Below are 55,983 nucleotides of genomic sequence, written 5' to 3'. Positions count from 1 at the left end.
GCCCCGCGAACACCGAGGCGCGGCCGTCGAGGTCGGTGACGCGCTCCTCGCCGTCGCCCTCGCGGTGCCGCACGGCGAAGGACCCCGCGAGCGGCACGACCATGCGCTCGACGCCCGACGCGGGCAGCTCGAGCGCGTCGCCGTCGGCGAGCACCGCGACCCGGAGCCCGGTGTGCTCCCAGCCGGGCACCGATCCGTCGACCACGGTCTCCCAGCCGTCCCGGCCGAGGGTGCCGCGGGGGTGCAGCCACTCGTTCGTCGTCATGCTCGTCTCCGTCGTCGTCATGGGGTGCTGGCGGTGGTGCGGGTCAGGGTCAGGTCTGCGGGAACCCGAGGTCGACGCCGCCGTGCGACGGGTCGAGCCACCGGCTGGTGATGGCCTTCTGCTGGGTGAAGAACCGCACGCCCTCGGCCCCGTGCGCCTTGGTGTCGCCGAAGAGGCTGGAGCGCCAGCCGCCGAACGAGAACGTGGCGACGGGCACGGGGATGGGGACGTTGATCCCGATCATGCCGACCTGGACCTCGTTCTGGAAGCGGCGCGCGGCCCCGCCGTCGTTCGTGAAGATCGCGGTGCCGTTGCCGAACGCGCCGGCGTTGATGAGCGCGACGCCCTCCTCGTACGAGCGCACGCGGACGACGCCGAGCACGGGCCCGAAGATCTCCTCCGTGTAGGCGCGCGAGCTGGTGGGCAGCTCGTCGATGAGGGTCGGGCCGAGCCAGAAGCCGTCGGCCTCGCCGTCGACCTCGATGCCGCGGCCGTCGACGACCACGCGCGCGCCGTCCTCCTCCGCGATGGCGATGTAGGAGGCGACCTTGTCGCGATGCGCCTCGGTGACGAGCGGGCCCATGTCGCAGCCGCGGCGGCCGTCGCCGACGCGGAGGCCGGTCATGCGCGTCGAGATCCGCTCGATGAGCGCATCCGCGACGGGCTCGACCGCGACGACCACGGAGATCGCCATGCAGCGCTCGCCCGCCGAGCCGAAGCCCGCGTTGACGGCCGAGTCGGCGACGAGGTCGAGGTCGGCGTCGGGCAGCACGAGCATGTGGTTCTTGGCGCCGCCGAGGGCCTGCACGCGCTTGCCGTGCTTCGTGCCCGTCTCGTAGACGTGCTGGGCGATGGGCGTGGATCCGACGAACGAGATCGCGCGCACGTCCGGGTGCGTGAGCAGACCGTCCACCGCCTCCTTGTCGCCGTTGAGCACCGTGAAGACGCCGTCGGGGAGGCCGGCCCGCTTCCACAGCTCGGCGATCCAGATGGCGGCGCTCGGGTCCTTCTCGCTCGGCTTCAGGATCACCGTGTTGCCGGCCGCGATGGCGATGGGGAAGAACCACATCGGCACCATGGCCGGGAAGTTGAACGGCGAGATGATCCCGACGACGCCGAGCGGCTGCTTCGTGGAGTACACGTCGACGCCCGTGGAGACCTGCTCCGAGTACTCGCCCTTGAGGTGGTGCGCGAGGCCGGTCGCGAACTCCACGACCTCCTGCCCGCGCGTGATCTCGCCGAGCGCGTCGCTCACGACCTTGCCGTGCTCCGACGTGATGATCTCCGCGAGCTCCCCCTTCTCGGCCTCGAGCAGCTCGCGGAAGCGGAAGAGGATCGCCTGCCGCTTGGCGAGCGAGAGGTCGCGCCAGGCGGGGAACGCGGCGTGCGCGGACGCGACGGCGCGCGCGATCTCGTCCGCGTCCGCGAGCGCGACCTCCTTCGTGACGACGCCGCGCGCGGGGTCGTAGACGGGCGCGGTGCGGCCGGAGGTCGAGGGCGAGCGGGCGCCGTCGATCCAGTGCGGGACGACGGGGAGCGGGGCGGTGTCGGTCATGGTGTCCTCTGGCGGTCGGCGGGTGGCGAGCGGGTCGGGTCGGTCTTCGGGGTCAGGAGCGGGCGCGGCCGTGCACGAGGGCGGCGGCCTGGTCGACCGCGCGGGCGACGTCACCGTCGGCCGGGTGGATCAGCGTGCGCCCGACGACGAGGCCGCGGACGCCGGGGAGGCCGAGCGCGTGCTCCCAGCCGGCCCAGGTGTCCTCGCTCGCGCCCTGCGGATCGCCGCCGAGCAGGAGCGTGGGCAGGGTGGTGGCGGCCATGACGCGGGCCATGTCGTCGACGACCGGCAGCTTCATCCACGTGCGGGCGGACGACGAGCCGAGGCCCGAGGCGATGGCGATGGACGTGATGACGGCGTCGGCCGACAGGTCGTTGACGATCCGGCCGTCCTGCCACGCGCTCAGGAAGGGCTCGAGCATGATCGGCAGGCCGGCGCGCACGGCGGCGTCGACGGCCCGGGCGTTGGCCTCGAGGGTCGCCGCGGTGCCCGCGTCGCCGAGGTTGACGCGCACGAGGGTCTTGGCGAAGTCGAGTCCGTCGCGCACGATGCCGTCGACGTCGTAGGCCGTGAAGCGGTCGTCCATCTCGAAGACGGCGCCGCGCAGGCCGCCACGGTTCATGGATCCGACCACGACCTTGTCGTCGAGGAGGCCGAGGAGCGCGAGGTCGTCGACGATGTCCGGGGTGCCGAGCACGCCGTCGACGCCGTCGCGGGTGAGGGCGGTGGCGAGGCCTTCCAGCAGGGCGTAGCGGTCGGCGAGCGCCATCGGGTCGTCGCCGACGCCGAGGGCGCCGCGCGCGGGGTGGTCGGCGGCGACGATGAGCAGGCGGCCGTCGTCGCGGATCAGCGGGCGGCGGATCCGGCCGGCGAGCGCGCGGGCGACGGCGGCGGGATCCGTGGCGCGCACGTCGCGGAGGGCGGCGAACGCGCCGGGCAGGTCACCGGCCCGGACGAGCTCGGCGGGCGTCATCGTCGCATCGACGGCGGTCATCGGATCCCCTCCAGCACGGCCTCGACCTCGGCGGTCGTGGGCATGGCGGTGGAGCACTCGCGGCGGGACGCCACGATCGCGCCCGCGACGTTGGCGAAGCGCAGGATCCGCTCCAGGTCCCACCCGGCGAGCAGCCCGTGCACGAGCGCGCCGCCGAAGCCGTCACCCGCGCCGAGCCCGTTGACGACCTCCACCGGGTACGGCGGCACCTCCACGGTCTCGTCGCGCGTCTTGGCGAGCACGCCCTTCGGCCCCTGCTTCACGATGGCGAGCTCGACGCCGCGGTCGAGCAGCGCGTCGGCGGCCCGCAGCGGATCCGTCTCCCCCACGGCGATCTCGCACTCCTCGCGGTTGCCCACGGCGACCGTCACGTGCTCGAGCGCGCGGCCGACCTCGACGGTGGCGTCGGCGGGCGATGCCCAGAACATGGGCCGGTAGTCGAGGTCGAGCACCGTGAGCGGTCGGCGCGCGCGGGCGACCCAGGCGGCGCGGTGGGCGGAGCGGCTGGGCTCCTCGCTGAGGCCGGTGACGGTGGACCAGAAGACGCGTGCGCTCTCGATGGCCGCGGTGTCGAGCGTCTCGGCCTCGATGCAGAGGTCCGGTGCCTTCGGGCGGCGGTAGAAGTAGAGGGGGAAGTCGTCGGGCGGGAAGATCTCGCAGAAGGTGACGGGCGTGGGCAGGTCGTCGACCGGGGGCACGAAGGCGGCGGAGACGCCGAGCCGCTCGAGCTCGCGGGTGACGTAGCGGCCGAACGGGTCGTCGCCCACGCGCGAGATGAGCGCGGCGGACCTGCCGTGCCGCGCGGCCGCGACCGCCACGTTCGCCGCGCTCCCGCCGAGGTACTTGCCGAATGTCGCGACGTCCTCCAGGCCCACGCCGTCCTGGAGCGGGTAGAGGTCGACGCCGACGCGGCCGATGGTGATCACGTCGTGGATCGGGGTCGGGGCGGAGGCTGCGGTCGGGGCGGAGCTCATGGCGGCTGCTTCCTCTCCGGCGGCGGAGGGCGAGGGGCGGATGCTGCGGTCCACCCAACGTAGCGCATGTTCTGACATAGGCACATGGGTGCTCGCGCGCCGGGGCTGCCGCCGGTGCCGGACCGGCCCCGCGTCTGCGTCTGCATCTGCATCTGCGTCAGCGTCAGCGTCAGCGTCAGCGTCAGCGTCAGCGTCAGCGTCAGCGTCAGCGTCAGCGTCAGACGAGCGGCAGGTGCATCACGTGCAGGCCGACGAGCCCGTGCTCCGCGTGGTCGAACGCCTGCGGGACCGTGCCGACGATGCGGAAGCCGAGCGACTCCCACAGGTGCACGGCGGCGCGGTTCGTCTCCACGACCGCGTTGAACTGGATGGCCAGGTAGCCCTCGGCGCGCGCCCACGCGATGACGTGCTCGCCGAGGGCCCGGCCGACGCCGCGGCCGGAGCGCGCCGGATCCACGAGGAACGAGCCCGTCGCGACATGCGCACCGCGACCGGGCCGGTTCGGGCCGGCCTTGGCGGATCCGAGCACGGTGCCGTCGTCGTCGACCGCCACGAAGGTGCGGCCCGGCGCCTCCGCCATCCAGGTCGGCCGCGCCTCCTCGAGCGACTGCCCGGCCGGGAGCGCGTAGGTGCGGCCGGCGTCGACGATCGCCCGATAGAAGGGGAAGATGCGGGGCCAGTCGGCGTCCGTGGCGGGGCGGATCTGCATGCGGTCGAGGGTATCGGCGACCGCTACCGGAGCCTCAGCGCGGGCAGCACCACGTCGTCGACCACCCGCACGAAGAGCTCGCGACGCACCGCCTCACCCCCCGCGGCGAGCCGGTGCGTGCTCATCGCGGGGATCACCTCGGCCAGCAGGTCGACGCGCGCGGACGCCTCGGACGGCACCTCGCCGCGGTCGACGGCACGCCGGAGGATCCGCCGGTACGCGTCGGCGTACGGGTCGGTGACCTCCGCGCGGATCGCCGCCGCCATGCGCGCCGACCCGCGCAGCGCGGGCGCGAGCCCCGCGAAGACCGCCAGCCGTCGGGCGGATCCGCCGAGCCACGGCGAGTCGATGACGGCGAGCAGGTCGCCGCGCAGGGATCCGGTGTCGGGCAGGAGCGCGGCCTCGGGCGGCGGGCCGGCAGCGCGGAGGGCCGCGAGCACGAGGTCCTCCTTCGTCGCCCAGCGCCGGTAGATGGTGGTCTTGGCGCGGCCGGTGCGGGCTGCCACCTCGTCGAGGGTCATGCGCTCGTAGTCGCGCTCGGCCACGAGGTCGAGGGCGGCGGCGAGGATCGCGGCGTCGCCGGAGCGGTCGACGGGGCGGCCGACGCGGGGTCGGGGTGCGGCGGCCGGTTCGTCCATCCGGTCCAGGATAGGCCCGTCGCCGAGTTCCGCTACTCCGGAGTATCGTTACTGCTCGCGGACCGCGTCGCGGTCGCAGGAGGAGGAAGCATGCGGATCCAGGACGCGGTCGTCGTCATCACCGGAGCGTCGTCGGGCATCGGGGCCGCCACGGCGCGCGCCGCCGCCCGTGCCGGCGCGCGGGTCGTGCTCGCGGCGCGGCGGGAGGAGCGGATCCGGGAGCTGGCGGCCGAGATCGGCGGCGAGGCGATCGCGGTGCGCTGCGACGTGACCGACCGGGCGCAGGTGGATGCGCTCGCCCGCGCGGCCCTCGACGCCTTCGGCCGCATCGACGTGCTCGTCAACAACGCGGGCCAGGGCCTCCAGGCCTCGATCGAGGACCTCGCGCTCGACGACCTCCGCGCCGTCCTCGAGCTCAACCTCGTGGCGCCGCTCGCCGCGATGCAGGCCGTGCTGCCCACCATGCGCGCCCAGGGCGCCGGCGCGATCGTCAACGTCAGCTCGGGCACCACGTTCGCCGACATGCCCGGCACGGGCGGCTACGTCGCGTCGAAGGTCGCGCTGGAGCGCCTGTCGGCCATCGCGCGCGCGGAGCTGGCGGGCACGGGCGTCGTCGTCTCGACGCTCATCCCGTTCGTCACCGAGACCGAGTTCATGTCCTCGATCCGCGCGGGCCGCGCCGAGGCCGAGGCGATGACGGCGGGCGCGACCTTCGACACCCCGGAGACGGTGGCGGACGCGGTGCTCGCGCTCATAGAGAGCGGCGTCGCGCAGATGGACCTGGTGCCCGCGGCGTACGGCGGGTCGCGCTGAGCCGGGCTCAGACGGGCGGCTCGTCCGCCACCCGCTGGAACATCACATGGTCCTGCCACTCCCCCGCGATCCGCAGGTAGCGGGGCGCGAGGCCGTAGCGCGTGAAGCCCGCGCGCGCGAGCACACGCTGCGACGCGGCGTTGTGCACCAGCGTCTCGGCCTGGACGCGATGGAGGCCGAGCCCGGCGAACGCGAGGGCGACGGCCCCCTCGACGGCCGAGGTCGCGATCCCGCGACCGGTGCGATCCGCCGCGAGCCAGTACCCCATCGCGCACGACTCGAAGGCGCCGCGGACGATGCCGGTGAGGTCGAGCCGGCCGGCCACGGATCCGTCGTCGTCGAGGATCGCGAGCGGCACGCCCTGCCCGCGCGCGTGCTGCGCGAGCGCCGCGTCGATGTGGGCGCGCTGCCCGGCGGGGGTGTCGTGGTCCGGGTGCCGGATCGGCTCCCACGGCGCGAGGTGCGCGCGGCTCCGCAGGCGCAGCTCGGACAGGGCGGGGGCGTCGTCGGGCGTCAGCAGTCGGATCCGGTCGGGCACGGCACCGAGGATGCCAGACCGCCGTGCCGCCCCGCGCACGACGACGGCCGCCCCACCCGCTGAGGGGTGGGACGGCCGTCGGGTCGTGCGTGGTCGCTAGACGCGCGCGAGGTCGGCGATGACGCGGTCCCCGGCGGCGGCCATGACCGTCGTCGCCTTGATCTCGGCGCGACCCAGGAGGTCGTCCATGCGACGGCGGCGGGCCTTCGTGATCAGCGTCACGACGGTGCCCTGCTTGCCCGCGCGGCCCGTTCGGCCGGCGCGGTGGAGGTAGCTCTTGTACTCGTCCGGCGCGTCGGCCTGGATGACCAGCCCGATGTCGTCCACGTGGATGCCGCGGGCGGCCACGTCGGTCGCCACGAGCACGCGGACCTTGCCGCTCGTGAGGAGCTGCAGGTTGCGCGTGCGGCGCGCCTGGTTGAGGTCGCCGTGCAGCGACGTGGCCGGGATGCCGGCGTCCTCGAGCTGGTCGGCGAGCTGCTCGGCGAACGCGCGGGTGCGGGCGAAGATCAGCGTCTTGCCCTCGCCGCTGGAGAGCTGCTCGATGATCGCGGCCTTGTCGCGCTGCTCGATGAGGAGCACGCGGTGGTCGATGGTCGACGACGCCTGGTCCTCGCCCGCGACCTCGTGGACGCTGGGCGACGGCAGGAACTCGTTGACGAGCGTCGCGACGCCCTTGTCGAGCGTGGCGGAGAAGAGCAGGCGCTGGCCGTCCTTCTTCACCTGGCGGAGGATCCGCTGCACGGGCTCGAGGAAGCCGAGGTCGCACATGTGGTCGGCCTCGTCGAGGACCGTGACGACGATCTCGGAGAGGTCGAGGCGGCCCTGGTCGATGAGGTCCTCGAGGCGGCCGGGGGTCGCGATGAGGATGTCGACGCCGCGCTGCAGCGCACCGACCTGCTTGAACTGCGGCACGCCACCGAAGATCGTGGTGGTGAACAGGCCCACCGAGCGGGCGATGGGCTGCACCGTGCGGTCGATCTGCATGGCGAGCTCGCGCGTCGGGGCGAGGATCAGCGCGCGGGGCTTGCGGCCCATCTTGCGGTTCTTCGCGCCGTCGTTCTCGAGCAGGCGCTCCACGAGGGGCGCGCCGAACGCGATGGTCTTGCCGGATCCGGTGCGGCCGCGGCCGAGCACGTCGCGACCCGCGAGCACGTCGGGGATCGTGGCGGCCTGGATCGGGAACGGGCTGGACGCGCCCAGCTCCTCGAGCACGCGGACGATGTTCTGGCCGAGGCCGAGCGCGGCGAAGGTCACGCCGTCGACGTCCTTGGCCGTGGTGGCCTGCGCCTCGAGGCGCTCGAGCACGACGTCCTCGGACGGCGCGTGGCGCGGGGCGCCCTCCTTGCTCGGGTAGAAGTCGCTGTCGCGCTTGGGGCGCGCGTCGTCGTAGGACGGGCGCTCGCTGCGCTGGGGCCGGTCGCCGTAGGAGGGACGCTCGGAGCGCTGCGGGCGGTCGCCGTACGACGGGCGCTCGGCGCGAGCCGGGCGGTCGTTGTACGCGGGACGCTCGGATCGCTCGGCGCGGTCGCCGTAGGAGGGGCGCTCCGTGCGAGCCGGGCGGTCGTTGTAGGAGGGCCGCTCCGTGCGAGCCGGGCGGTCGTTGTACGCAGGACGCTCCGTGCGAGCCGGGCGGTCGTTGTACGCGGGACGCTCCGTGCGGGCCGGGCGGGAGTCGTTGTAGGACGGACGCTCGGTGCGGGCGGGGCGGTCGTTGTACGACGGACGCTCGCTGCGCTGGGCGCGGTCGCCGTAGGAGGGACGCTCGGCGCGGTCGTCGTACGCGGGACGCTCGGAACGAGCCGGACGATCGTTGTACGCGGGTCGCTCCGTGCGAGCGCTCCGGTCGTTGTACGCGGGACGCTCCGTGCGGGCGTTCCGGTCGTCGTACGACGGACGCTCCGACCGCTGCGGCCGGTCGTTCCCGTAGGACGGGCGGTCGTTGCGCGGCGCGCGGTCGTTGTACGACGGGCGCTCGGAGCGCTCGCCGCCGCGGGCGGGACGCTCGTTGCCGTACGACGGACGCTCGGAGCGCTGACCGCGCTCGGCACCGTACGAGGGACGCTCGCTGCGCTGGCCGCGGTCGGCGCCGCCGCCGTACGAGGGACGCTCGCCGCGCTGCGGGCGGGCGTCGCCGCGCTCGGGGCGCTGGCCGGCGCGGTTGGGGCGGTCGCCGTACGCGGGACGCTCGCCGCGACCGGCGGGGCGCTCGGCGCGGGGCTCCCAGTTGGGGCGGTCGGCGCCGCGCGCGGGACGGGCGGCGCCGCCGCGCTGGGGGCGGTCGTCCTGGCCGGAGCGCTGGGCGCGCTCGTCGGCGTTCCAGCGCTGCTTCTTGGGCGCGGGATCGGAGTTGTAGCCGCGGTGGTTCGGGCTGCGGGATCCCGCGGAGGCGCGCTTGGCGCCGCGCGGGGAGTCGTTGTTGTAGGGCATGAGGGATTCCTCGTTCTGCTCGGATGCATGACAATGCGCATGTGCGAAGCAGCGCGCTACAGGATCAGGGTGCGCAGAGCTGCTCTCAACCCGGGCAGTCGTCGACCGGGGGCCGTGTCATCGCGTGACGTACCCCTCTGCGGAACGAGAGGGGGAAACCGGCCCACCTGACTGACAAATCCATCCGCCCGGATGGATGGTCCGGTAGCGGTGTCAAGAGCCGACTGGAGCACACTACCGGACGCCGGTCGCCGACACCAGCGCGCGTCCATCCTCCTCGTTCCCGGCGCCGTCGGGCTCAGGCGGTCGACTCGGCACTCATGCCCCACTCCTCGGCGAACTCCTCGACGGTGAGCGTCGCGAGGTCCTCCCGGACCGTCTCGTGCAGGACGCGCGCCTCGTGCAGCGATCCCGCCTCGATGCGCCGCAGCTCGCGGCCGCTACCGCGCTCCGTCAGCAGGAGGTCGTGGGTGGGCGGCGTGCCGTCGCCCGATCCGAGCAGGACGCCCATCGCCATGTTCAGCGCCCACCGACCGGCGTACCCGATCCTCCCGCGCCTCGTCGGGACGATGGCGATCTCCCAGCGCCCGCTCGCCGCCTGGGCCGTCGATCCGCTGCCGCCGGTCACGCTGCACCGCGTCCCACAGACTGGACCAGCGCGAGGGCACGACGCCGCAGATCCGCCTCGATCGCACGACGCACGACACCGGGGACCAGCCGCCCGGCGAATGTGAGCGGGACCATCTTCTCGATACGCAGCACCACCGGGTCCCCGTCGAATACCGCGAACTCGGTGTGACGCGGGCCCCTCCCCTCAGCTTGCTCCTCGAAAGCGACCGCGCGGCGCGCCCCCTGGGGACCGCCGGCATCCCGCGACATCTCGCGCGCGCCCTCGGGGAAGAGGACGCCGACGATGCCGTCGCTCGTCAACGCGTCCCAGACGGCGTCGGAGGAGCAGGGAGCGATCTGCTCGTGCACGACCGTCCCCGCAGGCAGACGGGGAGCGGTCCGCGGAGCGCTCTCCTGGTCACCCCCATCCAGGTCCCAGTCCCGCATGACGCGCGCCGCGGTGCCCACGGTGTCGTCCCGCAGCGCCTCGAGCAGGGCAGTGTCGGGGGCCCTCGAGGGGATCGACCGCATCAGCCGTAGCGCGCGTGCGGACCAGCGTGGAGGGACCAGGTTGGCGGGGTGGACCGCGGAGGGGCCACGCTCGATGGGGGGCGACGTGACGCCGATCTCCGCGAGGAGCGACGCCGACTCCTCGGCCACGCGCTGCCGCGCCTCGTCGATGCCGACGCCCGCGGCGTGGAGCCGACGCGCGCTGGGTCCGCCGACCGCCAGCAGCGCGAGGAGCAGGTGCTCCCCGTCGATCTCCGCATGACCGAGACGCGCGCACTCCTCGGCGGCGGCGAGCGAGATGTAGGTCGACTCCGTGAGCATCGTTCCGGTCATCGTGCGTTCCTCTCGTTCCCGTTGTCGCCCGCGATTCGACGGGCGTACTTCTTATGGACCGCCTGACGCGTGACGTCGAGGTGGTCCCCGATGTCCGCCCAGGACATCCCGCGCTCCAGCGCCGCGCGCACCTGCAGGTACTCGAGGGAGTCGGCGAGCTTCCGCAGGGCGACCACTGCGCGCAGCCCCCGTTGCGGTTCCGTCACGTCCGCGGCCGTCTTCGCCACCCCCTGCGCATCCATGCGTCCACGGTAGGACGCCACCCGACCAACGTCAACCCAGGTTGACGATCACGGCGCGTATCCCGCCGCCTGCAGAGCGAACATCGCGGCGTACACGCCGCCGCTGCGGACCAGCTCGTCGTGCGTGCCGCTCTCCACGATCGACCCGGCGTCCAGGACGTGGATCCGGTCCGCGACCCGCACGGTCGAGAAGCGATGGGAGACGAGGAGGCAGATGGCTCCACCTGACACCTCGCGCAGGCGCGCGAAGAGGGCGCTCTCCGTCTCCGCGTCCACGGCTGCCGTCGGCTCGTCGAGCAGGATCACCCCGGAGCGCCCGGCCAGGGCTCGGGCGACAGCCAGCCGCTGCCACTGGCCCGTCGAGAGCTGCTGGGCATCCTCGAACCAGCGGCCGAGGCGGGTCTGCGCACCAGAGGGCAGGCGCTCGACGAAGTCCGCACCCGAGCGGCGCAGTGCCGCGTCCGAGTTGGGGACGTCGCCGAGTCGTTCCACCGCGCCGAAGTTCACGTTCTCCTCGACGCTCGTCTCGTACTGGACGAAGTCCTGGAAGGCGACCCCGATGCCCCGGCGGAGACTCTCGACGTCGTATTCCATGAGCGGGTGCCCATCCAGGAGGATCGACCCCGAGGTCGGGTCGTAGAGCCGGTTGACGAGCTTCGTGATGGTGGACTTTCCCGCCCCGTTCCTTCCCACGAACGCGACCACCTCCCCGGGTCGCACGGTGAAGGACACATGCTCGAGCGCGGGTGCCGTCGTGCCCGGGTACACGAAGCCCACGTCTCGGAACTCGATGCCCGTGCGGAGCTCGTCCGGGAAGGCCCTCACGCCGTCGAGGACCAACTGCTCCGGGGCGTCGAGGAAGCTGAAGAGCTCGCCCAGGAACAGCCGGTGCTCGTACATCTGCCCGAGCCCCAGGAACACCGCCGTAGACGCACCCTGCACCGCCGTGACGGCCGCGATGTACCCCGCCAGCTGGCCGACGTCGCCGGTCCTCGCCGCGTTCAACGCCGCCAGGAGGATGGCCGTCCCCGACACCGCGACGTTGACGACGCCGGCCAGCCCGGTGACCCACGCCTCGCGACGCTGGATCGACCTGTCGACGTCGTAGAAATCCCGGAGGACGCGCGCGTAGCGACCGACGAGCATCTCGCCGAGGCGGAAGGACTTGACCTCCTTCACGTTGCGGTCGTTCGTCGTCAGGAACTGCAGGTACGACGCCCACCTGCGCATGGATGACCGGTCGTGCTCGACCTTCCAGGACACGCGGCCGAAGAACACCTCCGCGGCGAGCGCCGGCAGGCACGACACTATGAGCAGCACCGCGATCCACGGATCCCATGTGAACAACACCGCCGCGACGGAGAGCAGCGACACCGCACCGACCAGGACGCCCAGGGCGTCCATGAACAGCTGGTACGGCCGGGTCCCCGCCTCCCGCGTGGCCCGCTGGAGGGAGTCGTATGTGCTCGCCGATTCGAACTGCTGGAGGTCCATCGCCGTGGCCTTCGCGACCACGGCCAGGTTGATCCGGTTGGCAAGGCGGATCTGGAGCAGGCTCTGCGCGTAGCCCTGAGCAGTCGCCACGATGAAGGCGGCCACGCCGACGAGCAGCATCGCGACCGCCGGTACGGAGACCGCGTCGAGGTCGCCGGTGGCGCCGTACCGCGTGACGCCCCCGACGACCTGCTCGGTGAGGGATACCGTCATGGAAGGGACCAGTCCGGCGAGCGTGGAGAGGACCACCACCGCCGTGGTGAGCGGCGGGCTCTCAGCCCAGACCAGATGCGCGGCCCGTGTCCAGCTCCCGCCGCGTCCGGCGGGCGCCCTCGCGGTCATCGCGACCCCGTCGCGGACGGGCGTCGCGAGATGGCCCTCCTGGTGAGCGCCCAGAGGTCCATCACCTCCGTCTCCTCGTCACGGCCGCCGGTGAGCGTCCTGTTGCACTGCATGTGCAGGACGCTGCGGAGCATGTGGTCGAGGTCCCCGATCAGGCGCCCCTCGCCGGCGGCCTCGTCCGCGGCCGCCCGGTAGTCCGCGGCCGCGGATCTCAATCGGGAGAGGCCCGGCCCCAGCATCCGACGCGTCGTCGTGACCGCGGCGTCGTGGCCGGAGCGCCAAGGCGCGAGCAGCTCCGCCAGGTCACGTCCCTCCTCGTGGAAGCGCTTGCGCGTGCCCGAGGAGACCGCGCCGACTGCGAGCGCCCGTTCGGCGTCTCCATGCTCCTCCCACCCCTGGAGGATGGCGTCAAGGCCCAGGAGACACAGCTGGTCGCGGCTGCACCCGACGGCCCCCGACCGCATCGCGACCAGCGCGTGGACGATGAGGTCGCTGGAACGAGAGAAGAGCGTCTCCGCGTGCGAGATAAGGTCAGGACCCCCGTAGCGCTCGTTCTCCCGGTCGTACTCGACGATCTCGAACCGTGACAGCTGACCCGCGGCGCGCGCGTCCTCGAGCGCGCCCATGACCGCGCTCACGAGTTCGGCATGTGCGTGGGCGGCTTCAGCCGTACGTCGGATCCGGACCCGAAGGTGCGGGTAGGGGTCGGCGTACTCGACGAAGAACCAGTCAGGCGAGCCCACGGCGTCGAGCATGGGACGGACCACGCGGACAAGCAGGTCCTCGTGCCGTCGGAACGCCGCGTACAGCTTCGCGCTCAGCCATGCCTGCCGATCCTGCGGGGCGGGGGCGAGCGCGTCACGACGGACGCGCGCGTCCGCAGCCACGACGACCGGTGCGTGGGCCCCGTCGCGCCGGATGAACGGCAGGACCAGCTCGGATGCGTAGCGGCGGCCGCGCACATCCGACAGGAGCATGCCCTGTGGGGCGGGCAGGCACTCCTCGAGCATGACGGCGCTGCCCGCGCGCCCCTGCTGCTCGACGGCCCGGACGAGCTCGTCGCGACCGACGTCCGACTCCAAGTCGATGAGGAGGCGGTTGTCGGAGTCGGAGATGTAGACATGGCGCGGGACCCGGTGCCGGGTCCGCCAGGCGGCGAGATGCGCGTCGGGGACCACATCGTCGACCCGGTCGATGCGCCACCGTGCCGCACGCAGGACCACCCGGCCGCGGACGAACCTCGGTACGTGCCGGAGGTGGTCCAGGTGATGCAGGTCCAGCGAGGGCACGCCCGCAGTCGAGTCCTGCGTGGCCTCCAGGAGGAAGCGGACGGCGTTCGGGGCGGCGTAGTGGTTCAGCATGTGCGTCTGGACAACCCGCAGCTCTCGCGCCTCGCCCCGCACTCGGAGGTAGAAGCGCTCGTCCGCGAACCCGACCAGGATGTCGTCGAGGGCGATGGCGCGCACGTCCCCGCCCGTCTCGGCTACGTTGACGGCGATCTCGTGGTCGACGAGGGGCGGCACGACGGTCACGTTGGCCGCGCGTCCCGTGGTCGGCAGGTAGCGCAGCTCCGCGACCATGCAGTCGCTCGACGGGTGCGTCCTGGCGTAGGCGCCGCTGATGCGGGCGGCGGCACTCGCGTCGAGGAGGTGGAGGAACCTGCCGAAGGTCCTGCCGCCCTCCGCGGTCCCGTCGCTGCCGAGCACAGCCCGCCATCTGCCCGCGTCGACGGCCTCGGCCGAGTCCGCCTCGATCTGGACGTAGGCGTCCACCAGCGGGGAAGACGGGCGTCCCGGCGTCGCGTCTCGGCCGACCAGGCTCACGAGGTCGTCGTCGACCACGACCTCGCGGTCCCCCGCGAGCAGGGCGTCGGCGACCGCGCGCGACGACACCTGCTCCCACCGGGACGGTTCCCGGGTCGAGGCCACCGGATGCCAGGTGCTGGCCCGGGGGACGGCGTACTCGTTCGGGGGCCCCACGCCGGCGTCCTCGGAAAGGAGCTCCTTCACCGCCACCTCGGCGTGGACGCCGTAGCGCTCGACGCAGCGCTCGTGGAACTCCTGCAGGTGCGGTGGACGGGGCGACGGCACGAGGGCGGCGAGGACGGTCAGGCAGTCCCCCACCTCCTCCACGACGGCGGATCCGATTCGCGCCTCGCTCAGGCGGACCTCCGCGTCCACCTGGACCCGGTCTCGGAAGTCGCCGGCGGTCACGGCGTCCTGCTGGGCGAAGACGCCCTCGAGGCGATCGACCGTGTGGTCGTCGAGGTGCGAGATGCCCGACATCGCACGGTGGAGTTCGTCGAGGGCCCGACCCAGGGGGAGCCCCGCGAAGCGCTCCCGCCAGGCGCGCCAGATGTCGGGCTGCCCGACGGCGGGCAGGACGTCGTGGACAAGGACGTTGAGCTCGAGGAGCGTGTCCACGAGCTGCTCCACGGAGGCGCGAGGCCACGCGCTCGCGGGCGAGGCCACGGCATCCACGAGCCCGTCTCGCGTGGTCCCCGCGCTGCACGCCTCGATTGTCCGCCGCACGGCGGCCGTGAAGCGCATGTCCACGCTCCGGTCGTCGACCCGGCCTGCGACGTCGGCATTCGGGAGGAGCAGGCGGCCGCCGTGGATCAGGATCTGCGGATTGACGCGCAGCGGGAGGCCGGCACGGAGATGCTCGTCGCCGATGATGGCGGCGCGAAGCCCGAGCAGCCACGACGCGTCCGGTCGCACGTGCAGGGCGAACGGCTCCGGGGCGCGGAGCAGCGACGTCCCCTCGCCGACCTCCACGAGGGCGACCCCCGCGAAGGCGCCGTACGGCGTCGGTCGGCTGCTCGCACGGGCGAGGAAGCGATAGAGGGACGAGTACCGGCGCCGCGCCGCGGGACCGTCCGGTCGCGTGGGCCCGCCTCCGAGGGACGCGTGCAGGTCCATGGAGCTGATGAACAGCGCGGTCCCGAAGACACCGCGAGGGTCGGTGCCCGCGAGCTCGCGGGCCGCGTCGGCGGCCGGCCGGTCGAGGTGCTCGAGTAGGTCGTCGATCGGGAGGAGCGGGCTCCGGAGCAGCCCGAAGCCCATAGGCTCGTACGTCGTGTCCCGGGTGGTGGGTCGCATGCCGGTCATCCGATCATCAGAAGCCGCGTCCACGTGGGACGCCCAGGGCTCAGGAGGGCGTGCAGGGCGAGGGCGACTCCCGCCGCCCCGTTGAGGAGGGTGGGGTTGTCGACGGCCTTCGGACCGGGCTCGATGTCCTGGACGCCGAACTCGGCGCTCGGGTCCACGGTCGCCAGCAGCTGTTCCGCAACACCCTCGAGCCCGCCGCCGGCGCGCTCGTTGCCGTGGTCGTCGGCGAGGTGCCGGAGGATCACGGCCACGCCCGCCGATCCGTGGCAGAGCGTCGGTGTGCTGAATGCCCGACCGGCGCCGATCCGGGCCATCATCGCCTCCGTCGCCTCGCCGATCGCGTCGGCTAGCTCGGCCGACGGCGCGCGGCGGTGCGCGAGGGATAGGGCGGCGACGACGCCGGGTGCTCCGTAGCACCATGCGGTCCGGCTGTGGGCCCAGGAACCCGCAGCGGGGAGGGCGGTTCCCGTAGGGATCAGGGTGGGCCAGTTGGGCCCCGCGTCGTCCTGGGTGCGGGTGCGGAGGAGCCACGCGACGATGTCCTGGATGCTCCGCATCACGTCCTTGTCACCCCGGTCCCAGAGGCTCAGCGCGGCGAGCGGTCCGGCCGCCCCGTGTGCGAGGCCCGTGTCCGAGTAGCCCGCGGGCGCGAGCTCCAGCCGCTCCTCGACAGGGACGAGCTCGGGCAGGATGCGCCAGGGCGGCGCGGCGGATGCGGTCGCCCCATGTCGGAAGAGCCGCCCCAGGCCCGTGTGCAGGTGATCTCGCAGCGGCGCTGCCGAGGCCGCGTACTCCTGGGGCAGCGCGTCGATCCACCCCAGCAGGCCGGCCGGCCCGCTGATGACGTCGTAGTCCTGCGGCGCGGTACCCGAGACGGGTGCGTCGGCGTACTCCTCCCGGGCCTCGGCCAGCGTCGTCGGCACGACCCCGGCCAGGACGCGGGAGAACCGCGGCTCGACCTCGGCGCAGGCCTGCAGCGCGAATGCGAGCCCTGCGGAACCGGAGAACAGGTCGGTCGTCTGCAGGGGCTGCACCTGCGTCAGCCGGACGGCGGCCAGCATGTGGTCGGTGGCCCACGCCGCCGCGCCGTCGACGTCCCAGCGGGGCGCGGTCGCCGACGTCGCGTGCAGGAGGGCGATGCCGGCGTGGCCGTTCGCCAGGGTAGGACCGTCCCAGGTCGCGGGAGCGTCCGGCAGCGGCGGTCCCGTGGCTCCCGATACCTGCTCGGGGTGGGCGAGCCGGCCCGAGATCAGCTCGCCCGCCCGCTGGAGGCGCCGTTCGGTGGAGGGTCGGAGGTGGGTGGACTGCCAGGACACGGTGCATCCGTTCGAGTGGGGTGGGGCTCGACTCCGCCGGACGGCGTCATCGAGCCCCCGAGCGGACGGGGATCAGCAGAACAAGCCGCCCGGACCGCAGCTCGCGCAGGTGTTGGTGCATCCGACGCACGTGGACTTCGAGCACTTGACGGTCCGCGTCCTGAGGGGCGTCCAGCTGGCCGGCTGAACGGTGCCGGAGGCGGATGGCGTGCTGACCCGCACGTCGATGTCGAATGCGTCGTCGGTGATGGAACCCATGACGTTTCCTTCCTGGTGATGGGCGCGAGCCCGCGAAGGGGTCGTCGGCTCCACCGACTCGGACGCCTCGGCGACCGCCCCGCTCATGAACCTAGGCCGGGCCCTGCAGGAGGAAAAGGCCCGTGAGGAAGGTCTGGACGGAGGTATCGCCATCCGGGCGGAATGCGATACGAAGGTCGCTAGCGCCGGCTATACAGCGCGCGCTGATGCTCACCCAGCCGCCCCTCCCTCCGGACGACACGGACGGGCGCGACGCCGGACCGCTCCCCGACGAGGCGGCCCCGTCGAGCTGTCAGCCTCGTCCGGCGGGCTCCCCGACCGGCAATCCGCGCTCGCCCCGTGCCCGGATCCTGAGCCCCGCCCGCTCCACGAGCGAGTACAGCGACGGAAGCACGACGAGCGTCAGCACGGTCGACGACAGCAGGCCGCCGATCACGACGATCGCGAGCGGCTGCGAGATGAACCCGCCGTGCCCGGTGAGGCCGATCGCGAGCGGCAGCAGCGCGAAGATCGTCGCGAGCGCCGTCATGAGGATGGGCCGCAGCCTCCGCGACGCGCCCTGCAGGATCGCCTCCCGGAGCTCGAGCCCGCGCGTCCGGTACTGGTTCACGAGGTCGATGAGCACGATCGCGTTCGTCACCACGATGCCGACGAGCATCAGCAGGCCGATGATCGACGCGACGCCCAGCGGGATCCCCGTCACCACCTGCAGCAGCACCGCGCCGGTCGCTGCGAACGGCACGGAGACGAGCAGCACGAGCGGCTGGATGAGGCTCCGGAACGTCGCCACCATGATGATGTAGACGATCAGGATCGCCGCCAGCACCGCGAGCCCGAGCTGCCCGAACGCGTTCGACTGCTGCGACGCGACGCCGCCGAGCGACGCCTGCGCGCCGGCCGGCAGCTGCACGTCGGCGACGGCCCGCGACACCTCGGACGAGGCGAAGCCCACGTCGTCGCTGCCCGGCGTCGCGCTCACGGTGGCGCTGCGGAAGCCGCCCGTGGTCGTCACGGTCGCGGGGCCGTCGGTGACCTCGACGGTCGCGAGGTCGCTGAGCGGCACGAGGCCGCGCGCGGTGGGGATCCGGAAGTCGCGCAGCCCCTGCAGGCTCTGCGCGGCGTCCGGGTCCTGGATGTAGATGGACAGCGTCTTCTCGTCGATCACGACCTGCCCGACCGAGGCCGGCAGCCGGCTCGCGGTGACGATGCCGCCCACGGCCTGCTCGCTGAGGCCCGCGGCCGCGGCCTTGGCCCGGTCCACGTTCACGGCGATGAACGGCTGCGTCTCCGAGAGGTTGCTCGTGGCCTGCTCGATGGAGGGCAGGTCCTTCACGGCCGCGAGGATCGCGTCGGCGGACGCCTTGAGGTCGTCCGCGTCGTTCGCGGTGATCTGCACCGCGATGTCGCTCGACGAGAACCCGCCGGAGGCCGCCGCGAGCGACACGTCGCCCACGTCGGTGAGGCCGTCGACCGCGGAGCGCACGCGCTCGCGGATGGCGTCCTGGTCGGCGTCCGAGTCGGTCGTGAGCGCGAACGTGATCCCGCCGCCGCCGCTGAACGCCGCCGTCAGCGACGTGCTGTCCGAGCCGATCGAGGTCTGCACGGTGTCGACGCCCTCGACGCCGATGAGCGCCTGCTCCACCTTCGTGGCGGCGGTGTCCTGCGCCTCGAGGCTCGTGTCGCTCGGCAGCTCCTGCGAGACGGTCAGCGTGTTCTGCCCGCTGTCGCCGAGGAAGTTGGTCTTCATGCTCGGGATGAGCGCGACCGTGCCGCCGAGCACGAGGATCGCGAGCACCAGCGTGACCGCGGAGTGCTTGAGCGTCCAGGCGAGGATCGGCAGGTAGCCGCGCTGGAGGCGCGTGGGCGCGCCCATCCCCTCGCCCTCGTCGTGCGCGGCGTGGGATCCGCGGGCCGGCCGGTCGGCGAGCTCGCGGTCGTCGACGGGGCCGGCGATCGCGGCGTGGGCTCCCGTGCGGGCGGCGCCCTCCACGGCGGAGGTCGATGCGGATGCGGCGGCGGCCGCCTTGCGGCGCGCCCGGCGCGACTCCCCCTCCGGCCGCAGGAACCAGTACGCGAGCACCGGCACGATGGTCAGCGCGACGAACAGCGAGGCGGCGAGCGCGATCGTCACCGTGAGCGCGAAGGGCCGGAACAGCTCGCCCGTGATGTCGCCCACGAGCGCGATCGGCAGGAACACCGCGACGGTCGTGGCGGTCGACGCCGTGACCGCGCCCGCGACCTCCTTCACGGCGGCGCGGATCGCCTCGAGCCGGTCGGGCGTGAAGGAGAGGTGCCGCTTGATGTTCTCGATCACCACGATCGAGTCGTCCACGACGCGCCCGACCGCGATGGTCAGCGCGCCGAGCGTGATGATGTTGAGCGTGTAGCCCGAGGCGAGCATGCCGATGAAGGTGATGAGCACCGACGCCGGGATGGAGATCGCGGTGACGATGGTCGACCGGATCGACAGCAGGAACACGAGGATCACCAGCACGGCGAACACGAGGCCGAGCAGGCCCTCCGTGGTGAGGCTCGAGATCGACTGCTCGATGAAGGGCGCCTGGTCGAACACGACCGTGAACTCCGTGCCGTTCCCCAGGTCCTGTGACAGCTGCGGCAGGAGCTCCGTGACGAGGTGCGACACGTCGACCGTGTTGCCCGCCGGCGTCTTCGTGACGGCGATGGTGAGCGACGGCTGGCCGTCGACGCGCGAGATGCCGGTGGTCGGATCCTGGCCGAGCTCCACCTTGGCGACGTCGCCGATCGTGAGCGCGCGGCCGCCCGTCGCACCCAGCAGCGGCAGCGCGGCGAGGTCCTGGGTGGATCCGAGGCGCGTGCCCGACTGCACGGACAGCGTGGTGCCGTCCTCCGTCACCGAGCCCGCGGGCAGGAGCTTCCCGTTGGCGTCGAGCGCGTCGCGGATGGCCTGGTTCGAGAGGCCCTCGGCCTGCACCTTCGCGGGATCCGGCGTGATGACCACGCGCTGCCCGACCGTGCCGAGGAGGCTCGCGTCGCGCACGCCGTCGAGCTTGCGGATGTCCGACAGGGTCGAGCGCTCGAGCGCGGCCGTGAGGTCCTGCGGGCTGAGGTCGCTCGTCACCGCGATCTGGATGACCGGCAGGTCGTCGATGCTGCCCGCGATGACCACGGGGTCGATCCCGTCGGGCAGCGTGGTGCGGATCCGGTTGATGGCCTGGTCGATCTTCTGCTCGGCCGTCGCCAGGTCGGTGCCGTACGTGAACGACGCCGAGATGACCGAGGAGTCGGTGCGCGAGGTCGCGGTGGAGGACTCGAGGCCCGGCACCGCCTGGATCGCGCGCTCGATGGGCGTCGACACGTCGGTGTCCACGACCGCGGGCGATGCGCCCGGGTACGCCGTGACCACCGCGAGCTGCGGGAACGACACCGACGGGATGAGCTCCTGCTTGAGCGTCGTCAGCGCGATGCCGCCGAAGACCCCGATGACGATCGTGACGAGCGCGATCAGCGCCCGGTTGCGGAGGCTGAAGACGGAGAGGAGATGCAGGGGGTGCTCCTTGTGCGATGCGGGCCGCGGGGGCGGCGGTCGCTCGGACCGCTGATCGCCCGCACCGGGAACCCGCCCCGTCGTGAGGAGTATCGCATCCGCGACCGGGAGATCCCCCGTTCGCGACGGGTTTTCGAACGCGAGGCGCCGCGCTCGGCCGATGCCCGGCCGCACGGAGCATGCTGGGGGGATGGCGCACCGGGCATCGACGACCAGGGACGCGGTCCCCGAGCCCAAGACCTGCGCCTCGTGCGGTCGCACCATCGAGTGGCGCAGGAAGTGGGAGCGCGACTGGGACCAGGTGCGCTTCTGCAGCGACGCGTGCCGGCGCCGCGGGGTCTCCGACGTCGACGCCGCGCTCGAGCGGCGGATCCTCGACCTCCTCGCGCACCGCGCCGGCGGCGCCACCATCTGCCCCTCCGAGGCGGCCCGGGCCGAGTCGCCCGACGACTGGCGCGACCTGATGGAACCCGCCCGCCGCGCCGCCCGGCGGCTCGTGGACGCGGGCGAGGTCGAGATCACCCAGAAGGGCTCGGTCGTCGATCCCTCCACCGCCCGTGGGCCCATCCGCATCCGCCGTCGGCGCTGACCAGGCACACTAGGGGGATGCATCGACCGACCCTCACCGTCCTGGCCGCCGTCGCGAGCGCGGCGCTCCTGTCCGGATGCGGGGCCAGCGCGCAGTTCACGGCGCCCACGACCGAGATCTACGCGACCACGGCGGACGCCCAGACCGCCATCGGCACGGCGCTGCCGACGTGGATCCCGGCCGACGGCACCCTCATCCGCACCAAGTCCGAGGCGAAGGCCGGCAGCATCGTCTCCGTGCAGACCGGGCAGGCCGCGCCCGCACCCGGCGGCTGCACCGACCTGCAGATGTCGACCATCGAGGACACCTGGTGGCCGCCGAAGATCGACCCGGCCACCGTCACCTGCGCCGGCGGCTGGAACGTCTTCGGCGCGAACGGCCACCTGTACGGGTGGAGCACCACGGTCCTCCCCTAGGCCGCCGCACCATGTCCGCCCCGGCCGCACGCCCGTCACGACCCCGTGACCGCCTGCTGCTCACCGGCGCCGTGCTCTGCTTCGTCATCCTCGCGGCGGCGGCTCCGACGGCGCTCGCCGCCCTCTTCGAGAGCGCGGTCCTCGTCGACCGGCTCCCGCAGCCGGACCTCGGCACGCCGACGTCGCCGGAATACGAGGCCCTCGTCCGCCGCGCCGTCCTCGCCGGCGCGGTCGCCGCGCTCGCGCTGACCGGCGGGATCGTCTGCCTCCTCCGCCGCTACGCGGTGCCGGCTGCGCGCCGCTGACGCCCGGCGGCGAGCGCCCGCAGGACCAGGATCACGGCCACCCCGACGGCCGCGCCCACGAGCGTGTCGACCACCCGGTCCGTCACGAGCGGCAGCACGGGCAGCGTCCGGCCGAGGCCGCCCATCACGAGCGCGAGCGGGGTGATGAAGACGAGCGCCAGCCCGTAGTGCCGCCCCACCGCGAGCTCGGCCGCGAACTGGCAGGCCACGGCCACCGCGATCACGGCGGGCGCCGGCAGGTGCAGCGCGAGGATGCCCGAGGCCACCACCGCGCCGGCCAGCGTCCCGAGCACCCGGTGCGCCACGCGCGTGAACGACAGCGGCCCGCGGACGACCGGCAGCACGGCCACCAGGGTCACGACCGCCCAGTAGTGGTGGCCGAGCCCGAGCGCCACGGCGATCCCGCCCGCCACCAGCGCGCCGACGACGTTGGCGGCCACCGCGGTCCACGCGGCGGGGTCGCGGTGCACGGCGGCGTCGCGCACGGGTATCCGCGGCAGCGCGCGGAAGCGGTGGGCGTGCGCCTCGGGCGCCCAGCGGCGGAGCAGCCAACCCGACATGCAGACGCCGGCGGAGAACGCGATCGCGGCCACGGCTGTCACGAGCGCGTCGCGCGCCTGCGCCGGATCCACCGGCACGGCCGCGCACACCACCAGCCCGAAGACGGGGAACAGCGGATGCGGCGGCACCAGGCTCATCGCCGTCGAGACGAGCGACGCCCCGCCGAGCACGACGACGAGGCCCGCCGCCTCGAGCGCGAGGGGCGCGTCGGCGAGCGACAGGACGACGCCCGTGGCGATGGCGACGAGCATCATCGCGGCCCCGGCGCCCACGCTCGCGAGCCGCAACCGGTACCGCTCGTTCCGGCCGTACAACCCGGTGAAGGCGCCGAAGGACGCGTAGAGCGCGAGATCGAGCCGGCCGATCGCGAGGAGCACCAGGAGCGGCACGAGGAGGCCGACGCTCGCGCGCATCGCCGCCTCGAGGTCGAGCGTGCGGGTGGACGACGGCCGTGGGGCGGGCGATGCGGGCACGCGGCCATCCGATCTCCCCGGGAGAGGAAACGGGGCAGTCCACGGTACGCCCGTCGCGCGGCGGTCCCGGACACGGGCTCGGTCAGCGAACCGCCCACATGCGACGACGCGCCCCCGGTCTCCCGGGGGCGCGTCGTCGAGCGGCCCGTCGTGCGGGCGGGGCGGCTAGGAGCGCGCGGCCCGCAGCACCGTGAAGGAGCGGTCGCGCACGAGGATGCTGGTCGCGTCCTCGTCCGTGTTCTGCTCCGAGTCGGACGAGATGGCGAGGTGCCACGAGACGCCGAGCCCGGAGGGCAGCTGGAACTCGACCGGGCCCTCGGCCGCGTTGAACGCGACGAAGAACGCGTCGCTGTCACGGCCCTTCATGATCACGCCGATGCTGAACGCGTTCGGGTCCGTCCAGTCCTCCGGGTTCAGGGTCTGCCCGTCGGCGCGGATGAATCGCACGGCCTCCTCGGCGCCCTCGACGTCGTCGCCGCGGAACCAGATGGGGCGCAGCGCCCGGTTGCCGCGGCGCAGGCGGATGAGCTTCCGCGTGAAGTCCTGCAGCTCGCGGTCCGCGTTCTCCCAGTCGAACCAGGAGATCTCGTTGTCCTGGCAGTAGGCGTTGTTGTTGCCGCCCTGCGTGCGCGCGATCTCGTCGCCGCCGAGCACCATCGGGATGCCCGAGGAGAGCAGCAGCGTGCCGAGCATGTTGCGGCGCTGGCGGTCCCGGATCGCGTTCACCTCGGCATCGTCGGTCGGGCCCTCCACGCCGGCGTTGGAGGAGCGGTTGTCGCTCTCGCCGTCGTTGTTGTCCTCGCCGTTGGCCTCGTTGTGCTTCGCGTCGTACGACGTGAGGTCGGCGAGCGTGAAGCCGTCGTGCGCCGTGATGAAGTTCACGCTGCACAGCGGCGAGCGGCGGCCGGACTCGTACACGTCGGGGCTGCCGGTGATCCGCTGGGCCAGCGCGCCGAGCACGTTCTGCCCGCTGTGCCAGAAGTCGCGCACGTCGTCGCGGAACTTCCCGTTCCACTCCGACCAGTCCGCGGGGAAGCCGCCGACCTGGTAGCCCGCGGTGTCCCACGGCTCCGCGATCATCTTCACGGGCGCGAGCACCGGGTCCTGGTGGATCAGGGTGAGGAACGCGCTGTGCAGCTCCGCGTCGCCGTCCTGGCGCGTGAGCGTCGTGGCGAGATCGAAGCGGAAGCCGTCGACGTGCATCTCCTCGACCCAGTAGCGGAGCGAGTCCATGATCAGCGCGAGCGCCGCCGGGTGCCCGACGTTGAGGCTGTTGCCCGTGCCGGTGGTGTCGAAGTACGACGCCTCGTCGCCCTCCACGAGCCGGTAGTAGGAGGCGTTGTCGATGCCCTTGAGCGACAGCGACGGGCCCATGTGGTTGCCCTCGGCGGTGTGGTTGTAGACCACGTCGAGGATGACCTCGAGGCCCGCGGCGTGCAGGGCCTTGACCATCTCCTTGAACTCGACGACCTGCTGCCCGCCGTCGCCCGCGGAGCTGTAGTCGGAGTAGGGCGCGAGGAAGCCGATGGAGTTGTAGCCCCAGTAGTTGCGGAGCCCCTTCTCCTCCAGGTGCGAGTCCTGCATGAAGTGGTGCACCGGCAGGAGCTCGACGCTCGTGATGCCGAGGTCGGTGAGGTACTCGATGGCCGACGGGTGCGCGAGGCCCGCGTACGTGCCGCGGATCTCCTCGGGCACCGACTCCATCCGCTCGGTGAAGCCCTTGACGTGGACCTCGTAGACGACGGTCTCGTCCGACGCCGTGCGCGGGGCCTCGTCGTCCTCCCAGTCGAAGCGGCGGTCCGCCACGACGGAGCGGGGCATGGAGGCGGCGGAGTCGGCCTCGTTCATGACGGACGGATCGTCGAAGGTGTGCGCGAAGACGTCCTCGCCCCAGGTGGGGTGCCCCTCGATCGCGATGGCGTACGGGTCGAGCAGGAGCTTCGCGGGGTTGTGGCGGAGGCCGCGGGACGGGTCCCACTCGCCGTGCACGCGGAGGCCGTAGCGGGTGCCGATGCCGGCGCCCTCGACGAGGCCGTGGAAGACGTGGCCGGTGCGCTCGGAGAGGCGCGTGCGGGTCTCGGTGCCGGACTCGTCGAACACGCAGACCTCGACGGCCTCCGCGGTCTCGGAGTACACGGCGACGTTGAGGCCGCTGGGCAGTCCGCCGTCGCGGGCCACGACGGTGGCGCCGAGCGGGTACGGACGGCTGATGTAGGAGCGGCTGATGGGAGGCAGGTCGATGGTCACGGCTTCAGTATGCTCGTGCCCGCCCAACCCGTTCGTGCACGAAGGGGATTACCCAGACAGCGGTCCGAGACCGGCGCTCGGCGGCTACGGCGGACCGCTGCCCGGGCATCCGCTACCGCCCCTGGAGGGAGGAGAAGGCGCACTGCGCCTCGGCGCCCCACGTGGCGAGGAGCACGCCGCGGCCTGCGGAGGGACGCGCGACGACGGAGCGCTGCTCGCCGGCCGCCGTGATCACCGGGGATCCGGCCGCGCCCTTCCCGAGCGCGCACGGCAGGGACGTCTGGCCGCCCGTGTCGTGCTGGGGACGGCCGGCGCACGCCTCGAGCGCGGCCGTGGCGGATCCGGCGGCCGGGTACCCGAGGATCGCGAGGCGCGGCGCCTCCCCGGTCGCCGGCACGAGGGGCGTCCCGAACACGGGCTCGGCCGCGCCGACCTGGGCCGCGAGCACCTCGCCCGCGGGCCCGCTGACGCGCGCGAAGCCGGCGTCGTCGGAGGCGCGGCCCGTCGTGGTCCACGAGGAGGAGACGGCCGCGACGCGCACCGGCCAGATGCCGTGGGGCGCCGTGGCGCCCTGGGCTCCGGGGATGAAGGTGGCCAGCGTGGTCGCGGCACCGGTGCGCCGGTCGACGAGGCAGTGGGCGGCGGTCGCGATCGCGTCGCCCTCCGGGGTGTCGACCACGCTCGCGGTGCAGGCGTGGTTCCGCCCGCCCGACACGTAGAAGAGGACGCCGACGAACGGCTGGTCGGGGTGCGGGACCGGGGTGGAGGCCGCGGCGTTCCCGTCCTCCGACGTGGACAGGGCGGAGGCCGAGGCCGAGGCGGACCCGGCGGCGGTCGGCGAATCGGCCGCGAGGGCGGCGGCACGGGCGGCGGGCGTCCAGTGCGTGGCGGCAGCGGCCTGATCGACGGATGCGGGGGCGACGACGGACCCGTCGGCGACGGGCGCGGCGGACGCCGACGACGGCACGGCGAGACCGGCGGCGGCGAGCCCGCCGGCGAGCGCCAGCGCGGCGAACGCGTGACGGGGTCGGCCGGCGGCCGCCGACGGGGTCGAGACGGGGGTGGATCGCGGACGGATGCGCATGAGTTGTTCCTCCAGGATCGGTCGGCTGGCGACCCTCCGCCGGGGCCCGTCGAGACGGGACATCGGGACGAACGCCGCTCGCGGGAGGTCGCACGGATGCCGGAACGCTACCGCGGGCCGCACCCGCGCCATCGGCCGCCTCCCCAGGGCGGTCGGCTCCTCATACGAGGATCGAGCGGTCCTCCACGTCGCGCCCGAGCCCTGCGACGGGGGCGAGGCCGCGCCACGCCTCGTCGAGGATGTCGAGCGCGCGGTCGGTGGCGGCGGGCGGGGACGTGATGGGGATCCGGAGGAACCGCTCGAACGCGCCGTCGTGCCCGAACCGGCTCCCGCCCGTGATCGACAGGCCGCGCGCCCGGGCGGCGAGCGCCAGCTCCGTGCTCACGGGCGCTCCGATCCCGACCCACACCGCCAATCCGCCGTCGACGTGCGGCACCTCCCAGCCGGGGAAGCGCCGCGCGAGCTCGGCCTCGACGTGGTCCCGCGTCTCGCGGAGGCGCGCGCGGCGCTCGGCGAGGATCCCGTCCATGCCGCCCAGCACCTCCGCCACCACGAGCTGCTCGAGCACGGGCGTGCCGAGGTCGCGGGCCGAGCGCGCGCGGGCCAGCTCCCGGAGGAGCGGCCGGCCGGCGCGGATCCAACCCACGCGGAGCCCACCCCACACCGTCTTGCCCACCGACCCCACGAGCACGACGGCGCCCGGCGACCCGTGGACGGCCAGCGGCGGATGCGCCTCCGCCCGGTCGATGTCGAGCTCGGCCGTGGTCTCGTCCGCCACGACCGTCACGCCGTGCGCCTCGGCGAGCGCCACGACCCGCGCGCGCTGGCCCTCCGGCATCGTGCGGCCCGTCGGGTTGTGGAAGTCGGGCATGAGGTAGGCGAGCGCGGGACGGGTGCGGCGGATCGTCTGCTCGAGCACGTCCTCATCCCAACCGTGGGCGCCGACGCCCGCTCCGACGAGGCGCGCGCCCGCGTCGCGCAGGGCCTGGATCGCGTGCGGGTAGCTCGGCTGCTCGACGAGCGCCCGGTCGCCGCGGTGCAGCAGCACCGACGCCAGGAGCCCGATCGCGTGCTGCGCGCCGACGGTGACGAGCACGTCGTCGGCCTCGGTCGGCAGGCCGCGGGCTCGGTAGCGGGCGGCGATCGCCTCGCGCAGCTCGGGCAGCCCATCCACGTCGTAGCCGTGCCCGTCGAGGTGCGCGGGGAGCCGGGCCGCCGCGCGCATGGCGGCCTCGGCGAGACCGGGCGCGGCGGGCACGGCTGCGCGGCTCATGTCGGCGACCTCGCGCCCCTCCCCCCGGGCGTCGGGCGCGCGTCGCGGGATCCGCGTCACGCTGCCGGAGCCGCGCCGGCTCGCCAGGTGGCCGGTCCCGCGGAGCGCCGCGTAGGCCGCCGCGACGGTCGTGCGGCTGAGCCCGAGCGACGCGGCGAGCTCGCGCTCCGCGGGCAGGCGCGCCCCCACGGGCACGCGGCCGTCGAGCACGAGGCGGCGGATCCCGTCGGCGAGCGCCTGGTAGGCCGGGCTGCCGGGCCGGGTCCACTCCCCCAGCAGCGCGGTGAGGGCGGTCGGGCCGAGCACGGCGGAGGGCGCGGATCCAGAGCGGGTCATGAGGCCACAGCCTGGCGATTGGCACCTTGTCCCGCAACCGGCGACGCGATTGGATCTCCCTCATGCTCCGTCGCTCAGTCCAGTTCGCCGTCGGCATCTTCCTCTACGGCTTCGCCATCGGCATGATGCTCCAGGCCGCCGTCGGCGTCTCGCCGTGGGACGTCCTCAGCCAGGGCGTGACGCTGCGCACGGGCCTCCCCTTCGGGCTGGTCACGAACATCATCGGCGCGCTCGTGCTCCTGCTCTGGATCCCCATCCGCCAGCGCCCGGGCTGGGGCACCGTCCTCAACGTCCTCTTCGTCGGCTACAGCGCGCAGTTCGCGCTCGCGGTGGTGCCGGCCGTCGACAGCCTCGGGTTCCGCATCCCCCTCTTCGCCGCGGGACTCGTCCTGCTCGGCATCGCGACCGGCCTCTACATCGGCGCGCACTTCGGGCCGGGCCCGCGCGACGGGCTGATGACGGGGATCCACCGCCGCACGGGCTGGCCGGTGTGGCGCGTGCGCGTCGGCATCGAGCTCGTCGTGCTCCTGATCGGCTGGGCGCTCGGCGGCGACGTGGGCCTCGGCACGCTCGCGTTCGCGCTCCTGATCGGCCCGATCGTCCAGCGCACGCTCCCCCTGTTCGACCTCCCCGTCCCCGTCCGCGAGCGGCGTCGGCGACGCGGCGACGCCGCCCCCGCCGACCCGGCTGGCACCCTCTCGACGGGACCCGTCACGACGGCCGGCTAGTCCGCACGGCGACGCGGATCCAGCGGCCTCACGGCCCGCTCCCCGCTCCGTCGCGTCCCGGGCGCGTCGCCATGTATCGTGGCCGCTCGTGACTCCGGACCCCCAGGCTCCCGAGAGCAGTCCCGCCAAACGGCTGCTCATCGGCGAGAAGCTCGCCAGCGACAAGCTCGAGGGCCAGCTGCTCCCCAAGCACCTGGCGCTCCCCATCTTCGCGAGCGACCCGCTCAGCTCGGTGGCCTACGCGCCGCAGGAGCTGCTCCTCATCCTCACGCTGGGCGGCCTCGCGTTCCTCAGCTTCGCGCCCTGGGTGGCGGCCTGCGTCGTGATCCTGCTGGTCGTCGTGGTGCTCAGCTACCGCCAGCTCATCAAGGCCTACCCGTCCGGCGGCGGCGACTACGAGGTCGCGCACAAGAACCTCGGCGAGAAGGCCGGCCTCGTCGTCGCGTCGGCGCTCCTCGTGGACTACATCCTCACGGTGGCGGTGTCGGTGGCCTCCGGGGTCGACAACATCATCAGCGCGGTCCCCGAGATCGCGCCGTTCCGCGTCGAGATCGCGGTCTTCTTCGTCGCGCTCCTCGCGGCCGTGAACCTCCGCGGTGTGCGCGAGTCGAGCAAGGCCTTCGCCGTGCCGACGTACCTCTTCATCGGCAGCGTCGGCGTCATGATCGTGGTGGGCCTCGTCCGCACCGCGCTCGGCGACCCGCCCGTCGCCGAGTCCGCGGCCTACACGGTCGACACCCCGACCCTGTCGCAGGTCGCGTTCATCCTCCTGCTGCTCCGCGCGTTCTCGAGCGGCTGCTCGGCGCTCACCGGCGTCGAGGCCATCTCCAACGGCGTGCCCGCGTTCCGCACCCCCAAGGTGAAGAACGCGCAGGCCACCCTCGTGATCATGGGCGGCACCGCCATCGTCCTGTTCGTGGGCCTCACCACCCTCGCCCTCATCGCCCGCGTGCACTACGGCGAGCACCCGTGCGACCTCCAGGGCTGGGCCGAGTGCGCCACCGAGCCGCAGAAGAGCCTCATGGCGCAGGTCGCGGCGGCCACGTTCGGCGGCGGCAGCGTGATGTTCTACCTGCTGCAGGCCACGACCGCGGCGGTGCTCCTCCTCGCGGCCAACACCGCGTTCAACGGCTTCCCACTGCTCGGCTCCGTGCTCGCGAAGGACGCCTACGCGCCCAAGTCGCTCCTCACGCGCGGCGACCGCCTCGTCTACAGCAACGGCATGCTGCTGCTGGCGCTCGGCGCGACGCTCATCCTCGTCGTCTACCAGGCGAACCTCACGCAGCTCATCCAGCTCTACATCATCGGCGTCTTCGTCTCGTTCACCCTCGGGCAGACGGGCATGGTCGTGCACTGGACCCGCATGCTCCGCGAGGGCTGCGCGAACCGCGGCGAGGTGATCCGCGGCCTCGCCATCAACGCGTTCGGCGCGCTGCTCACCGCGCTCGTGCTCATCGTCGTCACGATCACCAAGTTCACGCACGGCGCCTGGCTCGTCTTCGCGATCCTGCCGGTGCTGTTCCTCCTCATGCTCGGCGTCAACCGCTACTACCGCGACGTCGAGAAGGAGATCGAGGTCGACCCCGTCACGGTCTTCGGCTCCACGGGCGACCACGCGGTGGTGCTGGTCGGGCGGATGCAGAAGCCGGTGCTCAAGGCCCTCGACTACGCCATCGCCGCGAACCACGACAGCATCGAGGCGGTGCACGTGTCCGTCGACGACGAGGCGACGACGCTCCTCGAGCGGCAGTGGGTCGAGATGGAGATCGAGATGCCGCTGCGCATCGTCGCCTCGCCCTACCGGGACATCAGCTTCCCGCTCATCAAGTATCTGAAGTCGCGTCGCGCGGATCACGGCAGCGAGATCATCACGGTCTACACGCCCGTCTACATCGTCGGCCACTGGTGGGAGACGCTGCTGCACAACCACAAGGCCCGGCGGATCCGCCAGAAGCTGCTCCTCGTGCACGGCGTGACGCTCGCCCTCGTGCCGTGGCTGCTCGACTCGTCCGAGATCATCTACGGCCGCCGCTCGCGGCCCGTCCCCGGCCAGGATCGGCGCGGCGAGCCCGTGCGCCCGGTCAGCCGCCGGCCCGGGCCGCCGCCGCCCACGCCCGTGAAGCACACGAGCGGCCGCGAGACGCCGTAGCGCAACGCAGGCGCATGCTCGCGCGTGCAAATCATTAGGGCGCTAGCTTTCTGGGGCAAGCCCCTATGCACTTCCCCCTCTCCCGGAGTTCTGTGGCAGACAGCAGGGCCCGAGCCCTGCGGCAGCTCGAACCCCACGAGAACCGAGAGGGAACCACATGTCGAACGACCTCCGACCGGCGTCGCCCGTGAGCGGTGGATCCGCCGCCGACGACGCATACCCGGCCGTCGCCCCCGCGTCCACCCTGGGCACGACCGGGACCACCGGCACGACCGCCAGCAGCAGCACCAGCAGCACCGCGGACACCGCGAAGGAGCAGGCCGCGGGCGTGGCCGACGACGCCAAGGCCGGCACGCAGCACGTCGCCGGCGTCACGAAGGACGAGACCCGCAAGGTCGCGTCCGAGGCCAAGGCGCAGGCGCAGGACCTCGTCGCCCAGACGCGCGACCAGCTCCGCGAGCAGACCGGCGTCCAGCAGGAGCGCGCCGCCGGCAGCCTCCGCACGCTCAGCGACGAGCTCCGGGACATGGGCGACCGGTCCGAGAGCACCGGCCTCGCCGGCGAGCTCGTCGCGCAGGCGTCGCAGCGCGCCGGCAGCGCCGCCTCGTACCTCGAGGGCCGCGACCCGGGCACGCTCCTCCAGGACGTCACGGACTTCGCGCGCCGCCGTCCCGGCCTGTTCGTCGGCCTGGCCCTCGTCGCCGGCGTCGCCGCCGGTCGCCTCGCGCGCTCGCTCACGAGCGAGGCGCACGACGCGAAGGAGGCGGAGGAGTCCACGACCACGACGACCGGCACGTCGACCGCGACGACCGCGCGCGCCACCGCGCCCGGAGACGTCGCCCCTGCCGCGCCCGCTGCCGCGGCCTCCGACCTGCCGTCGACGCAGCTCGGCGCGGACGACCCGCTCGGCGTCGGACCGTACGACGACGCCGACGACACCGCGTCCGTCGCCCCCACCCCGCTTTACGACCAGACGCGCCCCGTCGACCCGCTCACGGAGACCTTCGGCGCGGGCGACCGCACCGACGGATCGCGCGCATGACCGACGGACGCACCCCCTCCGAGGAGAAGGCCGCGACCACCAGCCTCGGCGACCTCCTCGGGAACGTGACGAAGGACGTCTCCACGCTGATGCGCCAGGAGATCGCCCTCGCCAAGGCGGAGATCAGCGACTCGGCCAAGAAGGCCGGGAAGGGCGCCGGCCTCCTGGGCGGCGCGGGATACGCGGGCCTCATGGCCGTGTTCTTCCTGTCCGTCGCCCTCATGGTCGGGCTGGGCTACCTGTTCGACGACCAGGCCTGGGGCGCGGTCGTCGTGGCCGTCGTCTGGGCCGTCATCGGCCTCGTGATGTACCTGCAGGGCCGCAAGCAGCTCAGGACCGTGCAGGGCGCGCCCCGCACGGCCGAGAGCGTGAAGAAGATCCCCGAAGCGATGAAGAGGAACGAGGCAGACCGATGAGCGACAACCCGGAGCAGATCCGTGCGGAGATCGAGCGCACGCGGAACGATCTGAGCATCGACGTGGACGCGGTGGCCGACAAGGTCACGCCCGCGAAGGTGGCGCAGCGCCAGACCGACAAGGTGCGCGGCGCCCTGTCCAACGTGAAGGACAGCGTCCTCGGATCCGCGAGCGACGCGCAGTCGCGCGCGGGCGACGCCGCCGGCGGCGCGAAGGCGAAGGCGAAGGGGAACCCCGTCGGCCTCGGCCTCGTCGCGTTCGGCGCGGGCCTCCTCATCGCCTCGCTGATCCCCGCGAGCGACAAGGAGAAGGAGCTGGCCTCGACCGTCAAGGACAAGGCCCAGCCCCTGGTGGAGAAGGCGACCGACGCCGCCAAGGACGTGGCGGGTGAGCTGAAGGAGCCCGCGCAGCAGGCCGCGCAGCAGGTCGCGGGCACGGCGCGCGACTCGGCTGAGACGGTCAGGTCGGAGGCGCAGTCGGCCGCGCAGGACGTCGAGGACAGCGCGCGGGACGCGAAGCGCACCGTGCAGGACGACGCCCGCGGCTGATCCCCGCACGCGCTCCGGAGGGGGGTCGGGTCGCGCGACCCGGCTCCCCTCGCGCGTGCTCCCGGGCAGGTCGCGGGCCACGCCGGACGGACGGGTGTCCTCGAAAAGGGGGACACGGATGTAGGGTCGTTGGTGCACGAACTCTTACCCCGGGAGGTCGTGCGGGCCCGACCGGACGACGGACGCATCGACGCCGATGCGCACCGAGCCGGCCGGTCGACGTCCGGGCCGACCCGTGAGGTCCGGATCGAGGCGGGGGCACGCGCCGCGAGTTCCCGCAGACGGCGCGGGCCCCCGCGACTCCCCGACGCCCTGGGGCAGCGCGACGCGCGCGGCCCCTCAGCCCAGCGCCGCCCCTCAGCCCAGCGCGGCGACGACCTGCCGGGCGACGCGGCGGCCCGCGCGGTTCGCGCCGATGGTCGACGCCTGCGGCCCGTAGCCCGCGAGAAACACCCGCGGGTCCCGCTCGGAGACACCGGACTCGACGCGCACGCCGCCCTCCTTCTCCCGCAGCCCGAGCGGTGCCAGGTGGCGAATCTCGGGACGGAAGCCCGTGGCCCAGATCACGGCATCGACCTCGTCCCGTGCGCCGTCGGCCCACACCACGGCCCGTTCCTCGAAGCGGATGATCGGGCCGCGGCTCGCGAGGAGGCCGCGCTGGATGCCCGCGGCGATGCGCCGGGTGCGCGGTACGCCCGTGCCGCTGACGATGCTCGGCAGGGCCTCGCCGGCCCGGGCCGCCCGGTCCTGCAGGTCGACGGCGCGGACGGCCGCCTCCACGTCGAGCTCGCCCGCCTCCAGGAAGTCGACGGGACGGCGGGTGGACCACATGGTGCGCGCGGCGACGCCCTCGAGCTCCAGCAGGAAGCCGATCGCCGACGTGCCGCCGCCGACGACGAGCACGCGCAGGCCCCGCAGATCCGCCGCCGAGCGGTAGCCGGACGTGTGCAGCTGGCGACCGCGGAACGACGCGAGCCCGGGATAGGACGGCACGAACGGCGCGCCCCAGGTGCCGGTGGCGTTGACGACCAGCCGGCTCACGCGATCGCCGTCGGAGGCGCGGACGAGGAGCGGCCGCACGCCGTCCGACGGATGCGCGGCGCGACGCCGTGAGGCCGTGGGCGGCGGTACGTCGGCGTCGAGCACCGCGCGCACCTCGACCGGCCGCACGACGCGCAGGTCGAAGCGCTCCTCGTAGAGCGCGTAGTGCTCGCGCACGACGTCCCGTGCGGGCCGCATCCGGTCAGCCGTCGCGAACGACAGGCCCAGCTGCGACATGCCGGGGAGGTCGGCGACGCGATGCGCGGACCCCAGCCGGAGCGCCGCCCAGCGGTGCTGCCACGCGCCGCCGGTGGACGGCCCGCGGTCGAGCACGACGGCGTCGGTGCCCATGCGGAGCCCGAGCCGCTGCAGGTGGTACGCCACGGAGAGGCCGGCCTGCCCGGCACCTATGACCACGACCTGGGATTCGGCGGGTGCGCGGCTCATGGGACTGCCAGGCTAGCGCCCGCTCCCGCGCGGATCCCGTGCGGAGGGCGGAGCCGTACGATGCGGCCAGGAGCGTCCGGCGGGAGGACACGCCCGGGACGCCGGAGGCCACATGTTAGGGTAGCCCCTAGGTTTTCTCCAATCCCTGTCCGCTGTTTCCAGCGTTGTCGCCGCCCGTCGGGGCCTGAGTCGTAAGGGGGTCTCGCATGGGGCGCGGCCGTCAAAAAGCTAAGCACACCAAGATCGCGCGAGAGCTGAAGTCGTTCAGTCCCAATGTGGACTACACGCAGCTGGAGCGTGAGCTGACCACCCACGGGGCGGTCGACGAGCAGTACGCGGCCGAGGCCGCCAAGTGGGACGAGTACGCCGACGAGCCGGACGCCTACGTCCCGGGCGACGAGCAGAAGCGCGCCTGATCCCATCCCCGGCGAGAGCCGGGTGAGCTGCGGACCCGTCTCCTCGCGAGGCGGGTCCGTTCACGTGCGCCCGGTGCCGTCGCGCCCGGTGCCCGCACACGCGGGGCGCGGGCTGTCGACGTCCCGGGCGCCTCGAAGGCGGGCGGATCAGTCGCGGTAGCGGCCGGTGAGGCGCACGGCCCCGCCGTCCACGCCCTTCGCGCCCTGCTCGAACCCGGTGCCCGCGGGCGCCTCGCCCATCGCCACGCGCCCGGCCTCCCACGTCGGGATGCCCGCGGCGGTGAGCGCCTGCGCGATGCCCTCGGCGGCGGCCGGGTCGACGACGACGAACATCCCCACGCCGAGGTTCCACGTGCCCTCGGCGCTCTCGAGCGTCGAGCCGGCGATGCCCGACAGCGCGCGGAACACGGCGGGCGGCGACCAGGTGGAGCGCTCGACCTCGCTGAAGGACCCGCGCGGCAGCACGCGCGCGAGGTTCGCGGCGATGCCCCCGCCCGTGACGTGGGTGATGGAGTGCACGGCCGGGCCGAGCTCCGGCTGCGCGAGCACGTCGAGCAGCGGCGTCGTGTAGAGGCGCGTCGGCTCGAGGAGCACCTCGCCCACCACGCCGCCGAGCTCGGCGGACGTGTCGCCGAACCCGATGCCCGCGACGCGGAGGATGTGGCGCACGAGCGAGAAGCCGTTGCTGTGCAGGCCGCTCGATGCGAGGGCCAGCACGACGTCGCCGTCGCGCACGCGCTCCGCGCCGAGCACGGCATCCGCCTCGACCGCGCCGACCGCGGCACCGGCGACGTCGTAGTCGTCCGGGCCGAGGAGGCCCGGGTGCTCCGCCGTCTCGCCGCCGACGAGCGCGGTCCCGGTGTCGGAGCACGCGCGGGCGATGCCGGCGACGATGTCGGCGATGCGCGCCGGCACGACCCTGCCGCACGCGATGTAGTCCGTCATGAAGAGGGGGCGCGCGCCGACCACGACGATGTCGTCGACGACCATGCCCACGAGGTCCTGGCCGATGGTGTCGTGCTTGTCGATCGCCTGCGCGATGGCGACCTTGGTGCCGACGCCGTCCGTGGACGTCGCGAGGAGCGGGTGGCGGAAGCGCGTGAGGGCGCTCGCGTCGAACAGCCCCGCGAACCCGCCGAAGCCGCCGACCACCTCGGGGCCGTGCGTGCGGGAGACGGCCTCCTTCATCAGCTGGACCGCGAGATCGCCGGCCTCCGTGTCGACGCCGGCCTCTGCATAGGAGCTCTTGGTGGTCACGAGACACAGAGTAGCGGCCGGGCGCGTCGCTCCCGTGTGGGAGACTGGCCGCTCCCCCACCTCTTCTACTCTTCAGGAGTCAGCCGAAGCATGTGCGGCATCGTCGGCGTCGTATCGTCCGAACCCGTCAACCAACTCGTCTACGACAGCCTCCTGCTCCTGCAGCACCGCGGTCAGGACTCCACCGGCATCGCCACCGCGGAGGGCAACACCTTCCACGTGAAGAAGCTGAGCGGCCAGGTCCGCGAGGCCTTCCGCACCCGCGACATGCGCTCGCTGCTCGGCACGATGGGCCTCGGCCACGTGCGCTACGCCACCCGCGGCAGCGCCGCCGACGAGGACGAGGCGCAGCCCTTCTACGTGAACGCGCCCTACGGCATCGTGCTGGTGCACAACGGCAACCTCACGAACACGCGGGAGCTCGCGCAGGAGCTCTTCCACGTGGACCGCCGGCACACCAACACGAGCTCCGACACCGAGCTTCTCGTCAACGTGCTCGCGCACGAGCTGCAGTCGCAGGTGTCCGGCATGGCGCTGGATCCCGACCAGGTGTTCACCGCCGTCGAGCGCGTCCATGAGCGGGTCGAGGGCTCGTACGCGTCCATCGCGATGATCGCGGGGCACGGCATGCTCGCGTTCCGCGACCCGTTCGGGATCCGCCCGCTCACCCTCGGCCGCCGCGAGCTCGAGGGCGGCCGCATGGAGTGGGTCGTGGCGAGCGAGTCGCTCGTCATGGAGTCCCTGGGCTACGAGATCGTGCGCGACGTCGCGCCCGGCGAGGCCGTGTTCATCACGATGGACGGCGAGATGCACGCGCGCCAGTGCCACCCGACGCCGCGCCTCATCCCCTGCGCCTTCGAGTTCGTGTACCTCGCCCGGCCCGACTCGGTCATGTCCGGCATCGGCGTCTACGACGCGCGCCTGCGCATGGGCAACCGGCTCGCCGCCACCATCGCGGAGCACAGCCCGGCGGGCGACATCGACGTGGTCATGCCGATCCCGGACTCGTCCAGGCCGTCCGCCATGCAGGTCGCGCAGACGCTCGGGATCGAGTACCGCGAGGGCTTCTACAAGAACCGCTACGTGGGCCGGACCTTCATCATGCCGGGCCAGGCGCAGCGCAAGAAGTCGGTGCGGCAGAAGCTCAACGCCATGAGCTCGGAGTTCAAGGGGAAGAACATCCTCATCGTCGACGACTCCATCGTGCGCGGCACGACCAGCCGCGAGATCGTGGACATGGCGCGGCAGGCGGGCGCGAACAAGGTCACCTTCACCTCGGCGGCGCCGCCGGTGCGCTACCCGCACGTGTACGGCATCAACATGCCGTCCAGGCAGGAGCTCATCGCGCACGGGCGGAAGATCCCCGAGATCGCGCAGGAGCTCGGCGCCGACCACCTCATCTACCAGGAGGTCGCGGACATGCGGGACGCCATCCTGGAGGGGTCGACGGGCGTCGAGGACCTCGAGATGAGCTGCTTCACGGGCGAGTACATCACCGGCAACGTGACGCCGGAGTACCTGTCCTGGCTGGAGCGCACGCAGCTCAGCTGATCGGCGCGCGTGGAGGGCGGGCCGCGCGGATCCGCGACGCGGGTCAGGCGCCCGGCTCGCCCCGCTCCCGCTCGGCCGTGAGGACCCGGGAGCGGCGCGACGCCGCGCGGTCGAGCAGCAGCGCGAGGAGCGCCGCCAGCCCGCCGAAGAGCACGACCGCGAACAGCGCCAGGAACGCGAGCACCTGCGCCTCGGAGAACTCGGCGTTGGCGGGGAACGTGAGCGTGAGGATCATGGCCACGACGATGCCGAGCACGGCGCCGACGCCCATGAAGCGGAAGTAGCGGGGCGAGCGCCGGACGAGGACCTCGGTGCGGCGCTCGTCGTCGGGCTGGGGTCGGGCGTCGGTCATGGGTCCATCATCCCCCGCGCCCCGGACACCCGGCGACCCGGGTGGCCCGTCAGGGCGGACCGGGCGCCCCGCGGACGGCGCCGCATCCGCTCAGCGGTCGGCGGGCAGCTGCCACGGCACCGGCAGGAGGCCGCGGAGATCCGCCCGGAGGCCCGACGCGCGCACGGCTCCCGCCTCCACGCCCGCGTCCCAGGCGAGGCCGCCGGTGGCGAGCGCGATCCAGGTGGCGGGATCGGTCTCGATGACGTTGGGCGGCGTCCCGCGCGTGTGGCCCGGCCCCTCGATGCACTGCACGGCGCCGAACGGCGGCACGCGGACCTCGACGGTGCCGCCGGGCGCGAGGTCGGCCAGCGACTGGAGCAGGAAGCGCACGGCGGTGGCGCGCGTCTCGCGGTCGGCGTCCGCCCCCGCGGCGAGCGCGGCCCGCACGGCGGGCTGTCCGACGGTGGGGTGGATGCGCGCCTTGGCCATCGCCCCAGGATGCCAGAGCCGGCGGGCTCACCGACCCCGCGCGCCCCTCCAAGTGGGGCGCCGGGAGGAGTCCGCATTTAGGGGGACATCCATTACCGTGTATGGAAGTGCCCGGCGGTGACATCACCCGCGGGGCACCGCACGGCGTCCCCCGCCGCCGCCTTCCCGGGCGTCGACGGATCGGACGATGCGCCTCCCGACGGACCCGAACGACGTCGGGAGGGGCAGGGAGCCGACCCGGACCGTACCCGCGGCGGGTCGGCCTCCCGCCGTCCGCGCCTCGTGCACCCGGGGCGCGGATGCGCGTCTCCGCAGGGCGCCGCGCGAGCCCCGTCCGCCGGGCACCGCGTCGATAGGGTGGGGGCGTGAAGATCCTGGTACTCGGTTCCGGTGCGCGCGAGCACGCCATCGTCACGGCCCTGCTCCGGGAGGACGCGGGGCACGAGGTCGTCGCCGCCCCCGGCAACGCGGGCATCGCGCGGGACGTGCCCGTCGTGAAGATGGACATCGACGACCCCGTCGTCGTCGCCGAGCACGCGCTCGCCGAGGGCTTCGAGCTCGTCGTCGTGGGGCCCGAGGCGCCGCTCGTGGCCGGGGTCGCCGACGCGCTCCGCACCCGCGGCGTCCCCGTCTTCGGGCCGGGCCGCGCCGCCGCCGCGCTCGAGGGGTCCAAGACCTTCGCCAAGCGCATCATGGAGGAGGCGGGCGTGCCCACCGGCCGCGCCGCCCAGGCCGGCACCGTCGACGAGGTCGAGGCCGCGCTGGACGAGTACGGCGCTCCCTACGTCATCAAGGCCGACGGGCTCGCCGCGGGAAAGGGCGTGCTCGTCACGGCCGACCGCTCGCTCGCCCTCGAGCACGCCCGCCACTACCTCGGGCAGGGCACGGTGCTCGTCGAGGAGTTCCTCGCCGGCCAGGAGGTGTCGCTCTTCCTCCTCTCCGACGGGCACGACGTGCTGCCCCTCTCCCCCGCGCAGGACTACAAGCGCCTCGGCGACGGGGACGCGGGACCGAACACGGGCGGCATGGGCGCGTACTCGCCGTTGCCGTGGCTGCCGGAGGGCTTCGTCGACGAGGTCATCGACACCATCGCGCTCCCCACCGTGCGGAAGCTCGCCGCCGAGCAGACGCCGTTCATCGGCCTGCTCTACTGCGGCCTCATCCTCACGTCGGACGGCATCCGGGTCATCGAGTTCAACGCGCGGTTCGGGGATCCGGAGACGCAGGTCGTGCTGCCGCGCCTCGTCACCCCGCTCTCGCGGCTGCTGCTGGCCGCCGCGTCCGGCGAGCTCGGCGGCGTGCCGCGGCCGGAGTTCTCCGACGACGTGGCCGTCACGGTCGTGCTCGCGAGCGAGGGCTACCCCGAGTCGCCGCGCACCGGCCGTGTCATCACGGGCCTCGACGAGGCGGGCCGGGTCGAGGGCGTGAGCATCGCGCACGCCGCCACCGCCGAGTCCGACGCCGGGCTGGTCGCCACCGGCGGGCGCGTGCTCAGCGTGGTCGCGACGGGCGCGGGCTTCGACGAGGCGCGGTCGCGGGTGTACGAGGCGGTGGGGCGGATATCGCTCGACGGCGCCCAGCACCGCACCGACATCGCGGCGCAGGTCATCCGATGAGCGGCGCGGTCCCCACGGGCGCCGTGCCGGCCGGGCACGCCTCCGAGTGGGAGCTGCCGGGCTGGGAGCACGCCTACTCGGGCAAGGTGCGCGAGCTCTTCAGCCCCGCCATGGACGACACGGAGGACCGGGCGCTCGAGGGCGAGCCGCACGTGCTCGTCGTCGCGACCGACCGCGTGAGCGCCTACGACTTCGCGCTCGAGCCGGGCGTCCCCGGCAAGGGCGAGCTCCTCACGCAGCTGAGCCTGTGGTGGTTCGACCGCCTCGACGTGCCGAACCACCTCGTGGACGGCGACACCCTGGCGCGCATCGGCGTCCCCGAGCCCGTCCGGGGCCGGGCGATGCTCTGCCGCGTGCTCGAGATGCTGCCCATCGAGTGCGTCGTGCGCGGCTACCTCGCCGGATCCGGCTGGGAGGAGTACCGCGAGCACGGCACGGTGTGCGGCATCCCGCTGCCCGCCGGCCTGCAGCAGGGCGACCGGCTGCCCGAACCCATCTACACGCCGGCCTGGAAGGCGCCGCAGGGCGAGCACGACGAGAACATCACGTTCGCCCGCACGGAGGAGCTCGTGGGGCACGAGGAGGCGGCGCGGCTGCGCGACCTCTCGCTCGACGTGTACCGCCGCGCGTCGGCCATCGCGGAGGAGCGCGGCGTGATCCTCGCGGACACCAAGTTCGAGTTCGGCATCGACCCGCGCACGGGCATCACGACGCTGGCGGACGAGGTGCTCACGAGCGACTCGTCCCGCTACTGGGATGCCGAGGCGTACGCGACCGGCAACCGCACCGACAGCTTCGACAAGCAGATCGTGCGCGACTGGCTCGCCGCGAACTGGGACCGGACGGGCACGCCCCCCGTGCTGCCGGACGAGATCGTGGAGCGGACGGCGGCGCGGTACCGCGAGCTGATCGCGCGGCTGACCGGGCACTAGGCCGGTCGTGCCCGCCGCGGGTCGGCCCGTCCGCCGGGTGGACGCGCGCGGCTGCGGCTGGGGCTAGAGGTTCTCGTAGTTCCGGACGACGCGGTCGATGGCGACCTCGGCGACGTCGCGGGCCTCCTCGTCGGCGAGGGCGTCGAGAGCGCCCTCGATGTCCTCGCCGCCCATGCGGAGGACGGCCAGGCGCTCGAACTCCTCGACCGCCTCGGGGGTGGGCTGCGCGTCAGGTGCGGACGCGGTCGGGTCGATCGACTCGGACGGCTCGGTGGCGTGCTCGGTCATGGTGGTCCCCTCCAGTCGTGCGTGGGCGGGCGGATCGCGCCCCTTCCCTGCCGCCAGGGTCCCACATCCCCGCGGACGTCCGCCACGATCGCGCCCGCGGCACACCCGGGACGGAGCACCGCGTCACCACGGACGCGACGCTTGTAGGTTCGAAGGGAGACGCCGGTCGACGACCGGTCGACCGACCGACGAAGTGGATCCACCCCCTGTGACCTCCGGTTCCCCGCGCGACCGCATCCTCCCCGCACTCCCCAGCATCCGGGTCCGGCTCGCGTCGACGGCGGTGCCGCTCGCGGAGGACGCGCCGGGCCCGGCGACGCGGCGGGTCGTCGCAGCGCTCGCCGCGACGGACGGCCCGGCGCACGCGTGGCCGACGGAGCGCGCGCTCGAGCTCGCCGCGGCGCTGGGCGCCGACGGCGCGCTGCCCGGCAGCGGGCGCACGCGCGATCTGTGGGAAGCGCTCGCCACGCTCGCGGCCGCGGACCTCGGGATCGCCCGGGCGGTGGAGCCGCACCTCGACGCGCTCGCGATCCTCGACCAGGAGTGGGAGGCCGGTGGCGTGCGCGCCGCCGCGGATCCACTCGCGGGCACGTGGGGGGTCTTCGCGGCCGAGGGAGGCGGGGATCCGCTGCGGGCCGTGCCGGCGGAGGACGCCGGCGACGGGCCGGCCGACGGCCCTGCCCCCGCCCCCGGCGGCGCCGTGCTGACCGGGACGAAGCCGTGGTGCTCGCTCGCGGGATCGCTGTCGCACGCGCTGATCACCGCGACGGCCGCCGACGGGACGCGCGCGCTCTACGCGGTGCGCCTCGACCACCCCGGCGTGGAGGTCGTGCCCGGCGCCTGGGCGGCGCGGGGGCTCGTCGAGGTGCCGAGCGGTCCGCTGCGGATGACCGGCGTGCCCGCGCGCCGCGTCGGCGCCCCCGGCTGGTACCTCGAGCGCGCCGGGTTCCACTGGGGCGCGATCGGCGTCGCCGCCTGCTGGCACGGCGGCGCGGTCGGGCTGGCCCGCACGCTGCTGGCGGCAGCCGAGCGGCCGGGCGCCGACCGCCTGACGCTGATGCACCTGGGCGCGGTGGACGCGGCCCTCGCCGCGTCGCGCAGCGCCCTCGACGAGGCCGCGCGGCTGGTGGACCGGGGCCTCGCGGAGGGCGAGGAGGGACGGCTGCTCGCCAAGCGGGTCCGCGGCATCGCCGCCCGCGCCGCCGAGGAGACGCTGATGCACGTCGCGCACGCGCTCGGACCGGCGCCGCTCGCGCAGGATCCGGTGCACGCCAAGCGCGTCGCCGACCTCGAGCTGTACGTGCGGCAGCACCACGCCGAGCGCGACGACGCGTCGCTCGGCGGCGCGCTGGTCGAGGCGGCGACGCGGGAGGTCGCGCGGGAGGCCGCGCGGGAGCCCGTCGAGCGCCCGGGTGACGCCGCGCCCGCGACCGGCGTCGCGTTCGACGCGCGCGAGCCGGGCGTCGACGCGGACGTGTGGCCCGCTGATCCGCGCTGGGACGCCATCCCCGAGCTGCGCCTCGACGACGTGCCGGCCCTGCTCGTGGTGTCCGCGCACGCGGACGACGAGTCCGTCGGCGCGGGCGGACTGCTCGCCGCGGCCGCCGCCCGCGGCGTGCCGGTGACCCTCGCGATCGTGACCGACGGCGCGGCATCGCACCCCGGATCCCCCACCGTCACGCCCGCCGAGCTCGCCGCGATCCGCCGCGACGAGGCCCGCGCGGCGCTCGACGCGGTCGCCCCCGGCGCGCACCTGGTGCTGCTCGGCCATCCCGACGGCGGTGTGCGCGAGGCACGCGACGCCGTGCGCGCGGACCTCGCCGCGCTCGTCGCCGAGGCGGCGGCGGGCACCTGGGTCGCGGCACCCTGGCGCGGCGACGGACACCGCGACCACCGCGTCACGGGCGAGGTCGTCGCCGAGCTGGTGGCCGCGCAGGGGGCGGAGCGCGGCATCCGCCTCGTCGAGTACCCCGTCTGGATGTGGCACTGGGCGACGCCCGACGACGCGCGCGTGCCGTGGGCCGACCTGCGGGCGCTCCCGCTGGATCCGGCCGCGCGGCAGGCGAAGCGCGCCGCGATCGACGCGCACGCGAGCCAGGTGCGGCCGCTCTCCGACGCCCCCGAGGACCGCGCCGTGCTGCTGCCCGCGTTCCTGCGGCACGCCGAGCGCGACCGGGAGGTCCTCATCGTCCCGGACCGCTCCGCCGAGCCGACGCCCGCCGGATCGCCGTCCGCGGCCGAGCGCTTCGACGCCGCGTACGCGCGCGACGAGGATCCGTGGCGCGTCACCACCCGCTGGTACGAGCGTCGCAAGCGCCTGGCGACCCTCGCGGCGCTGCCCGACGAGCGCTACGGGCGCGCGCTCGAGATCGGCTGCTCCATCGGCGTGACGAGCGCGGGCCTGGCCGAGCGCGTCGACGAGCTCCTCGCCGTGGACGTGGCCCCGACCGCCGTCGAGCGCGCCCGTGCCCGGCTCGCCGACGCCCCGCACGTGCGGGTGGAGGTGCGCGACGTGGGCGCCGACTGGCCCGCGGGCGCCTTCGACCTCGTCGTGATGAGCGAGGTCGGCTACTACCTCGACGACGACGCGCTCGACCGCGTGCTCGCGGCGCTGCCCGATGCGCTCGGCCCCTCCGGCACCGTGGTCGCCTGCCACTGGCGGCACCCCGAGGGCGACTTCCGCCGCTCGGGCGACGAGGTGCACGCGCGGCTGGCCGGCGTGCCCGGGCTGACGCGCATCCTCCGGCACGAGGAGGACGACTTCCTGCTCGAGGTGCTGTCGGCGGATCCGCGCTCGGTCGCCGCCCGGACGGGGCTCCGGTGACGGGGGCGTCGGCCGCGTCCGACCGCGCGGAGGAGCCGGAGCGGGGGCGGCGGCGGATCCGCGCGGTCGCGGTCGTCATCCCCGCGCGCGACGAGGAGGCGCTCGTCGGGCGCTGCCTCGCGTCCGTCGAGGTCGCCGCGGAGCGCGCCCGGGCCGCGGGCGTCGACGTGCGCGTGATCCTCGTCGCCGACGACTGCCGCGACCGCACCGCGGAGATCGCCCGGGCGGCCGGCGTCGAGGTCATCGAGAGCTCGGCCGGCCGGGTCGGCGCCGCGCGGGCGCGGGGAGTCGACGCCGCGCGCGCCGGCTGGGACGGTGCGGACGCCGAGCTGTGGCTCGCGTGCACCGACGCCGACTCGGAGGTGCCGGCCGCGTGGATCACCAGCCAGCTGCAGCTCGCGGACGCCGGGACCGACGTGGTCGTGGGCACCGTCCGGCCGGAGCTCGAGGCGCTCAGCCCGGCGCAGATCGCGGCCTGGCGGGCGACGCGCGTGCCCGGCGAGGCGAACGGGCACGTCCACGGCGCGAACCTCGGCGTGCGCGCGGACGCGTACGCGGCGGCCGGCGGCTTCCCCGCGGTCGTCGAGCACGAGGACGTGGACCTGGTCGCCCGGCTCCGCTCCCACGGCGCGCGGATCACGGCGTCGGCCGCGGGCGAGGTGCTCACCTCGAGCCGGCGCGACGGCCGGACGCCCGGCGGCTACGCGGGGTACCTGCACGTGTCGCTGCTGGCGCGAGCGGCCGAGCGGGCTGCGGAACGCGCTGCGGCGACGCGGACGACGGAGCGCGCGGGCTGCGACAGCCCCTGCGTCTCCGCTGGCTGACCCGACGACCGCCCCTCAGCTCCCGGTCGCGCCGTCGCCGGCCATTGCGCGCGTCCCCGCCGCCGTGCCCTCCGTGACCGCGCGCACGACCGCCGCCGCCGTGCGGAGCTGGTCGGCGGTGAACCCGTCGAGCGCCCGGTCGACCTCGACCTGCGCGCCCTGCAGCATGGCCATCACGCGCGCCTTGGACCCCGCCGTCGGCCGCAGCGTCACGATCCGCCGATCGTCGCTCTCCCGGCTCCGCACGATGTGCCCGCCGCCCTCGAGCCGGTTGACGAGCGCGGTCGTGGCCCCCGAGGTCAGGTGGAGCCGTTCCGACAGGCGGGCCGGGGACAGCGCCCGGCCGGCGGTCTCGGCCCAGATCACCTCGGCGAGCGCCGTCGTGTCGGTCGTCGGCAGCCCGAGCGCTGCGGCCAGCTGCCGCACCGACTCGTCGAACGCGGTCGTGTGGTCTCGGAGCCGCTCGAGCACCTCGGAGCGGTCCCCCGGGACCGCGATGGTGTGGGACATGTCGTGTTCCTCCGAGTCGACGCGAATGCTTCACCATGAAGTATCTGCGCCATAGAGTCTACTCGTGCCCGGGATCCCGGGTCCGCTCGACGACCGAGGAGATCACCGCATGGCTGACACCACCCACCACCGCCCGAGGGTCCTCGTGACGGGAGCCAGCATCGCCGGTCCGGCGCTCGCCTGGGGCCTGCACCGCGAGGGCTTCGACGTGACCCTGCTCGAGCGCTCGGCCGAGCCGCGCCAGGCGGGGCAGAACATCGACGTGCGCGGGCTCGGCCGCGACGTGCTCCGGCGCATGGGCGTCGAGGACATCGTCATGGCGAACCTCACCGGCGAGGACGGGACGCGCTTCGTCGACGAGGAGGGGCGCGTCCTCGCCACGTTCCCCCGCACCGCCGGGAAGGACGGGCCGACGGCGGAGGTGGAGATCCTGCGCGGCCGGTTCGCGGCGATCCTCGTCGACCTCGTGCGGGACGACGTCGAGCTCCGCTACGGCGACTTCGTGACGGGAGTGCGCCAGGACGCGACCGGGGTCGACGTCGAGCTCGCGAGCGGATCCCGCGAGCGCTACGACCTCCTGCTCGTGGCCGAGGGACGCAGCTCCCGCACGCGCCGGCTGGCCTTCGCCGAGGAGACCACGCTCCGCGACCACGGCGTGAGCATCGCCTACGGGACTATCGACCGGATCCCCGGCGACACCGGCTACTGGGACTTCCTCACGGGGCGCGGCGCGCGGAACGCCACCATCCGGCCCGACGACGTGGGCACGATCCGCGCGAGCCTGTCGTTCGAGTCGGAGCCCTCCGGGTTCGAGCAGCTGCCATTCGACGCGCAGATGACCGTGCTCCGCGCGCGCTTCCGCGGCGCGGGCTGGCAGGTCGAGCGGATCCTCGACGGGTTCCAAGCGCGCCCGGACGAGTTCTACACGCAGCGCATGGAGCAGGTGATCGTCTCGACGTGGTCGAAGGGACGCATCGCGCTCCTCGGCGACGCGGCCTGGGGATCCGGCCCCACGGGCATGGGCACGACCCTCTCGCTGGTCGCCGCCCACGTGCTCGCGGGCGAGCTGGGACGCGCGCTCGCGGACACGGGCGACACCTTCCCGGCCGCGTTCGCGCGATACGAGGCGCAGCTGCGGCGCTACGCCGACAGCGCGCAGGGGCTGCCGCCGGGCGGGGCGCGCATCACGCACCCGTCGTCCGCGCTCGGGCAGAAGGCGCTGCGCGGCGCCGTGCGGGTGGCCGCGTCGCGGCCCGTGCGCGGGTTCGGCGACCGCTTCCCGCTGACGAGCGCCCGGCACGCGCCGACGCTCGCGGAGTACCCGGCGCTGCGCGGCTGAGGGGCGGAGCCGGGCGGAGCCGGGCCCCGCCTCCCGGCCGCTCGGCGGATCGCCACGGCGGGTCCGTGGCGGCGCGCGTGCCCGCGCGATCCCGCATCGCGACGCCCCGTACGCTCGCGACATGGACGCGTTCGAGCTCGCCCGGCAGGTGACCGCCCTGCGCGCCGCGGCCGACCGTCCGATCGTCGTCGGGGTGTCCGGCTACGGCGGATCCGGCAAGTCGACGCTCGCCCGGCAGCTCACGGCCGCCCTCCCCGGCGCGGTGCGCCTGCGGGGCGACGACTTCCTCGACCCGACGCGGTCGCACCGCCGGTCGTCGGATTGGGACGGCGTCGAGCGGACGCGGCTGGTGGAGGAGGTGCTGGGTCCGCTCCGCTCCGGCCGACCCGGGTCCTTCCGGCGCTACGACTGGGGCCGGCGCGCGCTCGGCGCTCCCGAGCCGCTGCCCGGGACGGACCTGCTGGTGGTCGACGTGATCGGGTTGCTGCACCCGGAGGCCCGCGCCGGGATCGACCTCGCCGTCTGGTGCGACGTCGACCTCGCGACGGCGTCCGCCCGCGGCATGGCCCGCGACGCCCGGCTCGGCCGCGACCACGTCGCCCTCTGGCATGAGGTCTGGATCCCGAACGAACGCGACTTCGACACCCGCTTCGCTCCGCGCGCGACGGCCGACGTGCTGATAGATGCCGGGCCGGTCACCTCGGAGCCGACGACCTGACGGCCTGACGGCCTGACGCGTCAGCGCGTCTCGTCGGCCTCCGCGCGGGCGGACCGCAGCGCCGCCCACCGCCGGTGCGCGAGGACGTGGAGCAGGAGGGAGACCGCGGCGATCACGGCGAGCGCGCCCGCGAGCGTCCACATGCCGGTGTCCCCGCCGATCGCCGCCACCACGGCGCTGGCGACCGCCAGGATGGCCAACCCGACGCCCACCGCGAGGAGCCCGTTCGTCGGCCCCTCCTGCCGGGGCGCGACGGGCCGCTCGGGGACGCGCTCCCACGTCACGATGAAGAGGGTCGCGATCGGGCCGAGGAACAGGGAGACGAGGAACCACGTCCACCTCGACCGGTTCTTCTGCTCGGCGAGGCCGGCGTTGACGAGCGCGAGGGCGGGCCAGCCCCAGGTGCCGATCCACAGTTGATCCATGCCGTGATCCATGCGCCGACCGTAGGGCATGAGCGCCGCCGCGCATCGGCCCGGCTATTTCCCCACCCGCTCCACTACCCTCGATCCATGCACAGAACCGCGCGGGAGCCCGCTCCCGACAGCCACAGTCCCGGCGCCCGGACGACCCCGGGCACGCCCCGCACCCTCCGCGCCGCCCGCCTCACCGCGATCCGCCGGGCCGGCACCCGCTCGTGAACGGCGACCTCCTCCTCAACATCGTCCTCGTCGTCGTGTTCGTGCTCGTCGGCGGCGTGTTCGCCGCCACGGAGATGGCGCTCGTCACCCTCCGCGAGGGCCAGCTCAACGCCCTCGCCGCCCGCGGCCGCCGCGGCGAGAAGGTCGCCGCGCTCGCCCGGAACCCCAACACCTTCCTCGCGGCGGTGCAGATCGGCGTGACCGTCGCCGGGTTCGCATCGGCCGCGTACGGCGCGTCGTCGATCGCGCCGTCCGTCGTCCCGCTGCTCGAGTCGTGGGGCCTGGAGGCCGGCTTCGCCTCCACGCTCGCCACGCTCCTGCTGACGCTGGTGATCGCGTACCTGTCCCTCGTGCTCGGCGAGCTCGCGCCCAAGCGCCTCGCGATCCAGCGCAACGCCGGGTTCGCGTACGGCGTCGCGCCCGTGCTCAACGGCTTCGCGATCCTCATGCGGCCCGTGATCTGGCTGCTCTCCGCGTCGACGGACCTGGTCGTGCGCCTCCTCGGCGGCGACCCGCACAAGACCGGCGAGGAGATGAGCGAGGAGGAGCTCCGCGACATCGTCTCCAGCCACGAGGGCCTCCCGGACGACGAGCGCCGGATCCTCGACGACGTGCTCTCCCTCCGCCACCGCCAGCTCAGCGAGGTGATGAAGCCGCGGCCCGAGATCGCCGCGCTCGACGGCGCGGGCACGGTGCGCGACGCGGGGATCGACGTGCAGGACCGGCCGTACTCGCGCTATCCGGTGATGGACAAGAGCATCGACGACGTCATCGGCTTCGTGCACGTGCGCGACCTGTACCAGGCGATCGCGGCGGATCCGGAGCGGCCCGTCGCCGAGATCCTCCGCCCGATCCCGTACCTCCCGGCGACCGCGCGCGTGCTGCCGACGCTCACGATGATGCGCGCCGAGGGCCACCAGATCGCCGTCATCGTGGACGAGTACGGCGGCACCGACGGCATCGTCACGCTCGAGGACCTCGTGGAGGAGGTCGTGGGCGAGATCTTCGACGAGTACGACACCGACTCCGCCGCGCGCGACCTCGCGGAGGACGGCGGCACGATCGACGGCCGCCTCAACTTCCAGGACTTCGAGGAGGCGACGGGCGTCAGGCTCCCCGACTCGGCGTCCGACACCGTCGCGGGCTTCGTGATCGAGAACCTCGGGCGGCTCGCGCAGGTCGGCGACTCGGTCGCGGTCGACGGCGTGACCCTCCAGGTGACCGCGCTCGACCGGCGCCGGATCTCGGAGATCCTCGTCGTGCCGCGCGAGGAGCCGGCGGACGCGGACGACGACGACGGGACGGCCGAGCGCACGACGGCGTAGCGGAGCCGGCGCGGCAGCGCGTCAGGGCGTCGGGCGCGCGGATCAGGGCAGCGGGACCACGCGGTCCGCGACCGTCCGCCCGCCGACCTCGGCCCGGCCGTCGGCGAGCAGCCGCGTCACCAGCTCGCTGCCGCGGCCCTGCGTGATCCGCAGGTCGCGACCGAGGTGCGCGGTGATGCGGAGCGCGGCGGATCCCGTCGCCTCGTCCTCGGCGATGCCCAGCGCGGGAGCGCCCGTGCGCGAGCGGATCGCGCCCGCGGCCTCGTCGATCCACGCCCAGGCGTAGAGGTGGTCCACGGTCGCGTCCGCGACGGCCACCCCGCACGACGCCAGCCACCACGCGGCGCCGACCGTCTGGTGCCCGGCGAACGGCAGCTCGCGCGCGATCCCCGCCTCGCGACCGTCCGTGCGCGCCGACGCGAGCACGATCCCGAGCTCGTTGCCGTGCTGCCCGTGCGCGTCCGCGAACACCCGCACGACGTGCACCTCGTCCGGCCGCACGCCGTCGAGGGCGACGACCGGACGCCCGGTCACAGGTCCGCGTAGCGCGCGCGGGCGCCGCAGTACAGGCCGTACGCGATGAGGCCGAGGCCCGTGATCGCGAGGACGGCGACGCCGGCGGGGAGCTCGGCGAGCGACTGGAGCGCGCCGTCGAGGCCCGTGGCGCGGCGCGGGTCGGCTGTCACGGCGCCGACGACGAACAGCACGCCGACCGCGACGAGCGCCACGCCCTTGGCGATGTAGCCGGCGACGCCGAGCGCGGTGATGCCCCGGCCGAGCGAGCCCGCGGGCACGGAGATGTCCTCGCGGAAGCGCTTCGTCCCGCCCTTGTGGGCGAAGTAGACGCCCACCGCGATGACGCCGAGGCCGACGAGCACGAGCATCACGACGCCGCCGGGCGCCGCGAGGACGCGGGCGCTCAGCGACTGCGTCTGCGCGGTCGAGTCGCTGGATCCGCCGGTCGCGAAGCGCAGGGCCGTCGACGCGATCACGAGGTACGCCACGGCCTTGCCGAGCTCCTTGGCGCGCGCGGCCCAGGTGCCCTTCGCGTCGTCGCCGCGCGCGAGCACGGTCTCCACGAGCTGCCAGAGGCCGAGGCCGACGAGGCCGACCACGATGACCCAGACGAGGATGCGGCCGCCCGGCGTCTGGGCGATGGAGCCGAGCGCGCCGGACTGGTCGGCCCCGCCGCCACCGGTGCCCGTGGCGAGGCGGAACGCGATGACGCCGATGAGGAGGTGCAGCAGGCCGTTGACCGCGTGCCCGAGACGCGCGGCGACGGCGAACCCGGGCTCGCGCTGGAGGCGGGACGCGGCGCCGCTGGCGCTCATCGGTCGGCGTGCGTCGTGGTCGCGGGAGCCGAGGAGCGGCCGGTGAGCAGCGAGGTGAGGCCGCGCACGCCGCGCTTCCCCGGTGGCGCCTCCGCCTGCCGTGGGCTCGCGTCGGCCGGCTCCTCCTCGTCGGGCTCCATCACGATCTTCCAGGCGGTCCAGGCGACGGCGGTGAGCGGCACCGAGAGGATCGCGCCGATGATGCCGCCGAGGATCGTGCCGGCGGTGAGCGCCAGCAGCACGACGAGCCCGTGCAGCTTGAGCGCGTTGCCGAGCACGACCGGCTGCAGCAGGTTGCCCTCGAGCTGGTTCACGGCGACGACGATGATCACGACCACGATGGCCGTGTTGAGGTCGTTGGTGACGAGCGCGACGAGCGCCGCGAGGATGCCCGCGACGGTCGCGCCGACGATCGGCACGAACGCGCCGATGAACACCACGAGCGAGAGCGGCAGCGCCAGCGGCACCCCGAGGATGAAGAGGCCGGCGCCGATGAACACCGTGTCGACGAGCGCGACCGTCGCCGTGCCGCGGATGTAGCCGCCGAGCACCTTGGAGCCCTCGTGGCCGACGCGCACGGCGCGCTTCCGGCCGCGACCGCGGAACGGGCGGATGAGGAACGCCCAGATCTGCGGCCCGTCCTTGACGAAGAAGAAGAACACCACGAGCCCGAGCACCGCGCCCGTCACGACCTCGGCCGCGGCGGAGACGCCCGCGATGGCGCCGGATCCGAACTGGCTGCTGGTGAGGAAGTCGACCGCGGACGTGCGGAGCGAGTCGATCTGCGCCGAGTCGATGGGCAGCCCGCCCTCCTGGATGAACGCCTGCAACTGGTCGACGCCCTCGCTGGTGGCCTTCACGAGCGTCGGCCACTGGCTCTGCACGCCGAAGACGACGAGCGTGATCGCGCCGCCGAAGAGCACGAGGCCGGTGAGGAGCGCGATGGCGGCGGCGAGCGCGTCCGGGACGCCGCGGCGCTCCATCCACAGCACCATCGGGCGCACGGCGCACGCGAGGATCAGCGCGATGATCACCGGGATCACGACGAGCTTGAGCGAGATGGCGGCGTACACGATCGCGATGGCGACCACGAGGACCGCCAGGATCTGCACGCAGCGGATGGAGAGGCGGCCGAGCTTGTCCTGCCAGACGGACTGCGGGGTGGTCATGCGCTCCACCCTACGGGCGGGCGGCGCGCGCGTCCGGGCTGCGGCCGGGCCCGGACACCGGCGCGGCCGGCCGATACCCTCGACCCATGGGACCCCGCCTCTCCGTCGTCCGCGAGGGCGCGCTCGCCGTCGCCGAGCACGAGCGGATCGCGGCGCTCCTCGCGCTCGCCTTCCCCGACTTCGCGGCGGGCTACGCGGGCGCGCGTAGCTGGGCGGGCGCGCAGCCCGAGCTGCGGATCCTCGTGCACGACGGCGACGCGCTCGTGGCGCACGCGGGGATCCGTCGCGTGTTCGTGGAGGTGGGCGACGGCCGGGGCGACCCGGCGGACGACCTGCTCATGGGATCCACCGGCATGGTCGCCGTGCACCCGGAGCGGCAGGGCGAGGGCCTCGGCACGCTGCTCGCCGACGGGATCCGCGGCGCCCTCGCGCGCCTCGCCGTCCCGTTCGGCCTCCTCGAGACGGGCGCCGAGACCACCGGCTACTACGCGCGCCACGGCTGGCTTCCGCTCGACGGCCGCACGGGCCACTACAACGGCTTCACGCTCCTCGGCGCCGCGGGCGTCGTGCACCAGGACCACGGCTGGATGGCGCTCCCCGTCACGGCGCCCGCGGACGCCCTCCCCGCGGGCGACCTCCACGTGAACGGCCAGCTGGTCTGATCCCGATGGACGCCGTGATCCACCGCCTCCGCGCTGAGGACTGGCGCGAGTACCGCGCCCTCCGCCTCGAGATGCTCGAGGACACCCCGCTCGCGTACCTCGAGACGCTCGAGCACGCGCGCGCCCAGCCGGAGTCGGACTGGCGCGCCCGCACCGCGCGCGCCGAGCAGCCGGGCAGCACCGCCTACGTCGCCGTGGAGCGCGCGACCGGCCGCTGGCTCGGCGCGATGAACGCGTTCGTGGCCGCGGATCCCACGCGCGTGATGCTCGTGAGCGTCTACATCACCCCCGACGCCCGCGGCCGCGCGGCGGGCGTCACCGACATGCTCCTCGACGCCGTGATCGCGTGGGCGCGCGACCGGCCGAACGTCCGCGCCGTGCGGCTCGAGGTCCACGAGGACAACCCGCGCGCCCGCGCGTACTACGCGCGCCGCGGCTTCGCGCTCACGGGCCGCAGCGTCCCGTACGCGCTCGACCGCACGCAGAGGGACCTGGAGATGGAGCTGCCGCTGGGGTGACCGTCCGTCAGGGCTGCGGTCCGCCGCCGATCGGCGCGGCGAGCGCTCGCCGGTACATCGCGGGATCATGCCGCGTCGTCCGCGACACGACGAGCGTCGCCGGGTCGATCCGCTCGGCGTGGTACCCGGCGTAGGGCAGCTGCACGATGCTCGCGAGCCCGGCCCGCCAGGCGTCGGCGAGGGCCTCGACGCAGATCCGCTCCGGGTGCTCGGCGAGCGGCAGCCGGTGGTCGTCGTGCAGGGTCGCGTGCCACGCCTCGAACGCGTCCCGGTCGATGCCCTCCCCGAGGGAGAGGCGCCCGGCGGCCTGCACGTCGGGGGCGATCCCGCGGAGCAGGCGCACCCTCTCCTCCTGCGGAGCGTGCATCGCCTCACGGAGCGCCGCGAGACGAGGCCAGGCCCTGGCCCACTCGCTGCGCCAGCGCTCCACCGCCTCGGCGTCGCCCAGCCCGGCCGGACGCGCCGAGGCCCCGACATCGGGCACGCCGTCGAGCGCCGGCACGTCGTCGATCGCCAGCCGCCACGCCTCCCGCACGAACAGGAGGGACGTGAGCTCGCGGGGCTCGTCGATCCGGAGCACCATGTCGTGCGGCCACGGGTCGCCGGGGATGGGGCGGGTGCTGCGCATGCGGTGTCCTTCCGGTTCCGGGGGTTCGGCGTCGATGCGCCCACGGTGCCATGGCCGGCACCCCCGCGACGAGGCTCGGAGCCGCTGCGCAGGTCCCGCCGGAGCACGACGACGCCCGTCCCCTGCCGAGCGGGGACGGGCGTCGTGTGCGGCGATCCGCGGGTCAGCGATCCGCGGGTCAGCGAGCCGCCCGGTGGGTCAGGACGCGGCGGCCGCGGCGAGGTACGTCGCGTGGAGATCGGCCTTCCACTGCGGGCCGAAGGCCGAGTGCGTGAAGTGCTGGTAGGCGAACGAGGTCATGCCGCGCTGCACGTCGCGCACCGGCGCGTCGTCCGTCGAGACCCACGGGGATCCGCTGATGCCGGCGCGGGACTCGATCTGCAGCCCCTCGATGGCGTCGTCCCGGTTCATCCACGGGTTCGGCTCGGCGCCGCTCTCCACGGAGACCGCCTTCGTGCCGTCGTGGCCGCCGTCGAGCGGGTAGCCGGTCGAGCGGAAGTCGTCGTCGTCCTTCGCCCCCGTGAAGGACACGCCGGATGCGCCGACGGTCGACGAGAGCGTGGCGCCGGCGGCGGCTCCCGCCGGTGCCTTCACCTGGAAGAACGCGGAGTCGAAGGCGACCTCGCGGCCGGTGACCCACCGGGCCGGAGCCGACACGGCCACCGCGCCCCAGACGCCGTGGGGCGCGGTGCCGTCGTACTGCGGCACGAACGCGAGCTGGGAGACGAACTGCCCGGCCAGCGCGGAGACGCACCGCCCCGCCGTGGCGACGAGGTCGCCGGACACGGATGCCACCACGTTGCCCGTGCAGCGCTGGTCGACGCCGCCGCTGCGGAAGAACACCACGCCGAGGTGGTCCTGCGGCGCGAATCCGGGGACGGGCTGGGACTCGTCGAAGCCCGGGATCCCGGTCGGCGCCGTCACCGCGGAGCCCGCGCGCGACGCGACCGCGCTGTCCGGGGCGGCACCGGGGCCGTCACCGTCGGCCGGGTCGGGATCGACGAAGGCGTTCGACTTCGCCGCCTGCATGCGCGCGGGGGTCCAGTAGGTCGACGTCGAGGCCGTCGAGCCGCGCGCGACCGACTGCTGGAGGACGCCGGACCCGACGGTGCCGGGGACGACGGTGGCGGTGGCGGCGGTCGCGGCGCCGGCGCCGCCGCCGGCGAGCATGCCGACGGCCAGTGCGGCGCAGGCCGCCGTGCCGAGGATGGTGGAGCGGGTGGCGAGTGCCATGGTTCCGTCCTGTTCTCGTGTGAGGGGGTGCGCGCCGATCGACGCGCGGCATGACGCTGGCACGGCCGAGCCCCCGGGCGGGGGCGCATCGCACAGGAGCAGGGCACCCGGCGGGCCCGGTGCGGTCGCGTGCGGGCCGGCGGCACACGCGAGGACGCCCGCCCCCTCGTCGAGGGGACGGGCGTCGTGTCACGCGATCAGCGGATCACCGCCACGGCTCAGGGGGCCGCGACGGAGACCTCCTCGGCGTCGCGCGTCGGGCCGGGCGTGGCCTCCGCGACGGGCGCGGATCCGGCGAGCGGCGGCAGGCCCGCGGCGACGGCCGCACCGAGCCAGGCGTCCACGTTCGTCCAGTACTGGATGACGCGGGCGCGCAGCTCGGGCCTCGTGACCTTGCTCACGTGACCGACGATGTTGCCGACGAGGCGCTCGCGCTGGGCGTCGTCCATCGACTCGTTGACGAGCATCCGGGCCTGGACGAAGTCGTCGTCCTCCGCGTGCAGCGTGGCGGCCGCGCGGACGAGCTCGCCGTCCTGCTCCCAGCCGGCGCTCTCGGCGGCGCGAGCCGGGTCGGCGTGCGCGCCGCCCAGCGAGTTGGGCGCGTAGACGGGCGTGCCGGCGTCCTGGAACGCGTAGCGGCCCTGGCCGTCCTTCGAGTAGCTGTGCACGGGCGACTTGGGCGCGTTCACGGGCAGCTGCGCGTGGTTCGTGCCCACGCGGTAGCGGTGCGCGTCGGCGTAGCTGAAGATGCGCGCGAGGAGCATCTTGTCGGGGCTGGTCTGGATGCCGGGGACGAAGTTCGAGGGCGCGAACGCGGCCTGCTCGATCTGCGCGAAGTAGTTCTCCGGGTTGCGGTTCAGGGTCATGGTGCCGACCTCGATGCGCGGGTAGTCCTTCTGCGACCAGACCTTCGTGAGGTCGAACGGGTTGAACCGGTACGACTTCGCCTCCTCGTAGGGCATGATCTGCACCTCGAGCTTCCACTCCGGGTAGTCGCCGCGGTCGATGGCCTCGGTGAGGTCGCGGATGTGGAAGTCGGCGTCCTCGCCGGCGATCTGGTCGGCCTG

General features: G+C 74.0%; 54 protein-coding genes (2 of these 54 running past the window's edge). 21 read left to right on the top strand and 33 right to left on the bottom strand.

All coding sequences use genetic code 11. The features are described 5' to 3' along the window. The 6 genes from iolB to ACU4ZT_RS03840 form a co-directional block, all read right to left on the bottom strand. Positions 1-265, bottom strand: partial view of a 5-deoxy-glucuronate isomerase gene (iolB, locus tag ACU4ZT_RS03865; protein ID WP_414763795.1) — the 5' end (the start) only. 683 nt of this gene lie to the left of the window's left edge; only the first 265 of its 948 coding nucleotides appear in the window; the start codon lies at positions 263-265; the stop codon falls past the left edge of the window. Between the two features lie 49 nt (positions 266-314). After that, positions 315-1,820 carry a CoA-acylating methylmalonate-semialdehyde dehydrogenase gene (mmsA, locus tag ACU4ZT_RS03860; RefSeq protein ID WP_445337985.1) on the bottom strand — a complete coding sequence of 502 codons (1,506 nt, stop codon included), beginning with the start codon at positions 1,818-1,820 and terminating at the stop codon, positions 315-317. Between the two features lie 52 nt (positions 1,821-1,872). Beyond that, positions 1,873-2,793, bottom strand: a complete 921-nt coding sequence (locus ACU4ZT_RS03855) for a class I fructose-bisphosphate aldolase (RefSeq protein WP_445338623.1) — start codon at positions 2,791-2,793, stop codon at positions 1,873-1,875. 17 nt (positions 2,794-2,810) lie between these two features. Next, entirely contained in the window at positions 2,811-3,788 is a 978-nt protein-coding gene (iolC, locus tag ACU4ZT_RS03850) for a 5-dehydro-2-deoxygluconokinase (RefSeq protein ID WP_445337983.1), read from the bottom strand. Positions 3,789-4,005: 217 nt separating this feature from the next. Continuing rightward, positions 4,006-4,497, bottom strand: a complete 492-nt coding sequence (locus ACU4ZT_RS03845) for a GNAT family N-acetyltransferase (RefSeq protein ID WP_445337981.1) — start codon at positions 4,495-4,497, stop codon at positions 4,006-4,008. A gap of 23 nt (positions 4,498-4,520) precedes the next feature. Further along, positions 4,521-5,135 (bottom strand): TetR/AcrR family transcriptional regulator, encoded by a 615-nt coding sequence (locus tag ACU4ZT_RS03840; protein ID WP_445337979.1) that lies wholly within the window; start codon positions 5,133-5,135, stop codon positions 4,521-4,523. Positions 5,136-5,225: 90 nt separating this feature from the next. Here ACU4ZT_RS03840 and ACU4ZT_RS03835 point away from each other — a divergent pair, with 90 nt between their 5' ends. Beyond that, the gene (locus ACU4ZT_RS03835) at positions 5,226-5,948 is read left to right on the top strand and encodes an SDR family oxidoreductase (protein ID WP_445337977.1); all 723 of its coding nucleotides are present in this window, start codon (positions 5,226-5,228) and stop codon (positions 5,946-5,948) included. A gap of 7 nt (positions 5,949-5,955) precedes the next feature. Here the strand turns inward: ACU4ZT_RS03835 and ACU4ZT_RS03830 are convergent, their stop codons facing one another. The 10 genes from ACU4ZT_RS03830 to ACU4ZT_RS03785 form a co-directional block, all read right to left on the bottom strand. After that, positions 5,956-6,486, bottom strand: a complete 531-nt coding sequence (locus tag ACU4ZT_RS03830) for a GNAT family N-acetyltransferase (protein WP_445337975.1) — start codon at positions 6,484-6,486, stop codon at positions 5,956-5,958. Between the two features lie 96 nt (positions 6,487-6,582). After that, entirely contained in the window at positions 6,583-8,916 is a 2,334-nt protein-coding gene (locus ACU4ZT_RS03825; RefSeq protein WP_445337974.1) for a DEAD/DEAH box helicase, read from the bottom strand. Positions 8,917-9,214: 298 nt separating this feature from the next. Beyond that, complete coding sequence (locus ACU4ZT_RS03820) at positions 9,215-9,544, bottom strand: hypothetical protein (protein ID WP_445337972.1); 330 nt, start codon at positions 9,542-9,544, stop codon at positions 9,215-9,217. Then, the gene (locus ACU4ZT_RS03815; protein ID WP_445337971.1) at positions 9,541-10,368 is read right to left on the bottom strand and encodes a Clp protease N-terminal domain-containing protein; all 828 of its coding nucleotides are present in this window, start codon (positions 10,366-10,368) and stop codon (positions 9,541-9,543) included. The genes ACU4ZT_RS03820 and ACU4ZT_RS03815 overlap by 4 nt, the downstream gene beginning before the upstream one ends. Then, on the bottom strand, positions 10,365-10,610 hold the full coding sequence (locus tag ACU4ZT_RS03810) for a hypothetical protein (RefSeq protein WP_445337969.1): 246 nt from the start codon (positions 10,608-10,610) through the stop codon (positions 10,365-10,367). Before ACU4ZT_RS03810 ends, ACU4ZT_RS03815 begins: the two co-directional genes overlap by 4 nt. A gap of 48 nt (positions 10,611-10,658) precedes the next feature. After that, the gene (locus ACU4ZT_RS03805; RefSeq protein ID WP_445337967.1) at positions 10,659-12,446 is read right to left on the bottom strand and encodes an ABC transporter ATP-binding protein; all 1,788 of its coding nucleotides are present in this window, start codon (positions 12,444-12,446) and stop codon (positions 10,659-10,661) included. Continuing rightward, the gene (locus tag ACU4ZT_RS03800) at positions 12,443-15,547 is read right to left on the bottom strand and encodes a lantibiotic dehydratase (protein WP_445337965.1); all 3,105 of its coding nucleotides are present in this window, start codon (positions 15,545-15,547) and stop codon (positions 12,443-12,445) included. The genes ACU4ZT_RS03805 and ACU4ZT_RS03800 overlap by 4 nt, the downstream gene beginning before the upstream one ends. Before the next feature lie 5 nt (positions 15,548-15,552). After that, positions 15,553-16,872 (bottom strand): lanthionine synthetase C family protein, encoded by a 1,320-nt coding sequence (locus ACU4ZT_RS03795; protein ID WP_445337963.1) that lies wholly within the window; start codon positions 16,870-16,872, stop codon positions 15,553-15,555. A gap of 72 nt (positions 16,873-16,944) precedes the next feature. Next, positions 16,945-17,130, bottom strand: a complete 186-nt coding sequence (locus tag ACU4ZT_RS03790; protein ID WP_445337961.1) for an FDLD family class I lanthipeptide — start codon at positions 17,128-17,130, stop codon at positions 16,945-16,947. Between the two features lie 292 nt (positions 17,131-17,422). Then, entirely contained in the window at positions 17,423-20,656 is a 3,234-nt protein-coding gene (locus ACU4ZT_RS03785) for an efflux RND transporter permease subunit (protein ID WP_445338621.1), read from the bottom strand. Between the two features lie 190 nt (positions 20,657-20,846). On the opposite strand from ACU4ZT_RS03785, the gene ACU4ZT_RS03780 reads away from it, so the two are divergent. The 3 genes from ACU4ZT_RS03780 to ACU4ZT_RS03770 are packed head-to-tail and all read left to right on the top strand — an operon-like array spanning position 20,847 to position 21,966. Continuing rightward, the gene (locus ACU4ZT_RS03780; protein WP_063070197.1) at positions 20,847-21,245 is read left to right on the top strand and encodes a DUF2256 and DUF3253 domain-containing protein; all 399 of its coding nucleotides are present in this window, start codon (positions 20,847-20,849) and stop codon (positions 21,243-21,245) included. 17 nt (positions 21,246-21,262) lie between these two features. Further along, the gene (locus tag ACU4ZT_RS03775) at positions 21,263-21,661 is read left to right on the top strand and encodes a hypothetical protein (RefSeq protein WP_270979980.1); all 399 of its coding nucleotides are present in this window, start codon (positions 21,263-21,265) and stop codon (positions 21,659-21,661) included. 11 nt (positions 21,662-21,672) lie between these two features. Then, entirely contained in the window at positions 21,673-21,966 is a 294-nt protein-coding gene (locus ACU4ZT_RS03770) for a hypothetical protein (protein WP_063070195.1), read from the top strand. On the opposite strand, the gene ACU4ZT_RS03765 is transcribed toward ACU4ZT_RS03770, so the two are convergent. From ACU4ZT_RS03765 to yczR, 4 genes are all read right to left on the bottom strand, one after another. Next, on the bottom strand, positions 21,939-23,000 hold the full coding sequence (locus ACU4ZT_RS03765) for an FUSC family protein (RefSeq protein ID WP_270979982.1): 1,062 nt from the start codon (positions 22,998-23,000) through the stop codon (positions 21,939-21,941). The two genes, ACU4ZT_RS03770 and ACU4ZT_RS03765, sit on opposite strands and share 28 nt — an antisense overlap. A gap of 165 nt (positions 23,001-23,165) precedes the next feature. Beyond that, on the bottom strand, positions 23,166-25,247 hold the full coding sequence (gene glgX / locus ACU4ZT_RS03760) for a glycogen debranching protein GlgX (RefSeq protein WP_270979984.1): 2,082 nt from the start codon (positions 25,245-25,247) through the stop codon (positions 23,166-23,168). Between the two features lie 112 nt (positions 25,248-25,359). Next, on the bottom strand, positions 25,360-26,331 hold the full coding sequence (locus ACU4ZT_RS03755) for a trypsin-like serine peptidase (RefSeq protein ID WP_445337958.1): 972 nt from the start codon (positions 26,329-26,331) through the stop codon (positions 25,360-25,362). 160 nt (positions 26,332-26,491) lie between these two features. After that, a complete protein-coding gene (gene yczR / locus ACU4ZT_RS03750; protein ID WP_063070191.1) occupies positions 26,492-27,940 on the bottom strand; it encodes a MocR-like transcription factor YczR in 1,449 nt (482 codons plus the stop codon). Positions 27,941-28,002: 62 nt separating this feature from the next. Between yczR and yczE the strand changes: the two genes are divergently transcribed. The 5 genes from yczE (at position 28,003) to ACU4ZT_RS03725 (ending at position 32,823) form a co-directional block, all read left to right on the top strand. Beyond that, entirely contained in the window at positions 28,003-28,668 is a 666-nt protein-coding gene (gene yczE, locus ACU4ZT_RS03745; protein ID WP_063070190.1) for a membrane protein YczE, read from the top strand. 88 nt (positions 28,669-28,756) lie between these two features. Next, entirely contained in the window at positions 28,757-30,817 is a 2,061-nt protein-coding gene (locus ACU4ZT_RS03740) for an APC family permease (protein ID WP_445337955.1), read from the top strand. 157 nt (positions 30,818-30,974) lie between these two features. Beyond that, the gene (locus tag ACU4ZT_RS03735; protein WP_063070188.1) at positions 30,975-31,859 is read left to right on the top strand and encodes a hypothetical protein; all 885 of its coding nucleotides are present in this window, start codon (positions 30,975-30,977) and stop codon (positions 31,857-31,859) included. After that, positions 31,856-32,275, top strand: a complete 420-nt coding sequence (locus ACU4ZT_RS03730; protein ID WP_063070187.1) for a phage holin family protein — start codon at positions 31,856-31,858, stop codon at positions 32,273-32,275. The genes ACU4ZT_RS03735 and ACU4ZT_RS03730 overlap by 4 nt, the downstream gene beginning before the upstream one ends. Then, positions 32,272-32,823 carry a DUF3618 domain-containing protein gene (locus tag ACU4ZT_RS03725; protein ID WP_063070186.1) on the top strand — a complete coding sequence of 184 codons (552 nt, stop codon included), beginning with the start codon at positions 32,272-32,274 and terminating at the stop codon, positions 32,821-32,823. The genes ACU4ZT_RS03730 and ACU4ZT_RS03725 overlap by 4 nt, the downstream gene beginning before the upstream one ends. 357 nt (positions 32,824-33,180) lie before the next feature. Here ACU4ZT_RS03725 and ACU4ZT_RS03720 read toward each other — a convergent pair whose 3' ends face one another. Beyond that, the gene (locus tag ACU4ZT_RS03720) at positions 33,181-34,311 is read right to left on the bottom strand and encodes an FAD-dependent oxidoreductase (protein WP_445337953.1); all 1,131 of its coding nucleotides are present in this window, start codon (positions 34,309-34,311) and stop codon (positions 33,181-33,183) included. A 206-nt stretch (positions 34,312-34,517) separates the two neighbouring features. Here ACU4ZT_RS03720 and ACU4ZT_RS03715 point away from each other — a divergent pair, with 206 nt between their 5' ends. Then, a complete protein-coding gene (locus ACU4ZT_RS03715; RefSeq protein WP_012037444.1) occupies positions 34,518-34,727 on the top strand; it encodes a DUF3073 domain-containing protein in 210 nt (69 codons plus the stop codon). 147 nt (positions 34,728-34,874) lie between these two features. Here ACU4ZT_RS03715 and purM read toward each other — a convergent pair whose 3' ends face one another. After that, positions 34,875-35,984, bottom strand: coding sequence for a phosphoribosylformylglycinamidine cyclo-ligase (gene purM / locus ACU4ZT_RS03710; protein WP_445337950.1), 1,110 nt, complete (start codon positions 35,982-35,984; stop codon positions 34,875-34,877). A gap of 90 nt (positions 35,985-36,074) precedes the next feature. Here purM and purF point away from each other — a divergent pair, with 90 nt between their 5' ends. Further along, positions 36,075-37,535, top strand: coding sequence for an amidophosphoribosyltransferase (purF, locus tag ACU4ZT_RS03705; RefSeq protein WP_063070183.1), 1,461 nt, complete (start codon positions 36,075-36,077; stop codon positions 37,533-37,535). A gap of 43 nt (positions 37,536-37,578) precedes the next feature. On the opposite strand, the gene ACU4ZT_RS03700 is transcribed toward purF, so the two are convergent. Together ACU4ZT_RS03700 and ACU4ZT_RS03695 are read right to left on the bottom strand one after the other, a co-directional pair. Then, complete coding sequence (locus ACU4ZT_RS03700) at positions 37,579-37,887, bottom strand: hypothetical protein (protein WP_414748326.1); 309 nt, start codon at positions 37,885-37,887, stop codon at positions 37,579-37,581. A gap of 90 nt (positions 37,888-37,977) precedes the next feature. Beyond that, positions 37,978-38,358: a sterol carrier family protein gene (locus ACU4ZT_RS03695; RefSeq protein WP_063070181.1), complete on the bottom strand. Its 381-nt coding sequence runs from the start codon at positions 38,356-38,358 to the stop codon at positions 37,978-37,980. 365 nt (positions 38,359-38,723) lie between these two features. Between ACU4ZT_RS03695 and purD the strand changes: the two genes are divergently transcribed. Next, positions 38,724-39,974, top strand: coding sequence for a phosphoribosylamine--glycine ligase (gene purD, locus ACU4ZT_RS03690; protein ID WP_063070180.1), 1,251 nt, complete (start codon positions 38,724-38,726; stop codon positions 39,972-39,974). Beyond that, positions 39,971-40,906, top strand: coding sequence for a phosphoribosylaminoimidazolesuccinocarboxamide synthase (locus ACU4ZT_RS03685; protein ID WP_445337947.1), 936 nt, complete (start codon positions 39,971-39,973; stop codon positions 40,904-40,906). The genes purD and ACU4ZT_RS03685 overlap by 4 nt, the downstream gene beginning before the upstream one ends. A 63-nt stretch (positions 40,907-40,969) precedes the next feature. Here ACU4ZT_RS03685 and ACU4ZT_RS03680 read toward each other — a convergent pair whose 3' ends face one another. After that, on the bottom strand, positions 40,970-41,194 hold the full coding sequence (locus ACU4ZT_RS03680; RefSeq protein WP_063070178.1) for a hypothetical protein: 225 nt from the start codon (positions 41,192-41,194) through the stop codon (positions 40,970-40,972). Positions 41,195-41,402: 208 nt separating this feature from the next. Here ACU4ZT_RS03680 and ACU4ZT_RS03675 point away from each other — a divergent pair, with 208 nt between their 5' ends. Both ACU4ZT_RS03675 and ACU4ZT_RS03670 read left to right on the top strand, forming a co-directional pair. Continuing rightward, positions 41,403-44,018: a PIG-L family deacetylase gene (locus ACU4ZT_RS03675; RefSeq protein ID WP_445337945.1), complete on the top strand. Its 2,616-nt coding sequence runs from the start codon at positions 41,403-41,405 to the stop codon at positions 44,016-44,018. Beyond that, positions 44,015-44,842, top strand: coding sequence for a glycosyltransferase family 2 protein (locus tag ACU4ZT_RS03670; protein WP_414748330.1), 828 nt, complete (start codon positions 44,015-44,017; stop codon positions 44,840-44,842). The genes ACU4ZT_RS03675 and ACU4ZT_RS03670 overlap by 4 nt, the downstream gene beginning before the upstream one ends. A 15-nt stretch (positions 44,843-44,857) precedes the next feature. Here ACU4ZT_RS03670 and ACU4ZT_RS03665 read toward each other — a convergent pair whose 3' ends face one another. After that, entirely contained in the window at positions 44,858-45,352 is a 495-nt protein-coding gene (locus ACU4ZT_RS03665) for a MarR family winged helix-turn-helix transcriptional regulator (RefSeq protein WP_414763782.1), read from the bottom strand. 109 nt (positions 45,353-45,461) lie between these two features. Here ACU4ZT_RS03665 and ACU4ZT_RS03660 point away from each other — a divergent pair, with 109 nt between their 5' ends. Together ACU4ZT_RS03660 and ACU4ZT_RS03655 are read left to right on the top strand one after the other, a co-directional pair. Then, positions 45,462-46,691, top strand: a complete 1,230-nt coding sequence (locus ACU4ZT_RS03660; RefSeq protein ID WP_445337944.1) for an FAD-dependent monooxygenase — start codon at positions 45,462-45,464, stop codon at positions 46,689-46,691. Between the two features lie 121 nt (positions 46,692-46,812). Beyond that, a complete protein-coding gene (locus ACU4ZT_RS03655) occupies positions 46,813-47,409 on the top strand; it encodes a uridine kinase family protein (RefSeq protein ID WP_270980007.1) in 597 nt (198 codons plus the stop codon). A gap of 20 nt (positions 47,410-47,429) precedes the next feature. On the opposite strand, the gene ACU4ZT_RS03650 is transcribed toward ACU4ZT_RS03655, so the two are convergent. Next, positions 47,430-47,846: a hypothetical protein gene (locus tag ACU4ZT_RS03650; RefSeq protein ID WP_445337942.1), complete on the bottom strand. Its 417-nt coding sequence runs from the start codon at positions 47,844-47,846 to the stop codon at positions 47,430-47,432. A 75-nt stretch (positions 47,847-47,921) separates the two neighbouring features. On the opposite strand from ACU4ZT_RS03650, the gene ACU4ZT_RS03645 reads away from it, so the two are divergent. Next, entirely contained in the window at positions 47,922-48,050 is a 129-nt protein-coding gene (locus ACU4ZT_RS03645; protein ID WP_270980011.1) for a hypothetical protein, read from the top strand. After that, on the top strand, positions 48,047-49,375 hold the full coding sequence (locus ACU4ZT_RS03640; protein WP_063070171.1) for a hemolysin family protein: 1,329 nt from the start codon (positions 48,047-48,049) through the stop codon (positions 49,373-49,375). The genes ACU4ZT_RS03645 and ACU4ZT_RS03640 overlap by 4 nt, the downstream gene beginning before the upstream one ends. A gap of 42 nt (positions 49,376-49,417) precedes the next feature. On the opposite strand, the gene ACU4ZT_RS03635 is transcribed toward ACU4ZT_RS03640, so the two are convergent. The 3 genes from ACU4ZT_RS03635 to ACU4ZT_RS03625 are packed head-to-tail and all read right to left on the bottom strand — an operon-like array spanning position 49,418 to position 51,875. Next, positions 49,418-49,909: a hypothetical protein gene (locus ACU4ZT_RS03635; RefSeq protein WP_445337940.1), complete on the bottom strand. Its 492-nt coding sequence runs from the start codon at positions 49,907-49,909 to the stop codon at positions 49,418-49,420. After that, a complete protein-coding gene (locus tag ACU4ZT_RS03630) occupies positions 49,906-50,706 on the bottom strand; it encodes a DUF1206 domain-containing protein (RefSeq protein ID WP_270980016.1) in 801 nt (266 codons plus the stop codon). The genes ACU4ZT_RS03635 and ACU4ZT_RS03630 overlap by 4 nt, the downstream gene beginning before the upstream one ends. Then, positions 50,703-51,875 carry an AI-2E family transporter gene (locus tag ACU4ZT_RS03625; RefSeq protein WP_063070168.1) on the bottom strand — a complete coding sequence of 391 codons (1,173 nt, stop codon included), beginning with the start codon at positions 51,873-51,875 and terminating at the stop codon, positions 50,703-50,705. The genes ACU4ZT_RS03630 and ACU4ZT_RS03625 overlap by 4 nt, the downstream gene beginning before the upstream one ends. A gap of 86 nt (positions 51,876-51,961) precedes the next feature. On the opposite strand from ACU4ZT_RS03625, the gene ACU4ZT_RS03620 reads away from it, so the two are divergent. Beyond that, entirely contained in the window at positions 51,962-52,537 is a 576-nt protein-coding gene (locus ACU4ZT_RS03620) for a GNAT family protein (protein ID WP_445337938.1), read from the top strand. Positions 52,538-52,551: 14 nt separating this feature from the next. Continuing rightward, positions 52,552-53,055, top strand: a complete 504-nt coding sequence (locus ACU4ZT_RS03615) for a GNAT family N-acetyltransferase (protein WP_445338619.1) — start codon at positions 52,552-52,554, stop codon at positions 53,053-53,055. Positions 53,056-53,062: 7 nt separating this feature from the next. Here ACU4ZT_RS03615 and ACU4ZT_RS03610 read toward each other — a convergent pair whose 3' ends face one another. From ACU4ZT_RS03610 to ACU4ZT_RS03600, 3 genes are all read right to left on the bottom strand, one after another. Then, the gene (locus ACU4ZT_RS03610) at positions 53,063-53,683 is read right to left on the bottom strand and encodes a hypothetical protein (RefSeq protein WP_445337936.1); all 621 of its coding nucleotides are present in this window, start codon (positions 53,681-53,683) and stop codon (positions 53,063-53,065) included. A 198-nt stretch (positions 53,684-53,881) separates the two neighbouring features. After that, on the bottom strand, positions 53,882-54,916 hold the full coding sequence (locus tag ACU4ZT_RS03605) for a hypothetical protein (RefSeq protein WP_445337934.1): 1,035 nt from the start codon (positions 54,914-54,916) through the stop codon (positions 53,882-53,884). Between the two features lie 218 nt (positions 54,917-55,134). Next, positions 55,135-55,983, bottom strand: the 3' portion of a protein-coding gene (locus tag ACU4ZT_RS03600) for a catalase (protein WP_445337932.1). It continues 681 nt past the right edge of the window; 849 of the gene's 1,530 nt are visible here — the last part of the coding sequence; its start codon lies beyond the right edge, outside the window; it ends in the stop codon at positions 55,135-55,137.

It is taken from the genome of Clavibacter davisi, assembly GCF_052751415.1.
Note: the sequence above shows the minus strand (reverse complement) of the source record. Positions and strands in the feature narration are given on the sequence as shown.

Coding starts and splice junctions, on each gene's coding strand:
- ACU4ZT_RS03650 (WP_445337942.1), bottom strand. CDS start 47,846: ATGGATCACGGCATGGATCAACTGTGGATCGGCACCTGGGGCTGGCCC.
- ACU4ZT_RS03755 (WP_445337958.1), bottom strand. CDS start 26,331: ATGCGCATCCGTCCGCGATCCACCCCCGTCTCGACCCCGTCGGCGGCC.
- ACU4ZT_RS03845 (WP_445337981.1), bottom strand. CDS start 4,497: ATGCAGATCCGCCCCGCCACGGACGCCGACTGGCCCCGCATCTTCCCC.
- ACU4ZT_RS03630 (WP_270980016.1), bottom strand. CDS start 50,706: ATGAGCGCCAGCGGCGCCGCGTCCCGCCTCCAGCGCGAGCCCGGGTTC.
- ACU4ZT_RS03805 (WP_445337967.1), bottom strand. CDS start 12,446: ATGACCGCGAGGGCGCCCGCCGGACGCGGCGGGAGCTGGACACGGGCC.
- iolC (WP_445337983.1), bottom strand. CDS start 3,788: ATGAGCTCCGCCCCGACCGCAGCCTCCGCCCCGACCCCGATCCACGAC.
- ACU4ZT_RS03730 (WP_063070187.1), top strand. CDS start 31,856: ATGACCGACGGACGCACCCCCTCCGAGGAGAAGGCCGCGACCACCAGC.
- ACU4ZT_RS03715 (WP_012037444.1), top strand. CDS start 34,518: ATGGGGCGCGGCCGTCAAAAAGCTAAGCACACCAAGATCGCGCGAGAG.
- ACU4ZT_RS03855 (WP_445338623.1), bottom strand. CDS start 2,793: ATGACGCCCGCCGAGCTCGTCCGGGCCGGTGACCTGCCCGGCGCGTTC.
- ACU4ZT_RS03840 (WP_445337979.1), bottom strand. CDS start 5,135: ATGGACGAACCGGCCGCCGCACCCCGACCCCGCGTCGGCCGCCCCGTC.
- ACU4ZT_RS03725 (WP_063070186.1), top strand. CDS start 32,272: ATGAGCGACAACCCGGAGCAGATCCGTGCGGAGATCGAGCGCACGCGG.
- ACU4ZT_RS03665 (WP_414763782.1), bottom strand. CDS start 45,352: ATGTCCCACACCATCGCGGTCCCGGGGGACCGCTCCGAGGTGCTCGAG.
- ACU4ZT_RS03810 (WP_445337969.1), bottom strand. CDS start 10,610: ATGGATGCGCAGGGGGTGGCGAAGACGGCCGCGGACGTGACGGAACCG.
- ACU4ZT_RS03720 (WP_445337953.1), bottom strand. CDS start 34,311: ATGAGCCGCGCACCCGCCGAATCCCAGGTCGTGGTCATAGGTGCCGGG.
- ACU4ZT_RS03695 (WP_063070181.1), bottom strand. CDS start 38,358: ATGGCCAAGGCGCGCATCCACCCCACCGTCGGACAGCCCGCCGTGCGG.
- purF (WP_063070183.1), top strand. CDS start 36,075: ATGTGCGGCATCGTCGGCGTCGTATCGTCCGAACCCGTCAACCAACTC.
- ACU4ZT_RS03645 (WP_270980011.1), top strand. CDS start 47,922: ATGCACAGAACCGCGCGGGAGCCCGCTCCCGACAGCCACAGTCCCGGC.
- ACU4ZT_RS03835 (WP_445337977.1), top strand. CDS start 5,226: ATGCGGATCCAGGACGCGGTCGTCGTCATCACCGGAGCGTCGTCGGGC.
- ACU4ZT_RS03680 (WP_063070178.1), bottom strand. CDS start 41,194: ATGACCGAGCACGCCACCGAGCCGTCCGAGTCGATCGACCCGACCGCG.
- ACU4ZT_RS03610 (WP_445337936.1), bottom strand. CDS start 53,683: ATGCGCAGCACCCGCCCCATCCCCGGCGACCCGTGGCCGCACGACATG.
- ACU4ZT_RS03660 (WP_445337944.1), top strand. CDS start 45,462: ATGGCTGACACCACCCACCACCGCCCGAGGGTCCTCGTGACGGGAGCC.
- ACU4ZT_RS03815 (WP_445337971.1), bottom strand. CDS start 10,368: ATGACCGGAACGATGCTCACGGAGTCGACCTACATCTCGCTCGCCGCC.
- ACU4ZT_RS03775 (WP_270979980.1), top strand. CDS start 21,263: ATGCATCGACCGACCCTCACCGTCCTGGCCGCCGTCGCGAGCGCGGCG.
- ACU4ZT_RS03790 (WP_445337961.1), bottom strand. CDS start 17,130: ATGGGTTCCATCACCGACGACGCATTCGACATCGACGTGCGGGTCAGC.
- ACU4ZT_RS03605 (WP_445337934.1), bottom strand. CDS start 54,916: ATGGCACTCGCCACCCGCTCCACCATCCTCGGCACGGCGGCCTGCGCC.
- ACU4ZT_RS03700 (WP_414748326.1), bottom strand. CDS start 37,887: ATGACCGACGCCCGACCCCAGCCCGACGACGAGCGCCGCACCGAGGTC.
- ACU4ZT_RS03780 (WP_063070197.1), top strand. CDS start 20,847: ATGGCGCACCGGGCATCGACGACCAGGGACGCGGTCCCCGAGCCCAAG.
- ACU4ZT_RS03655 (WP_270980007.1), top strand. CDS start 46,813: ATGGACGCGTTCGAGCTCGCCCGGCAGGTGACCGCCCTGCGCGCCGCG.
- ACU4ZT_RS03825 (WP_445337974.1), bottom strand. CDS start 8,916: ATGCCCTACAACAACGACTCCCCGCGCGGCGCCAAGCGCGCCTCCGCG.
- ACU4ZT_RS03800 (WP_445337965.1), bottom strand. CDS start 15,547: ATGCGACCCACCACCCGGGACACGACGTACGAGCCTATGGGCTTCGGG.
- ACU4ZT_RS03770 (WP_063070195.1), top strand. CDS start 21,673: ATGTCCGCCCCGGCCGCACGCCCGTCACGACCCCGTGACCGCCTGCTG.
- ACU4ZT_RS03735 (WP_063070188.1), top strand. CDS start 30,975: ATGTCGAACGACCTCCGACCGGCGTCGCCCGTGAGCGGTGGATCCGCC.
- yczE (WP_063070190.1), top strand. CDS start 28,003: ATGCTCCGTCGCTCAGTCCAGTTCGCCGTCGGCATCTTCCTCTACGGC.
- ACU4ZT_RS03625 (WP_063070168.1), bottom strand. CDS start 51,875: ATGACCACCCCGCAGTCCGTCTGGCAGGACAAGCTCGGCCGCCTCTCC.
- ACU4ZT_RS03685 (WP_445337947.1), top strand. CDS start 39,971: ATGAGCGGCGCGGTCCCCACGGGCGCCGTGCCGGCCGGGCACGCCTCC.
- yczR (WP_063070191.1), bottom strand. CDS start 27,940: ATGACCCGCTCTGGATCCGCGCCCTCCGCCGTGCTCGGCCCGACCGCC.
- ACU4ZT_RS03620 (WP_445337938.1), top strand. CDS start 51,962: ATGGGACCCCGCCTCTCCGTCGTCCGCGAGGGCGCGCTCGCCGTCGCC.
- mmsA (WP_445337985.1), bottom strand. CDS start 1,820: ATGACCGACACCGCCCCGCTCCCCGTCGTCCCGCACTGGATCGACGGC.